Source organism: Labrys sp. (in: a-proteobacteria) (genome assembly GCF_047605565.1).
In the GTDB taxonomy this organism is placed as follows: domain Bacteria; phylum Pseudomonadota; class Alphaproteobacteria; order Rhizobiales; family Labraceae; genus Labrys; species Labrys neptuniae.
Genome location: NZ_JASGFM010000009.1, coordinates 57,672 through 113,566, shown reverse-complemented (window position 1 = coordinate 113,566; position 55,895 = coordinate 57,672). Strand labels below are relative to the sequence as shown.

Annotated in this window: 55 protein-coding genes (2 of these 55 cut by a window edge); 38 read left to right on the top strand and 17 right to left on the bottom strand. The window is 65.0% G+C overall.

Annotated elements, in window-relative coordinates:
- A protein-coding gene (locus QM672_RS11175) for a hypothetical protein (protein WP_068296585.1) crosses the window boundary here: on the bottom strand, positions 1-292 show its 5' portion. 2 nt of this gene lie to the left of the window's left edge; 292 of the gene's 294 nt are visible here — the first part of the coding sequence; its start codon is at positions 290-292; its stop codon straddles the left edge of the window (only 1 of its three bases is visible, at position 1).
- A 179-nt stretch (positions 293-471) separates the two neighbouring features.
- Here QM672_RS11175 and QM672_RS11170 point away from each other — a divergent pair, with 179 nt between their 5' ends.
- Together QM672_RS11170 and QM672_RS11165 are read left to right on the top strand one after the other, a co-directional pair.
- On the top strand, positions 472-999 hold the full coding sequence (locus QM672_RS11170) for a hypothetical protein (protein WP_415082591.1): 528 nt from the start codon (positions 472-474) through the stop codon (positions 997-999).
- An 11-nt stretch (positions 1,000-1,010) separates the two neighbouring features.
- Positions 1,011-1,814 carry a helix-turn-helix domain-containing protein gene (locus tag QM672_RS11165; RefSeq protein WP_245314995.1) on the top strand — a complete coding sequence of 268 codons (804 nt, stop codon included), beginning with the start codon at positions 1,011-1,013 and terminating at the stop codon, positions 1,812-1,814.
- On the opposite strand, the gene QM672_RS11160 is transcribed toward QM672_RS11165, so the two are convergent.
- Positions 1,811-3,001, bottom strand: coding sequence for a hypothetical protein (locus QM672_RS11160; protein ID WP_415082588.1), 1,191 nt, complete (start codon positions 2,999-3,001; stop codon positions 1,811-1,813). The genes QM672_RS11165 and QM672_RS11160 overlap by 4 nt on opposite strands.
- A 253-nt stretch (positions 3,002-3,254) precedes the next feature.
- Between QM672_RS11160 and QM672_RS11155 the strand changes: the two genes are divergently transcribed.
- The 7 genes from QM672_RS11155 (at position 3,255) to QM672_RS11125 (ending at position 10,031) form a co-directional block, all read left to right on the top strand.
- Positions 3,255-4,460, top strand: coding sequence for an ABC transporter substrate-binding protein (locus QM672_RS11155; RefSeq protein ID WP_415082586.1), 1,206 nt, complete (start codon positions 3,255-3,257; stop codon positions 4,458-4,460).
- A gap of 296 nt (positions 4,461-4,756) precedes the next feature.
- Entirely contained in the window at positions 4,757-6,616 is a 1,860-nt protein-coding gene (locus tag QM672_RS11150) for an ABC transporter permease (RefSeq protein WP_415082584.1), read from the top strand.
- Positions 6,613-7,404 (top strand): ABC transporter ATP-binding protein, encoded by a 792-nt coding sequence (locus QM672_RS11145; RefSeq protein ID WP_415082582.1) that lies wholly within the window; start codon positions 6,613-6,615, stop codon positions 7,402-7,404. Before QM672_RS11150 ends, QM672_RS11145 begins: the two co-directional genes overlap by 4 nt.
- A complete protein-coding gene (locus QM672_RS11140) occupies positions 7,401-8,105 on the top strand; it encodes an ABC transporter ATP-binding protein (protein WP_415082580.1) in 705 nt (234 codons plus the stop codon). The genes QM672_RS11145 and QM672_RS11140 overlap by 4 nt, the downstream gene beginning before the upstream one ends.
- Positions 8,106-8,233: 128 nt before the next feature.
- Positions 8,234-8,536 (top strand): hypothetical protein, encoded by a 303-nt coding sequence (locus QM672_RS11135; protein ID WP_415082578.1) that lies wholly within the window; start codon positions 8,234-8,236, stop codon positions 8,534-8,536.
- 35 nt (positions 8,537-8,571) lie between these two features.
- Complete coding sequence (locus QM672_RS11130; RefSeq protein WP_415082576.1) at positions 8,572-9,246, top strand: sigma-70 family RNA polymerase sigma factor; 675 nt, start codon at positions 8,572-8,574, stop codon at positions 9,244-9,246.
- Complete coding sequence (locus QM672_RS11125) at positions 9,243-10,031, top strand: anti-sigma factor (RefSeq protein WP_311937848.1); 789 nt, start codon at positions 9,243-9,245, stop codon at positions 10,029-10,031. The genes QM672_RS11130 and QM672_RS11125 overlap by 4 nt, the downstream gene beginning before the upstream one ends.
- Before the next feature lie 142 nt (positions 10,032-10,173).
- Here the strand turns inward: QM672_RS11125 and QM672_RS11120 are convergent, their stop codons facing one another.
- Positions 10,174-11,034, bottom strand: a complete 861-nt coding sequence (locus QM672_RS11120) for a DUF2189 domain-containing protein (protein WP_367623848.1) — start codon at positions 11,032-11,034, stop codon at positions 10,174-10,176.
- A 226-nt stretch (positions 11,035-11,260) separates the two neighbouring features.
- Between QM672_RS11120 and QM672_RS11115 the strand changes: the two genes are divergently transcribed.
- A complete protein-coding gene (locus QM672_RS11115) occupies positions 11,261-11,818 on the top strand; it encodes an NADPH-dependent FMN reductase (protein WP_415082574.1) in 558 nt (185 codons plus the stop codon).
- A 98-nt stretch (positions 11,819-11,916) separates the two neighbouring features.
- Here the strand turns inward: QM672_RS11115 and QM672_RS11110 are convergent, their stop codons facing one another.
- From QM672_RS11110 to QM672_RS11100, 3 genes are all read right to left on the bottom strand, one after another.
- Positions 11,917-12,684, bottom strand: a complete 768-nt coding sequence (locus tag QM672_RS11110) for a lysophospholipid acyltransferase family protein (RefSeq protein WP_415082572.1) — start codon at positions 12,682-12,684, stop codon at positions 11,917-11,919.
- A 155-nt stretch (positions 12,685-12,839) separates the two neighbouring features.
- A complete protein-coding gene (locus QM672_RS11105) occupies positions 12,840-16,034 on the bottom strand; it encodes an efflux RND transporter permease subunit (RefSeq protein WP_311937840.1) in 3,195 nt (1,064 codons plus the stop codon).
- 17 nt (positions 16,035-16,051) lie between these two features.
- Entirely contained in the window at positions 16,052-17,299 is a 1,248-nt protein-coding gene (locus QM672_RS11100) for an efflux RND transporter periplasmic adaptor subunit (RefSeq protein ID WP_367623845.1), read from the bottom strand.
- 396 nt (positions 17,300-17,695) lie between these two features.
- On the opposite strand from QM672_RS11100, the gene QM672_RS11095 reads away from it, so the two are divergent.
- The 5 genes from QM672_RS11095 to QM672_RS11075 all read left to right on the top strand — a co-directional run bounded on the left by QM672_RS11095 (position 17,696) and on the right by QM672_RS11075 (position 22,802).
- Positions 17,696-19,249 carry an ABC transporter substrate-binding protein gene (locus QM672_RS11095; protein WP_415082651.1) on the top strand — a complete coding sequence of 518 codons (1,554 nt, stop codon included), beginning with the start codon at positions 17,696-17,698 and terminating at the stop codon, positions 19,247-19,249.
- 95 nt (positions 19,250-19,344) lie between these two features.
- Entirely contained in the window at positions 19,345-20,403 is a 1,059-nt protein-coding gene (locus QM672_RS11090; RefSeq protein ID WP_367623844.1) for an ABC transporter permease, read from the top strand.
- Complete coding sequence (locus QM672_RS11085; protein ID WP_415082569.1) at positions 20,400-21,233, top strand: ABC transporter permease; 834 nt, start codon at positions 20,400-20,402, stop codon at positions 21,231-21,233. Before QM672_RS11090 ends, QM672_RS11085 begins: the two co-directional genes overlap by 4 nt.
- Positions 21,226-22,104, top strand: a complete 879-nt coding sequence (locus QM672_RS11080) for an ATP-binding cassette domain-containing protein (protein ID WP_415082567.1) — start codon at positions 21,226-21,228, stop codon at positions 22,102-22,104. The genes QM672_RS11085 and QM672_RS11080 overlap by 8 nt, the downstream gene beginning before the upstream one ends.
- A complete protein-coding gene (locus tag QM672_RS11075; protein WP_415082565.1) occupies positions 22,101-22,802 on the top strand; it encodes an ABC transporter ATP-binding protein in 702 nt (233 codons plus the stop codon). The genes QM672_RS11080 and QM672_RS11075 overlap by 4 nt, the downstream gene beginning before the upstream one ends.
- Before the next feature lie 40 nt (positions 22,803-22,842).
- On the opposite strand, the gene QM672_RS11070 is transcribed toward QM672_RS11075, so the two are convergent.
- Together QM672_RS11070 and QM672_RS11065 are read right to left on the bottom strand one after the other, a co-directional pair.
- On the bottom strand, positions 22,843-23,991 hold the full coding sequence (locus QM672_RS11070; protein ID WP_415082563.1) for a lysozyme inhibitor LprI family protein: 1,149 nt from the start codon (positions 23,989-23,991) through the stop codon (positions 22,843-22,845).
- A 134-nt stretch (positions 23,992-24,125) separates the two neighbouring features.
- Positions 24,126-24,536, bottom strand: a complete 411-nt coding sequence (locus QM672_RS11065) for an OsmC family protein (protein WP_415082561.1) — start codon at positions 24,534-24,536, stop codon at positions 24,126-24,128.
- 229 nt (positions 24,537-24,765) lie between these two features.
- On the opposite strand from QM672_RS11065, the gene QM672_RS11060 reads away from it, so the two are divergent.
- On the top strand, positions 24,766-25,506 hold the full coding sequence (locus tag QM672_RS11060; RefSeq protein ID WP_311938007.1) for a superoxide dismutase: 741 nt from the start codon (positions 24,766-24,768) through the stop codon (positions 25,504-25,506).
- Positions 25,507-25,593: 87 nt separating this feature from the next.
- On the opposite strand, the gene ahcY is transcribed toward QM672_RS11060, so the two are convergent.
- Together ahcY and QM672_RS11050 are read right to left on the bottom strand one after the other, a co-directional pair.
- Positions 25,594-26,994, bottom strand: a complete 1,401-nt coding sequence (gene ahcY / locus QM672_RS11055; protein ID WP_311937820.1) for an adenosylhomocysteinase — start codon at positions 26,992-26,994, stop codon at positions 25,594-25,596.
- 192 nt (positions 26,995-27,186) lie between these two features.
- Positions 27,187-27,669, bottom strand: coding sequence for a YidB family protein (locus QM672_RS11050; RefSeq protein ID WP_311937818.1), 483 nt, complete (start codon positions 27,667-27,669; stop codon positions 27,187-27,189).
- A 231-nt stretch (positions 27,670-27,900) separates the two neighbouring features.
- Here QM672_RS11050 and QM672_RS11045 point away from each other — a divergent pair, with 231 nt between their 5' ends.
- Complete coding sequence (locus QM672_RS11045) at positions 27,901-28,149, top strand: GlsB/YeaQ/YmgE family stress response membrane protein (protein ID WP_311937816.1); 249 nt, start codon at positions 27,901-27,903, stop codon at positions 28,147-28,149.
- 148 nt (positions 28,150-28,297) lie between these two features.
- On the opposite strand, the gene QM672_RS11040 is transcribed toward QM672_RS11045, so the two are convergent.
- Positions 28,298-29,398: a hypothetical protein gene (locus QM672_RS11040; RefSeq protein ID WP_311937814.1), complete on the bottom strand. Its 1,101-nt coding sequence runs from the start codon at positions 29,396-29,398 to the stop codon at positions 28,298-28,300.
- 250 nt (positions 29,399-29,648) lie between these two features.
- Between QM672_RS11040 and QM672_RS11035 the strand changes: the two genes are divergently transcribed.
- The 5 genes from QM672_RS11035 to QM672_RS11015 all read left to right on the top strand — a co-directional run bounded on the left by QM672_RS11035 (position 29,649) and on the right by QM672_RS11015 (position 34,924).
- A complete protein-coding gene (locus QM672_RS11035) occupies positions 29,649-30,323 on the top strand; it encodes a GntR family transcriptional regulator (protein WP_311937812.1) in 675 nt (224 codons plus the stop codon).
- A gap of 78 nt (positions 30,324-30,401) precedes the next feature.
- Positions 30,402-31,670 carry an ABC transporter substrate-binding protein gene (locus QM672_RS11030; protein ID WP_367623837.1) on the top strand — a complete coding sequence of 423 codons (1,269 nt, stop codon included), beginning with the start codon at positions 30,402-30,404 and terminating at the stop codon, positions 31,668-31,670.
- 263 nt (positions 31,671-31,933) lie between these two features.
- Positions 31,934-32,812: a sugar ABC transporter permease gene (locus tag QM672_RS11025; RefSeq protein ID WP_311937808.1), complete on the top strand. Its 879-nt coding sequence runs from the start codon at positions 31,934-31,936 to the stop codon at positions 32,810-32,812.
- The gene (locus QM672_RS11020) at positions 32,809-33,660 is read left to right on the top strand and encodes a carbohydrate ABC transporter permease (RefSeq protein ID WP_415082555.1); all 852 of its coding nucleotides are present in this window, start codon (positions 32,809-32,811) and stop codon (positions 33,658-33,660) included. Before QM672_RS11025 ends, QM672_RS11020 begins: the two co-directional genes overlap by 4 nt.
- 43 nt (positions 33,661-33,703) lie before the next feature.
- Positions 33,704-34,924, top strand: coding sequence for an enolase C-terminal domain-like protein (locus QM672_RS11015; RefSeq protein ID WP_415082553.1), 1,221 nt, complete (start codon positions 33,704-33,706; stop codon positions 34,922-34,924).
- An 8-nt stretch (positions 34,925-34,932) separates the two neighbouring features.
- Here the strand turns inward: QM672_RS11015 and QM672_RS11010 are convergent, their stop codons facing one another.
- A complete protein-coding gene (locus QM672_RS11010) occupies positions 34,933-35,721 on the bottom strand; it encodes an SDR family NAD(P)-dependent oxidoreductase (RefSeq protein ID WP_149253313.1) in 789 nt (262 codons plus the stop codon).
- Between the two features lie 94 nt (positions 35,722-35,815).
- Here QM672_RS11010 and QM672_RS11005 point away from each other — a divergent pair, with 94 nt between their 5' ends.
- Complete coding sequence (locus QM672_RS11005; protein WP_311937800.1) at positions 35,816-36,367, top strand: helix-turn-helix domain-containing protein; 552 nt, start codon at positions 35,816-35,818, stop codon at positions 36,365-36,367.
- A gap of 62 nt (positions 36,368-36,429) precedes the next feature.
- Here QM672_RS11005 and QM672_RS11000 read toward each other — a convergent pair whose 3' ends face one another.
- The gene (locus tag QM672_RS11000) at positions 36,430-36,978 is read right to left on the bottom strand and encodes a methylated-DNA--[protein]-cysteine S-methyltransferase (protein ID WP_367623831.1); all 549 of its coding nucleotides are present in this window, start codon (positions 36,976-36,978) and stop codon (positions 36,430-36,432) included.
- A 327-nt stretch (positions 36,979-37,305) separates the two neighbouring features.
- On the opposite strand from QM672_RS11000, the gene QM672_RS10995 reads away from it, so the two are divergent.
- Entirely contained in the window at positions 37,306-37,587 is a 282-nt protein-coding gene (locus QM672_RS10995) for an HU family DNA-binding protein (RefSeq protein WP_068297566.1), read from the top strand.
- Positions 37,588-37,674: 87 nt separating this feature from the next.
- On the opposite strand, the gene QM672_RS10990 is transcribed toward QM672_RS10995, so the two are convergent.
- A complete protein-coding gene (locus QM672_RS10990) occupies positions 37,675-38,340 on the bottom strand; it encodes a TetR/AcrR family transcriptional regulator (protein WP_311937794.1) in 666 nt (221 codons plus the stop codon).
- 161 nt (positions 38,341-38,501) lie between these two features.
- On the opposite strand from QM672_RS10990, the gene QM672_RS10985 reads away from it, so the two are divergent.
- From QM672_RS10985 to QM672_RS10945, 9 genes are all read left to right on the top strand, one after another.
- On the top strand, positions 38,502-39,341 hold the full coding sequence (locus QM672_RS10985; RefSeq protein WP_415082549.1) for a uracil-DNA glycosylase: 840 nt from the start codon (positions 38,502-38,504) through the stop codon (positions 39,339-39,341).
- A 4-nt stretch (positions 39,342-39,345) separates the two neighbouring features.
- Complete coding sequence (locus QM672_RS10980; RefSeq protein ID WP_311937790.1) at positions 39,346-40,974, top strand: choline dehydrogenase; 1,629 nt, start codon at positions 39,346-39,348, stop codon at positions 40,972-40,974.
- 16 nt (positions 40,975-40,990) lie between these two features.
- Positions 40,991-41,320 carry an NIPSNAP family protein gene (locus QM672_RS10975; RefSeq protein ID WP_311937788.1) on the top strand — a complete coding sequence of 110 codons (330 nt, stop codon included), beginning with the start codon at positions 40,991-40,993 and terminating at the stop codon, positions 41,318-41,320.
- A gap of 87 nt (positions 41,321-41,407) precedes the next feature.
- The gene (locus QM672_RS10970) at positions 41,408-42,460 is read left to right on the top strand and encodes a BMP family ABC transporter substrate-binding protein (protein WP_311937786.1); all 1,053 of its coding nucleotides are present in this window, start codon (positions 41,408-41,410) and stop codon (positions 42,458-42,460) included.
- A 112-nt stretch (positions 42,461-42,572) separates the two neighbouring features.
- Complete coding sequence (locus QM672_RS10965) at positions 42,573-44,138, top strand: ABC transporter ATP-binding protein (RefSeq protein WP_415082546.1); 1,566 nt, start codon at positions 42,573-42,575, stop codon at positions 44,136-44,138.
- Positions 44,135-45,184, top strand: a complete 1,050-nt coding sequence (locus QM672_RS10960) for an ABC transporter permease (RefSeq protein ID WP_415082544.1) — start codon at positions 44,135-44,137, stop codon at positions 45,182-45,184. The genes QM672_RS10965 and QM672_RS10960 overlap by 4 nt, the downstream gene beginning before the upstream one ends.
- Complete coding sequence (locus tag QM672_RS10955) at positions 45,181-46,074, top strand: ABC transporter permease (RefSeq protein ID WP_149253304.1); 894 nt, start codon at positions 45,181-45,183, stop codon at positions 46,072-46,074. The genes QM672_RS10960 and QM672_RS10955 overlap by 4 nt, the downstream gene beginning before the upstream one ends.
- Before the next feature lie 2 nt (positions 46,075-46,076).
- Positions 46,077-46,505 (top strand): VOC family protein, encoded by a 429-nt coding sequence (locus tag QM672_RS10950; RefSeq protein WP_311937780.1) that lies wholly within the window; start codon positions 46,077-46,079, stop codon positions 46,503-46,505.
- A complete protein-coding gene (locus QM672_RS10945) occupies positions 46,502-48,010 on the top strand; it encodes an amidohydrolase family protein (protein ID WP_415082541.1) in 1,509 nt (502 codons plus the stop codon). Before QM672_RS10950 ends, QM672_RS10945 begins: the two co-directional genes overlap by 4 nt.
- Before the next feature lie 30 nt (positions 48,011-48,040).
- Here the strand turns inward: QM672_RS10945 and QM672_RS10940 are convergent, their stop codons facing one another.
- Positions 48,041-48,916 (bottom strand): helix-turn-helix domain-containing protein, encoded by an 876-nt coding sequence (locus QM672_RS10940; protein ID WP_415082649.1) that lies wholly within the window; start codon positions 48,914-48,916, stop codon positions 48,041-48,043.
- A gap of 53 nt (positions 48,917-48,969) precedes the next feature.
- Between QM672_RS10940 and QM672_RS10935 the strand changes: the two genes are divergently transcribed.
- Positions 48,970-49,377 carry a DUF2000 family protein gene (locus QM672_RS10935; protein WP_415082539.1) on the top strand — a complete coding sequence of 136 codons (408 nt, stop codon included), beginning with the start codon at positions 48,970-48,972 and terminating at the stop codon, positions 49,375-49,377.
- 225 nt (positions 49,378-49,602) lie between these two features.
- Here QM672_RS10935 and QM672_RS10930 read toward each other — a convergent pair whose 3' ends face one another.
- Positions 49,603-50,067 carry a YbaK/EbsC family protein gene (locus QM672_RS10930; protein WP_415082537.1) on the bottom strand — a complete coding sequence of 155 codons (465 nt, stop codon included), beginning with the start codon at positions 50,065-50,067 and terminating at the stop codon, positions 49,603-49,605.
- Between the two features lie 164 nt (positions 50,068-50,231).
- Positions 50,232-51,575 carry an acetyl-CoA hydrolase/transferase family protein gene (locus QM672_RS10925; RefSeq protein ID WP_415082533.1) on the bottom strand — a complete coding sequence of 448 codons (1,344 nt, stop codon included), beginning with the start codon at positions 51,573-51,575 and terminating at the stop codon, positions 50,232-50,234.
- A gap of 518 nt (positions 51,576-52,093) precedes the next feature.
- Here QM672_RS10925 and QM672_RS10920 point away from each other — a divergent pair.
- From QM672_RS10920 to QM672_RS10905, 4 genes are all read left to right on the top strand, one after another.
- Positions 52,094-53,005 carry a substrate-binding domain-containing protein gene (locus tag QM672_RS10920; protein ID WP_415082647.1) on the top strand — a complete coding sequence of 304 codons (912 nt, stop codon included), beginning with the start codon at positions 52,094-52,096 and terminating at the stop codon, positions 53,003-53,005.
- A 246-nt stretch (positions 53,006-53,251) separates the two neighbouring features.
- Positions 53,252-54,772, top strand: coding sequence for a sugar ABC transporter ATP-binding protein (locus QM672_RS10915; protein ID WP_311939168.1), 1,521 nt, complete (start codon positions 53,252-53,254; stop codon positions 54,770-54,772).
- An 86-nt stretch (positions 54,773-54,858) separates the two neighbouring features.
- Positions 54,859-55,800 carry an ABC transporter permease gene (locus QM672_RS10910; protein WP_376717708.1) on the top strand — a complete coding sequence of 314 codons (942 nt, stop codon included), beginning with the start codon at positions 54,859-54,861 and terminating at the stop codon, positions 55,798-55,800.
- A 10-nt stretch (positions 55,801-55,810) separates the two neighbouring features.
- A protein-coding gene (locus QM672_RS10905; protein ID WP_311939166.1) for a sugar-binding transcriptional regulator crosses the window boundary here: on the top strand, positions 55,811-55,895 show its 5' portion. The gene runs 887 nt beyond the window's last position; 85 of the gene's 972 nt are visible here — the first part of the coding sequence; its start codon is at positions 55,811-55,813; its stop codon lies off the right edge, out of view.

Here is a 55,895-nt window from a genome sequence, read left to right as displayed (position 1 = left end):
ACCGCTTGCTCTTCTTCATTTCATCGATGTAGTGGAGGTCGAGCCCGTAGAGATGCAGCTTGTCCTCGTGATAGTGGCGCAGCAGCGCGATGATCGCGGCCGTGTTGAACAGCAGCACCAGGCCCCCGGCGATGAGCAGGGCAATGGTGATGCCCGTCGAGCCGCTGTCGGGCGCTATCTTGAAGAAGACGAAAAGCAGGATGAGCCAGAGGGCGCCGATGGCGCCGAAAGCCCAGGCGCGGTCGCGGCGATACATCACCTCGATCCGCGGATCTTCCGATCCCGGTGTCATTGATATTTCCTCCCCGAATATCGCCTCTGGCGGGTTCGCTTTTGTTACTGAGAGGCAATTTGTTTTTATGCCAGGAAAGTCTGCGCCCGTTGCGCGGCCCCTGTCAAGCGCTTGTCTGACAAGAAACTTCGCATTCGCGACATTCTTTGGCAGATTCACGCCATTTTTCTGAACGTTTAATGCTCGGAAAATTTCTTGCACTTCAGGAAGACCCGCAGCAAGATCACCGGGAGCAGGAGGCGGGCATGAGGGTCCACTGCAGTTTGCGCGTGCGCAGACGATGCCGGAAGGCGGGCGGCGATTCGCCCATCGATCCTGCGCGGCTGGCCGGGGACGCGGCGCTGCCGGGCGAAAAATGCCCTTCGATCGCCTCTCCCTTCAAAAATCGCAGCTTCTTGTCTGGAATCCCGGCCTGTGGTCGCCATATTGGCGGGATAACGGGCGGCATCCAGCTTGTCGCTCGGTGGGTCGCACGATATTTTTTCAAGCGTCAGCCCAATGCAGCCGAGGAGTTGGCTGTCGCACTGCTGGGCAGCCGCAACAGGGTTGCCTTCATACGAGCGGGAACGACTCTCCTCTCGTTACGAGAGAGCGTGTTTTTTCTGAAGCCGGCCGCGGTCTTGGAATTCAGAACGTCCGGCTGCGAGGCAAATGGGAATGAGCGGGGAGGAAGCGCCGAACGCGCCATGCTCTCTGCAGGGACGTGAAAGGAACGAGCATGACGAAGCGGGTGGTTACACCGGCTGTCAGGACAGTGCCGACGCCCACCGCCGGGCGTGGAGGCCAGACGGTCATTGCCCCGACATTGGGCCCCCGTTATGCCGATCCAATCGATCCGGACGATGGCGAAGGCCTGTTCTCGGATGCCTTTCCCACCCGCGAACTGCCGCCCGCCTCCGCCTTTCCGGGCCAGGACCCGCATGCGCTCGGCGGCGCCCGCGACAATATTCTGGAAGTGGCGATCGGACGCGAGGTTCGCTCCTTCCGCAACAAGCTCGGCATCACCGTCGCCGACCTAGCCGCCGCGACGGGCCTGTCGCTCGGCATGCTCTCCAAGATCGAGAATGGCGTGACCTCGCCCTCGCTCACCACGCTGCAGACCCTGTCGCGCGCCCTCGGCGTGCCGGTGACCGCCTTCTTCCGGCGCTTCGAGGAACGGCGCGAGGCGGTGTTCGTCAAGGCCGGCGAAGGCCTCCTGATCGAGCGGCGCGGCACGCGCGCCGGCCATCAATATCGCCTGCTCGGCCACAATGCCGGCAATACCGGCCGCGTGGTGGTCGAACCCTATGTCATCACGCTGACGGAAGAATCGGACGTCTTCCCGCTGTTCCAGCATTCGGGCCTCGAATTCATCTACATGCTGGAGGGCGAGGTGGTCTACCGCCACGCCGACAAGCTCTACCACCTCACGCCCGGCGACAGCCTGTTCTTCGACGCCGATGCCCCGCACGGCCCCGACGAGATGCGGCAATTGCCGATCCGCTTCCTGTCGATCATCTCCTACGCGAAGGATGAGGTCTAACCGGCGCTGGGCGCCGAGCCAGTGGTGCGCAGTGCGACCGGCACGACAGCCCCCGGTGGCGGCGATCCCGATCCGGATCTCCAACAGGACGCAAGCGACATCGTCACGGCCACGACTGCGATCAATTGTGCGCCACTCCAAGAGCCGAAAACAGGATATATCCAGACAAGGAGCCCGATGCCGGCGCAAAGTGCGGATTGGAGAAGCCCCGCCAGGCCGTAACGAAAGAGCAGCCTTGTGCTTTCATCATCACGCGCATCGGAGACAGCACCATGGATGTCCGTGCGCTGGCGCGCATAGAAGTAGCTGAACAAAGGAAGGAGCAGAGCCGTCGCGACGATATGACTGACGGCGATCGCTCCTGACAAATCTCCTCCCTGCGCCGGCCAGACCAGCGGGTAGAGGAGGATCAAATATCCGGCGGCTATGCTGGCGAGAAACGGCGGCCAGATCACCGCTGCCAGTATCCTTTGCGTTTCCGCTCGATTCTTTTGCCTGGCTTGGGACGCTTCATCCGTCTTAGGCGCTTGGATCACGATCAACGTTGCTGTAACGGCCAACAGGGCTGCCACCAAGGCATAGACCAGACCGAACAGCATCATGGAGGGTGCCATTCCTCCGGTTCGGATAAGGTCGACCTGCTGAAGAAACGTTGCCGGAAGTGCCCCAACAAGGGGCGCCAACCAAAGGAACCAGAAGCCGTTGCCCAGCCCCGGCAATCGGAGACGATCGACCAACCAAATCAGCAAGGCCGTGCTGCCGACGAAGGTTGCAAGGCCCACCGGAACCGCGATTGCGTCGGTATCGTCGACCACCCCCACGGCCCGCAGGCCAACCATAATGCCGTATCCCTGCATCGCGGTCAGAACGAGCGTTGAAATACGCAGGACGTCGTTCCATCGACTTGCATTGCGGCAGGAGGCCTCCTGCCATCGCGCCAGCCGTGGAAATAACAGCTTGGCGATTTCGGCGTGAGCCAAAACCGTGAACAGCGGCACAAGGCCGAGAGAAAAAATGGAGAATCTGGCCATTGAGGGATCGAGTGAAAATGACGTCATGGAGGCCAGTTTTTCAGCATCGAGACCTGGCAAAGGGATCCAGGCTCCCAGAGCGTAGACCAAGAAGACCACGGCGAATGTCGCTATTGAACTCCCGGACATTTGAGGTGCCAATCGCCGCCGATCCATTCAGGTTCTCCCTGTAATAGCTGGGATCAGCCTTGCCCTTTTTCCCGTCGAGCTCAACTCCCATGAGAAGGACGCTTGACAGCGCCGCTGTCCTCGGCGGAAACTCGTTTGCATACGAACGATTTTCCGCCGTTTCAGCCTGCCTGCGGCGGTTTGCGCCCTCTCCCAGCAGCCATGAGGCTGGACCGGGAGGACGCGAGCCGACACAGTCCAAGAATCATAAAGCCTCCAACATCCAGAGCGGAGACCCTGAATGCGGATCTTGTCTCGACTGGCCCTCGCGGGCACCGTCGCCGTAACCTTGTTCACGGCCCTTCCTTCCCTTGCGGCCGACAGCATCAAGATCGGCGAGATCAATTCCTATTCCGGCCTTCCCGCCTTCACCGAGCCCTACCGCAAGGGCTGGCAGCTCGCGCTGGAGGAAATCAACGCCGCCGGCGGCGTCAACGGCAAGCCGATCGAGGTGATCTCCAAGGATGATGGCGGCAAGCCGGCCAGCGCCATCACCGCTGCCAACGAGCTCACTTCGAGCGATGGCGCGGTCATGCTGATGGGCACCTTCTTCTCCAATGTCGGTCTGGCCGTCTCCGACTTCGCCAAGCAGAAGGACGTGATGTTCCTGGCAGCCGAGCCGCTGACGGACGCCATCACCTGGTCGAAGGGCAATGCCCAGACCTTCCGCCTGCGCCCCTCCAACTACATGCAGGCGGCGATGCTGGCGGAAGAAGCCGCCAAGCTGCCGGCGAAGAACTGGGCCACGGTGGCGCCCAATTACGAGTACGGCCAGTCGGCCGTCGCCGTGTTCAAGCAGATCCTCAGCGCCAAGCGCCCCGACGTGAAATGGGTGGGCGAGCAGTGGCCGACCCAAGGCAAGATCGATGCCGGCCCGGTGGTGGAAGCCCTCATCGCCACCAAGCCTGACGCCATCCTCAACGTCACCTTCGGCGGCGATCTCGTAAAATTCGTGCGCGAGGGCTCGACCCGCGGCCTGTTCAAGGACCGCGCCGTGGTGAGTTTCCTCACCGGCGAGCCCGAATATCTCGCCCCCCTGAAGGATGAGGCGCCGACAGGCTGGATCGTCACCGGCTATCCCTGGAATGCGGTGAAGACCCCGGCGCACGAGGCCTTTCTCAAGGCCTACCAGGCCAAGTACAACGATTATCCGCGTCTTGGTTCGATCGTCGGCTACGTCACCATGAAGGCTGCCGCCGCGATCCTCGCCAAGGCCGGTTCGACGGATACCGCCGCGCTGATCAAGGCGGCCGAGGGCCTGCCGCTGGACACCCCTTTCGGGCCGATCAGCTTCCGCGCCATCGACCATCAATCCACCATGGGCGCCTTCGTCGGCAAGACGGGGGTCGCGGACGGCAATGGCGTGATGACCGATTTCGTCTATCGCGACGGCAAGGACTATCTGCCGGATGACGCCACGGTAAAGGGCATGCGGCCGGCGCCGTGAAGGGCAGGCCAGGCCGGGAAGGGCGGAACAAGCGCCCAAGAAGCCCAGAACGCCGCGGGGCCCCTCCCCCTACCCTCTCCCCGCAAGTGGCGGGGCGAGGGGGACTCCGACCGGGCGTCTCGAACTGAAAGCATCCAATCTCGCCCGACCATTGGGCGCGAGGAGCGATCAAAGGATCAATCGCAACGCCTGCGCCCCCCTCGCCCCGTCCTTACGGGGATAGGGTAGGGGTGAGGGGCTGCACCACCGATCAGACAAGCCACCTGATCTCCGACGCTCCCCAATTTGAGGTCTTCGTGGGAACCATCATCGCCCAATTCCTGAGCGGCCTTGCCGGGGCTGCCTCCCTGTTCCTGGTCGCATCGGGCCTGTCGCTGATCTTCGGCGTGACCCGCATCGTCAATTTCGCCCATGGCGCCTTCTACATGCTGGGCGCCTATGTCGCCTGCACGCTTGCCAATGCCTGGTCCGGTCCGCTCGGCTTCTGGCTGGCTCTGCCGGCCGCCGTGGCGATCGTGGCGGTCATGGGCGGCCTGCTGGAGATGACGCTGCTTCGACGGATCTATCGGGCGCCGGAACTGTTCCAACTGCTCGCCACCTTCGGCGTCACCCTGGTGGTACAGGACCTCGTGGTGATCGTCTTCGGCGCCGACGACCTGCTGGGGCCACGCGCGCCGGGCTTGAAGGGCGCGGTCGAGATCGCCGGCAAGGCGATCCCCGCCTATGACCTCTTCCTCATCGCCATGTCGCCTTTGGTGCTCGGCCTGATCTGGCTGCTGCTCAACCGCACCCGCTGGGGCATCCTGGTGCGGGCCGCCACGCAGGACCGCGACATGGTCGCCGCCCTCGGCGTCAACCAGAAATGGCTGTTCACCGGCGTGTTCATGCTGGGCGTCGGCCTCGCCGCGCTCGGCGGGGCCCTGCAGATCCCGCGCGACGCCGTCACCCACCAGATGGACCTCGCCATCATCGTCGAGGCCTTCATCATCGTGGTCACCGGCGGGCTCGGCTCCATCGTGGGCGCGCTCGTCGCCGCCATCCTGATCTCCGAGCTCAACGCCTTCGGCATCCTCGCCTTTCCCAAGATTTCCATCGTGCTGATCTTCCTGGTGATGGCGGTGGTGCTGGTGGTCAGGCCCTGGGGCCTGTTCGGCAAGCCGACGAGCCCGCAGCGCCCGGCCCTGGGCCTCACGACACAGCCCTGGCAGCCCATGCGAACGTCCGGACGGCTGCTCATAACCGCAGCCATCGCCCTTGCCGCATTGCTTCCGCTCGGCGCCAGCCCCTATGTGCTGTCGGTGGGCAGCGAGATCCTGATCTTCGTGCTCTTTGCGGCCAGCCTGCAGTTCCTGGTTTCGGTCGGCGGCCTCGTCTCCTTCGGCCATGCCGCCTTTTTCGGCCTGGGCAGCTATGGCGCCGCTCTGCTGACGACGATGCTGGGCTGGCCAATGGAAGCCGTGCTGCTGGCCGCGCCCCTGCTCGCGCTGGCAGGAGCCGTGCTGTTCGCCGGCTTTGCCGTTCGGCTTTCGGGCGTGTATCTCGCCATGCTCAGCCTCGCCTTCGCGCAGATCTGCTGGTCGATCGCCTCGCAATGGGTCGACTTCACCGGCGGCGACAATGGCATCTTGAGCGTATGGCCGGCGAAATGGGCTGCCCAGCCCTGGGCCTTCTACGAGTTGACCTTGGTTCTGGCCATGCTGGGGGTCGGCCTGCTCAGGCTCGCCACCTTCGCCCCCTTCGGCTTCATGCTGCGGGCCGTGCGCGATTCCGACCTGCGTGCCGAGGCGGTCGGCATCGCCAAGGCACCGGTGCAATGGGCCGCTTTCGTGCTGGCGGGCCTGCTGGCCGGCGTTTCCGGCGCTCTGTTCGCCTTCCTCAAGGGCAGCGTGTTTCCCGATGCCTTCGGCGTCACGACCTCGGTGGACGGGCTGGTGATGGTGCTGCTTGGCGGCATGGGCAGTGTCTCCGGCGCCGTGCTCGGCGCCGGCGTGTTCAAGACCCTGTCGATCTGGCTGATGAGCGCGACCGATTATTCCAAGCTTGCCATCGGCCTGTTCATCATCGCAGTCGTGGTGGTGCTGCCGCGCGGACTGGCGGGCCTGCGCGATCTCCTGCCGTCTCGAAATCTCTCACGGACCAAGGAGAACCGGCCATGACGGTGCTGCTGGAGGTCCAGGGGCTCGCCAAGACCTATGGCGGCGTCGAGGCGGTGAAGGACGTTTCGCTCACCGTCGCAGCCGGCGAGATGGTGGCGCTGATCGGCCCCAACGGCGCCGGCAAGAGCACCTGCTTCAACATGATCCACGGCCAGATCAAGCCCGATCGCGGCTCCATCCGCCTGTTCGGCCGCGAGACGGCAGGCATGCGGCCCGCCGCGATCTGCCGCCTCGGCGTCGGGCGCACCTTCCAGATCACCGCCACCTTCGCCTCGATGCGGGTGATCGAGAACCTCCAGGTCGCCCTGGCAAGCCATAACGACATCATCTGGCGCCGCTTTGCCCGCCTCGACCGCTACAAGCGGACAGAAGCCCAGGCCCTGCTCGACCTCGTCGGCATCGGCGCCCTGGCCGACCATCCCTGCGGCGAGCTCGCCTATGGCGATCTCAAGCGGCTGGAACTGGCGGTGGCACTCTCCAATGAGCCACGCCTCCTCTTGATGGACGAGCCGACCGCCGGGATGGCGCCGGGCGCGCGCATCGCCATGATGGCCCTGGCGGCCGGCATCGCCCGCCAGCGCGGCATCGGCATCCTGTTCACCGAGCATGACATGGACGTGGTGTTCGAGCATGCCGACAGGCTCCTCGTGCTCGATCGCGGCCGCCTGATCGCCGCCGGCGATGCCGACACCGTGCGCAACGACCCGCAGGTGCGCGCCGTCTATCTCGGCGACGGCACGGTCTTCGCGTCCGCCGCAATCCACGCGCATCAGGAGCCTGCCCGATGAAGCTGGAAATCGCCGACCTCGACAGTTTCTACGGCCCAGCCCACATCCTGCACCAGGTCTGCCTCGAGATCGGGCCGGGCGAGGTCGTCGCCCTGCTCGGCCGCAACGGCGCCGGCAAATCCACCACCTTCCGCTCGATCATCGGGCTGGTCGCCGACCGGCGCGGCGCCATCCGCCTCGACGGTGCCGACATCATCCGCCTGCCCGTCTATGAGATCGCCCGCCGCGGCATCGGCTATGTGCCCGAGGATCGCCGCGTCTTCACCGACCTGACGGTCAGGGAGAACCTGGAAGTCGGCCGCCGCCCCCCACGCCAGAACCTGAAGCCCTGGACGCCGGAACGGCTCTACGAGCTCTTCCCCAATCTCGCTGCCATGCCGGGCCGGCTCGGCGGGCGGATGAGCGGCGGCGAGCAGCAGATGCTCACCATCGCCCGCACCTTGATGGGCAATCCCGCCATCGTGCTGCTGGACGAGCCTTCCGAGGGCCTCGCACCCAAGATCGTCGAGGACATGGCCCGCGCCATCCTGCGCCTCAAGCAGGAAGGGCTGTCGATCCTGCTCTCCGAGCAGAACCTGCATTTTGCCCGCCTGATCGCCGACCGCGCCTACGTCATCGAGAGCGGCATGATCCGCTATTCCGGCACCATGGCCGCCTTGGAAGCCGACAGCGCCGTGCAGACGGAATATCTGGCATTGTAGCCGGCCCAAGCCGGCAGCACGCAAAGCTCTTCTTCAAAAAAATCTTTGTCTTCGGGAATAAAACGCCGATTGCCGCGATCTGGATCGGCATGGGCTGCCGGCAGCCCCTTCCGTATCCGGAGCGCGAGATGACCCATTCCGACGAACCTCCTTCACCGGATGAGAACGGTGCCGGCCGTCGCTGGCGTAAGAGTCTTGTGGAGATGTCCGCGGTCCCCCGTTACTATCGCCCTGCCCTCGCGCGGCTCGTCCTGCAATTGGCCCTGCTGTCCCTGCCCGCCCTGATCGGGGCTCGGTGCCCGTTTGAAGTCATCGCCGACAACTTCGCCTTCGCGCAGCCCCGGGATTTCAGCTATTCCTGTTCTCGGCCCATGCCTTCTCAGTCCACGCCGATCACCGGCAAGGTCGCGATGCGGTGGGCTGCGCATTGATCGAACTCGGGCTGGGACGGGAAGGACGAGCGGCCATGACGGCCCATGCCGGCACGAATCCCGACATTCCCTGGCTGCTGCCGGCGATCCGGCGGCTGGCCGCGTGGTGGCATGGCGTCTGGACCATGGCCGCAAACGGGCAGCCTTCCGCCAGGACGGCAGGGAACGCCGACGCGCTCGCCCGGTTCCAGGCCGTGATGCTGCCGCATCTCGACGCGGCGCATAATCTGGCGCGTTATCTCTGCCGCGATGCCGACACGGCAGAGGACATCGTGCAGGAGGCTTTCCTGCGCGCCTTTCGCGGCTTTGCAGACTATCGGGGCGGCAGCGCGCGCGCCTGGCTCCTGACCATCGTGCGCAATTGCCATCGCTCCTGGTGGCAGGTACGCCAGCGCAGCGTCCGCACAGAGCCGCTCGACGCCGGTGAAGGCGAGGAGGAGAGGACCGACCTGCCGCATGAGGAGGCGAGTCCCGAAACCGCCTTGCTGCAGCAGGCCGAAGCAAGCGAGATCCGCGCGGTTCTCGACCGCCTGCCCGAAGCCTTCCGCGAAGTCCTGGTCCTCAGGGAAATGGAGGAGCTTTCCTATCGGGAGATCGCCGAAACGATTGCGGCCCCCATGGGCACGGTGATGTCGCGGCTCGCCCGCGCACGCACCCTGTTCGCTGCTGCCTGGAAGAACCGGCAGGCAACGCCGGGAGGAGAGGCATGAGCATGGCCGAGACACCGCACCAGGACTGGGACCGGCTGCTGCAGCTCTATGCCGATGGCGAACTCGACGCTGCCAATGCCCTGCGGGTGGAGGACCATCTCGCCGGTTGCCCCGATTGCAAGGCGCGGCTGGCCGAAATCGAGGCGATCCGTGCGATCATTACCCAGGACGGCGTGCGCTGGCCGGCCTCAGCAGCCTTGCATGGCCGGGTGGCGGCGGCCCTGCGCCGCGAAGCCGGCGCTTCCCGGGCTTCCACCCTCGCTGGCCTCGACTGGCGCCTGCTCGTCGACCGTTTCACGCGCTGGAGCCTGCTGCCTTCGCTGGCCGTCCTGGCGGCTTGTGTGCTGTTCGTGACGATGCGCCCCGAACCAGGTCCCTCGCTGGAGGACGAGCTGATTTCCAGCCATGTCCACTCCCTGCTCGCCAATCACCTGACCGACGTCGCTACCTCCGACCAGCACACCGTCAAGCCCTGGTTCAACGGCAAGATCGACTTCTCGCCGCCGGTGGTGGACCTCAAGGCGCGCGGCTTTCCGCTGGTCGGCGGGCGTGTGGACTATCTCAAGGGACGCGTCGTCGCCACGCTGATCTATCGGCGCAGCGGCCATGTCATCAATCTCTTCATCTGGCCTGCCGCGGGCGCCTCTGCCCCAGTCGGGGAGCGCGATGGCTATACGCTCCTGAACTGGACCCAGGCAGGGCTGAATTTCTGGGCTGTCTCCGACTTGAACGAGCCGGAACTGAAGCAATTCCAGCAGGATTTCGCCGAAGCGACACCGAAATGACGCCGGTATTTCGGCCCATCGAAGCCAATTGCCTCACACCTCGCATTGCCGGGCTCGTCCCGGCAATGCGACGTGTGCTTCGGGATCGCGTAAATGCCGGCATGCCCGGCTCAAGCCCGGGCATGCCGAGAACCAGTCACCACTACCCCACCGCCCGGCGGTAGAGGTGCCAGGTCGCGTGGCCGAGCACCGGCATGGCCACGATCAAGCCGAGCAATGCGGGGAGCGAGCCGAGCACCAGGGCGCAAGCGACGATGAAGCCCCAGGCCAGCATCGGGCCGGGATTGGCGCGCACCACATCCACCGAAGTCCTGACGGCGGTGCCGATCCTCACCTTGCGGTCGAGCAGCATCGGGAACGACACCACGCTGATCGCCAGCACCACCAGGGCGAACAGGAAGCCGGCTCCGACGCCGAGCACGATCATCGCCCAGCCGGCAGGCGTGGTGAAGACATCCGAGACGAAGGCGGAGACCGAGACCGGCAGGGCCGGGCCAAGCGTATAGCGATAGATCAGGGCGGCGACGCCGAGCCAGAGCGCGAAGATCACCGCCAGGATCAGGCTGAGCCCGAGAATGGCACCGAAATTGGGCGAGCGCGCCACGTCGAGCGTATGGGCCCAGGTGGCCTCGAGGCCCTGCTCGCGGCGGCGGCTCATTTCATAGAGGCCGATCGCGGCAACCGGTCCGACGAGCGCGAAGCCCGATACCAGCGGGAAGAGCATCGGCAGCATGCCGTTGCCGAAGGCGAACTGGGCCAGGACCAGGCCGGCGAGCGGATAGATCAAGCCGATGAAGATGACGTCGGTGCGATAGGCGCCGAAATCCTGGAAGCCCTTGGCCAGGACCTCGCGCAGATCGGCAAAACCGATCTGGCGGACGATGGGCGTCGAGGTTTCGAACTGGGCAGCGGGGCGATGCAGGGTGGTGCCGAGGGCGCCCACGCCATTGGCGGCACCGCGGACGGCATCGATACCCCATTCGACGGGATTTCTGATCGTCATGGTCCTACTCCCGAAAGGAATGAAGGCCGCGACCGAAGTGGAACGCCGGCGGGGTGCCGACGCCGAAACAGCCACGACGAGCGCGACCTGTAGATCCGCGACAATACGCCTCATGCGCGCGGATGTCAGCCGTCTATCTCGTCTCGATCCAGTCACTTGCGCGTGTGCTTGCCGCCCGTCCGGCCATCGGCAAGAGTGTTCTTTTGGGAGCGCTGCGGATTCGCCAATGATCACACTTCTCGCGCTATCCGGCAGCCTCCGCCTCGGCTCTTCGAATACGGTGCTGCTCGAAGCCGCCGCCTTGCTGGCGCCGGCCGGCATGCGCATTGCGGCCTATGACGGCATCGGCTCGCTGCCGCATTTCAATCCGGACCTCGATGGCGACAATCCGCCTCGAAGCGTCATGGCGCTGCGCCATCTGGTCGGCGCCGCCGACGGGCTGATCATTTCCTGCCCCGAATATGCCCGCGGCATTCCCGGTTCCTTCAAGAACGCCCTGGACTGGCTGGTCGGCAGCTCCGAATTCCCCGGCAAGCCCGTCGCCTTGTTCAACGCCTCGCCGCGCGCCAGTGACGCGCAGGCAGCCCTGCGCCTGGTGCTGACCACGATGTCGGCGCGCATCGTCGAGGAGGCCTCGATCACCCTGCCCTTGCTGGCGACGCGGATGGATGCCGCCGGCATGGCCGGAAATGTCGAAATTGCCGCTTCGGTCACCGCGGCACTGGCGGCCTTCGCGCGAGCCATCGAGACCTTCGCACAGGCAGAGCCGGGAGGCTCGGGCTAGATCAAAATGGCTTTTCTTCGAATCGCCATTTCGATCTAACTCTTTGTTTTAACGCATTTTCTTAATCGAAAAGTCTATCAACTTTTCTGGAAAACGCTTTAACTCGCCCGCACCAGCCTGCGGACATCCGCCTCGAGCTGACGGGTCAGAGTCTTGCGATCGGTGGCGGCATCGCAGGCCAGGGCATCGCCCCAGCTCACCACGGCATCGATTGGCGGGCCGGAGAGAATGCCGACGAGATGCGGTGCCAGATCCATGTCGCCGATCCAGGCGACTTCCTTCATGGCGCCGCGGCCGATCGGCAGCCCGCCGCGCTTGGCATAGCGCAGGGCGAGCGGCTGGACATAGGCCGCCGCCTCGCCGCCATCCAGCGCCTCGCGCGCGGCCCCCACCAAGGCGGAACGGAAGGGCAGGACGTGCACGCCGTCTCCAGTGGTGCCTTCGCCGAACAGCACCATGGCATCCCCGGCCTTCAGCCGGGCCCCGATGGCGGCAGTGGCATGGCCGGTCTTGTGGCGGCGTTCGCGCTCGATGAAGACCGAGCGCTGCAGCCGGGCGAACAGGCCGATCACCGGCCAGCCGCGCACCTCGCTCTTGGCGATGAAGGACAAGGGCGCCAGGGCGCCCAGCACCACGATGTCGAGCCAGGAGACATGGTTGGCGACGATCAGCAGCGGCCGCTGCCGGGCCTGGGTGCCGTTGACGGCAACCCGGACGCCGATGATGGCGAGCACGCTGCGATGAAAGAACACCGGCAGGCGGCGGGCCAGCGCCCAGTCGCGCCTCACCGCCAGCCATTGCAGCGGGATCAGGGGCATGGCCAGCAGGGCGACGGCGGCAATACGGCAGATCGCCTTGAGGCGCATGGGAGAAGCATCCGGAAAAATCGGAGCCTTCATAAGCGAAAGAGCGGCCGGAGGGCAAATGAGGCCTTTCCGGGTGCGCGGACGTCCCGTCCGCTTTTCCTTACATTAAGGTGCAGTGCTCCGAAGAGCGGACGGGACGTCCGCGCACCCGGGGGTTACTCCGCCGCGGTCATCAGGCCGGGCTTCTTCTCGGCGGCGATGGCGGGCTCGCCCGGCGCGGGCGGCCTGACGTCGTGCTGCTCGGGCTCGGGCAGGACGTCGTCGGTGCGCGCCGGCAGGTCCTCCGGCTTGCGTGCGAACCAGCTGGCGACACGGTCGAGGGAGAGATAGACCACCGGCGTGATGTAGAGGGTGAGCAGCTGCGAGACGATCAGGCCGCCCACCACGGTGACGCCGAGCGGCCGGCGCAGCTCGGCGCCGGCGCCATGGCCGAGGGCGATCGGCAGCGCGCCGAGAATGGCGGCGAGCGAGGTCATCATGATCGGGCGGAAACGCAGCACCGCCGCCTCGACGATGGCCTCCTTGGCCGGCAGGCCGGCGGCCCGGCGCTGCACGGCGAAATCCACCATCATGATGGCGTTCTTCTTGACGATGCCGATCAGCATGATCAGGCCGATCATGGCGATGATGGAGAGGTCCATCGAGAACAGCTGCAGCGTCAGCAGGGCGCCGATACCGGCCGTCGGCAGGCCCGACAGGATGGTGATCGGGTGGATGAAGCTCTCATAGAGAATGCCGAGCAGGATATAGACCACCAGCACCGCGGCGAAGAGCAGCAGCGGCATGCTGGCGAGCGAATCCTGGAACTGCTGGGCGGTACCCTGGAACTGGGTGGCGATCGTCTTGGGAATGTCGAGCTCCGCCGTCGCCTGCTGGATGGCGTCCACCGCCTGGCTGAGTGCGACGCCGGGCTGGAGGTTGAAGGAGATCGTCACCGAGGGCAGCTGGCCGATATGGGAGAGCGAGACCGCCGACGGCTTCTGCTCGATGCGCGCCACGCTGTCGAGCGGGATCAGCACCCCCGAGCTCGAGCGGACATTGAGCTTGCGCATCAGGTCCTGGGGCGAGCTATAGGCCTGGCTCGCCTCCAGGATCACTTCATAGGTATTTTCCGGCGCATAAATGGTCGAGACCTGGCTGGTGCCATAGGCCGAGTAGAGCGCAGAGCGGATCTGGTCGACGGTGACACCGAGCTTGGCGGCATTGTCGCGATCGATCGAGACGACGGCATCGCGCGCCTTGATCTGCAGGTCGGAATTGACGCCGGTGATACCCGGAATCTGGGCCATGCGGGCTTGCAGCTTCTGGGCATTGGCGCGCAGTTCGTCGACGTCGGGCGACATCAGGGCGTATTGATACTGGCTGCGCGAACGGGTGGCGCCGATATTGATCGACTGCACCGCCTGGAAATAGGTGTTGATGCCAGGCACCTTCGCCGCTTCCTGGGCGAGGCGCTTGATCACCACGTCGATCGGATCCGTGCGGGCCGGCTTGTCGCGCAGCTGAATGTTCATGCTGCCGGAGCTGATCTGGCTGGTCGCCCCGCCGCCGATGCTCGACAGGATGGCGACGACATCGGGATCCTTGCGCAATTCGGTGACGACGGCCTGCTGGCGCGCCATCATCGCCTCGAAGGAAACGTCGTCGGGTCCCACGGTCGAGACGGAAACGAAGCCCATATCCTCCTGCGGGAAGAAGCCCTTGGGGATATTGACGAAGAGGATCGCGGTCACGACGAAGGTCGCCGCCGTGACGGTGAGCATGAAGCCGGGCGAATTAACGGCCCAGCGCACCGTGAGGGCATAGCCCCTGGTCAGCCAGTTGAAACCGGCTTCGAACAGCCGCAGCAGCAGCCCCGGGCGCTTTTCCTCGGAATGCTCCTTGATCAGGCGCGAGCACAGCATCGGCGTCAGCGTCAGCGAAACCACGCCGGAGATCAGGATGGCGATGGCCATCACATAGCCGAACTCGGAGAACATCCGCCCGATGATGCCGCCCATGAAGATCACCGGGATGAACACGGCGATCAGCGACAGCGTCATCGACAGAATGGTGAAGCCGACCTCGCGCGAGCCGATCAGGGCCGCCGCAAAGGGTTTCTGCCCCAGTTCGACATGGCGGACGATGTTCTCCAGCATGACGATGGCATCGTCGACCACGAAGCCGACGCACAGCGTCAAGGCGAGCAGCGAGATGTTGTCGATCGAAAAACCGAGCACATACATGCCCGCGAAGGTGCCGATCAGCGAGATCGGCAGGGCGATGGCCGGGATCAGCGTTGCCCGCGCGCTGCGCAGGAAGAAGTAGATCACGATCACGACCAGCAGGATCGACAGGCCCAGCGTGAACTCGACATCCTCCACTGCCGCGCGGATCGGCACGGAACGGTCCATCAGCGTGTCGAGACTGACGCCGACCGGCAGGCTTTCCCGGATCTTGGGCAGCGTGTTCTTGACCGCGTCGACCACGGCGACGGTATTGGCGTCGGGCTGGCGCTGGATGGCGATGATGATGCCGCGGGTGTCGTTGCGCCAAGCCGCGGTCTTGTCGTTCTCGACGCTGTCGATGGCGCGGGCAACATCCTGCAGCAGCACCGGGGCGCCGTTCTTGGAAGACACCACGATCGGCATGTAGCCCTTGGCATAGCGGATCGGACCGGTGGCATCGAGGATGAGGTTGCGGCCGTTATTGCTGGTCGAACCGACGGGCGTATTGGAATTGGCGGCGGCGACGGCCTTCTGCAGGTCGTCGAGGGTGAGGCCGCGCGCGGTGAGCTGGTCGAGATCGGCCTCCACCCGCACGGCATATTGCTGCGATCCCCAGATATTGACCTGGGCGACGCCCGGCAGCGTCGCCAGCAACGGCTGGATGTTGGACTGCGCGAAGCGGTCGATGTCGGATGTGCGCGCCTGGTCCGAGGTCAGCGCCATGAAGATCACCGGCTGGTCGGCCGGATTGACCTTCCTGAAGCTCGGCGGCGTGGTCATCTCGGTGGGCAGCTGGCGCTGCGCCGTGGCGATGGCGGCCTGCACGTCCAGCGCCGCACCGTCGACATTGCGATTGAGATCGAACTGCAGGACGATCTGCGTCGAGCCCAGATAGGAGGTCGACGACATCGTGGAGATGCCGGAAATCGCCGAGAACTGCTTCTCGAGAATGGCGGCCACCGAGGAAGCCATGGTTTCCGGGCTCGCGCCCGGCAGGGTGGCGGTCACCGAAATCGTCGGATAGTCGACGCGCGGCACGGCCGCCACCGGCAATTGCCGGTAGCCGAACCAGCCGGCCGCAATGAAGGAGACCATCAACAGGATGGTCATGACCGGGCGGCGGATGCACAATTCCGAAAGCAACGGCTTGTCTCCCGGCTTCAGCTTTTGGCACTGGTATTGGCGGCGGTGCTCTCCTTGGCCCCCGCATTGATGGCGACCGGCGCACCGTCGACCAGGCGCAAAACCCCGTCGACCACCACCTGTTCGCCGCTCTCGACGCCCTTGGTGATCACGGCATCGGCGCCGGCGACGCGCGCAACGGTCACGGACCGAAGCTCAGCCGTTTTACCATCTTTCACCACGAAGACGTAGCTTCCCTTTTGGCCGAGCTGGACGGCGGCATCGGGAACCACCACTTGCGGGCTGGCATTGGGCAGGACGACCTGCACGTTGACGAAGGCGCCGCCCCACAGGATTTCGTGCGGATTGGGGATGTCGGCCTTGACCATGATGGTGCCCGTGGCGGCATCGATGGCGTTCTCGACGAAGGACACCTGGCCGGTGAGCGTATTGCCGCCGGTGATGGCGTCGACGCGTACCGGTCCCTTCGCCATCGCCTCGCGCAGTTCGGCCAGGCGCGACTGCGGGATCGAGAAGGCCACCACGGCCGGGTCGAGTTGGTTCACGGTGGCGAGCGGCGCGGTGTCGGAGGTGCGCACCGTCGAGCCGGGCTTGACCGGGATCGAGCCGATGCGCCCGGGCACGGGTGCGCGGATCACGGTATAATCGAGCGTCACCTCGGCCGCTTCCAGCGAGGCCTGGTCTGCCTGAAGCTGCGCCTGCCCGACCTTGAGGGCGGTCGCGGCCGTATCGCGCGTGGTCGCCGCACCGGCATTGCGGGCGAGCAGGTCATTGGCGCGGGACAGGTCGATCTGGGCCTGGGCGATCTGGGCCTGGTCGCGCGCGATCTGGGCCTGGATCTGGGCGATCTGCGCCTTGATGGCGCGATCATCCAGGGTGAAAAGAATATCGTCCTGCTTGACCTCGGAACCCTCGGCGACACGGACGCTGGTGACCGCGGTGTTGTCGATCCGGGTGCGGATCTGGATGGAGGCATAGGGCGTAGCGGTGCCGACGGCATCGATCACCATCGGCATCTGCTTGGCGACCGCCTGGACGAGCACCACGGGCACCGGCGCGACGTTGCGCTGCGAAGACTTGCCTGCCCCGGCCGCCTGCGGCGCTTCGGGAGCATGCAGCGCATCGGAGAAGCCGGGAAGAGCGGCAATGAGAGTCTTGGAGGAAGGCACCGTCTGCACCAGCCACGGCACCAGTGTGGCACGCTGCCACCAGGCCAGGCCGACGACCAGCACGAGAACAAGCACGAAATTGAGAAGACGCTTCATCGAGCCGCCATCAGATCTTCATTAGGTCCGGGCAGGCGAGGCCTCCCCCTTTTTCACGACGATACCCCCCGCTGCCGATCATATACGGAAACGGGTGTTGCGATGTATCAATGCGTACAAATTGCAGCGAGTATGTGAACGCATTGTTTCTCATCCGGCACAACGAGCCTCCGCGCGCACACGTTTTCGTGTATAGGAACCGAAATTTCGTGATCACGGTTCAGGCTGGCTCGGGCCCGCAACCAATAGTCTACAAGATTGATAGAAAGATATTGACCATAGCAATCAGCTTGCCTAATCGTCGCGGCTGAAAGGCCGGGAACCGGGCATTCCCCAAAGGTTTCGGCTGTCATGAGGTGTGAAATGGGTAAGTTCTGGAACAGGGCCGGCATCGCCATGATGGCCGCCGGCCTGTCGACCATGCTGGTGGTCGCGGCGCAGGCCGAAACGCCACCCGGCCTGCTGGTGGTCGGCCAGTCGATCGACGATGCCGTCAGCTTCGACCCGGCCGAGGGCTTCGAATTGACGACGGTGCAGGCCTTCAATGCCCTTTACCAGCGCCTGGTGCAGTCGAACCGCCAGGACGGCACTCGCATCGAGCCGGCGCTCGCCACTTCCTGGGAAGCCGGCAGCGACGGCAAGAGCCTGGTCTTCACCCTGGCCAAGGACGCCAAATTCGCCTCGGGCAACCCCGTGCGTCCTGAGGACGTGATCTTCTCCTTCTCGCGGGCGGTGAAGCTCAACAAGGCGCCCTCTTTTATCCTGGGCGAACTCGGCTGGACCGCGGAGAATGTCGACAAGTCCGTGACGAAGGCCGATGACGGCAAGGTCAAGCTGAGCTGGCAGGCCGATGTCGGCCCGGCCTTCGTGCTCGCCATCCTGACCGCGCCGATCGCCTCCATCGCCGACGAAGCCACGGTCTCTCCCCAGGCCGCCAATGGCGATTTCGGCAATGGCTGGCTGAAGTCGCACTCGGCCGGCAGCGGCGCCTTCAAGATCAACACCTATACCGCTCATGAAGCGCTGGTACTGGATGCCAACCCGACCTCGCCGGGTGGCGCGCCCAAGCTGCAGGGTGTGATCCTGCGTAACGTGCCTGATGCGGCCGCCCGCCGTCTGCTGATCGAGCAGGGCGACATCGACATCGCCCGTGGCCTGGGCGCCGACCAGATCGATGCGCTCAAGAAGGAGGGCAAGCTCAACGTGCTCGCCATCCCCTCGGCCCGCTCGGACTATCTCCTGATCAACAGCAAGGCCAATGCCGCCCTCGGCAATCCCGCCTTCTGGGAGGCAGCCCGCTATCTCGTCGACTATGAGGGCATCGCCAAGAACCTGCTGCGTGGCCAGTCGCAGGTGCACCAGGCCTTCCTGCCCACCGGCTTCCCCGGCGCGCTGAACGACAATCCCTACAAGCTCGATGTCGAGAAGGCCAAGAAGATCCTGGCCGATGCCGGCATCGGCCCGACCAAGATCGCCTTCCCCGTCTTCAACGAAGAGCCCTATCTGCAGATCGCGCAGTCCCTGCAGCAGACTTTCGGCCAGGCCGGCCTCACGCTCGACATCCAGCCGGGTGTCGCCAGCGACATCTACAACAAGGGCCGCTCGGGCCAGTATGAATTCACGCTGCGCTACTGGATCCCCGACTATTTCGACCCGCATTCCAATGCCAGCGCCTTCGCGATCAACCGCGACAACAAGCACAACACCATCGCCAAGCAGGCGGGCTGGGTGATCCCGGAACTCAGCGACAAGACGGCCGCCGCCGTGAAAGAACAGGATCCGGCCAAGCGTGCCGCCCTCTATGAGGACCTGCAGCGCAAGCTCCAGAAGAGCTCACCCTATGTGCTGATGTTCCAGGGCAGCGACCAGGTGGTGCTCGGCAAGGCCGTCAAGGGCTATGCCCAGGGCCTCAACGCAGACCAGGTTTATTACGACCAGGTCGAGAAGTGACTTGATGTCTCGTTCCAATCGTCGAGATTGGGACAAGACGGCCTTCTCCCTCGTGGCGCCGGGGCTTCGCATTCACGCCACTTCCAGGACTGACGATGCAAGCTGATGAAACGCCGGGCGCCAGGCCCTTCTTCCGCCCGGTGCTCAGGGTACTGCGCTGGCTGCTGTCCGTCGTTCTGACGCTGTTCGGCCTGATCGTCGTCACCTTCATCCTGACCAGGCTCTCCAGCATCGATCCCGCCCTGCAGCAGGTCGGCGATCACGCCAGCCAGTCGAGCTACGAGGCCGCACGTCGCGAACTCGGGCTCGACCAGCCGCTGGTGATGCAGTTCCTGCGCTATCTCGGCCATGTCGTCCAAGGCGATCTCGGCATGGCCACGTCGACGGGCCAGCCGGTCCGCTCCGACATCCTGCGTACCTTCACCGCGACGCTCGAACTGGCCACCGCCGCGGCGCTGATCGGTGCCGTACTCGGCCTGGCGCTCGGCATCCTGGCGGCGCTGCGGCCGCGCGGCCTGGTCGACAACCTCGCTCGATTGTTATCGCTGATCGGCTATTCGACACCGATCTTCTGGCTCGGGCTGATCTTTCTGCTGCTGTTCTACGCCCGGCTGCACTGGGCGCCGGGACCGGGGCGCCTCGACATCGTGTTCCAATACACCATGAAGCCCATCACCGGCTTCGCGCTGATCGACGCCTGGCTCTCGGGAACACCTGGCGCTTTGCGCAGCGCCCTCGCCCATCTCGTCCTGCCGACGGCGGTGCTGGCCCTCTATGCGATGGCCGGCATTTCGAGGCTGACGCGCGCCGCCATTCTCGAACAGCTTTCCAAGGAATATGTGCTCACCGCCCGCGCCAAGGGAGCCAGCCCCCTGCGGGTGGTGCTGGTCCATATCCTGCCCAATGTGGCCGGCACGCTGATCACCGTGATCGCCCTCGCCTATGCCAGCCTGCTCGAGGGTGCGGTGCTCACCGAGACGGTGTTCGCCTGGCCCGGCATCGGACGCTATCTCACCGTCGCCATGTTCGCCGGCGACACCGCCGCCATCCTCGGCTCGACGCTGGCGATCGGCATGGCCTTCGTTTTGCTCAACAGCCTCACCGACCTGATCGTCACCCGCGTCGATCCGACTGCCCTGGCGGAGCGCGGATGATGGCATCCCCTGCAATCTCGGCATTGCGCCGTTCGCCATCCGCCCTGATCGGGGCGAGTGTGCTCGTCCTGCTCGTCTTCATGGCGCTGGCGGCCCCGCTGATCGCCCCCTACGATCCCAACCTGCAGGACAGCGCCATCCGTCTCGCCGCCCCGTCCTGGCAGCACTGGCTCGGCACGGACGGCTTCGGGCGCGACCTGCTTTCGCGCCTGATCTACGGCGCGCAGCCGACCCTGCTGCTGATCGTCCTGGTCACCGTGCTGATGGCTCCGCTCGGCGTGGCGGTCGGGCTGCTCGCCGGCTTCTTCGGCGGCCTCACCGAGCGGGTGCTGATGCGCCTGACCGATATCGTGATGTCCTTCCCGCGCCTGGTGCTGGCCTTCGCCTTCGTCGCCATTCTCGGTCCAGGCCTGGTCAATGGTGCCCTCGCTCTGGCCCTGACGAGCTGGCCGGCCTATGCCCGGCTCGCCAGGGTGGAAACATCGGCGCTCGCCCGCAGCGATTATCTCGCCGCCGCGTCCATGGTCGGCATCAGGGGGCCGCGCCTGCTTCTCGGCCATGTGCTGCCGCTCGTGCTGCCCTCGGCCATCATCCGGCTGGCGCTCGACCTCGCCGGCATCATCCTGGCCGCGGCAGGCCTGGGTTTCCTCGGCCTCGGCGTGCGTCCGCCCATGGCCGAATGGGGCTCGATGGTGGCCGACGGCACCAAGGTGATCTTCGACCAGTGGTGGATCGCCGCCGCGCCGGGCCTTGCCATCTTCGTCACCAGCCTCGCTTTGAACCTGCTGGGGGATGGGCTGCGCGACATCTTGGATCCGCGCCATGACTGATACCCTGCTGCAGGTCGAGGATCTGGTGGTCGAGACCAAGGACAAGACCGCTGGAAACGTGGAAAGCGGCGAAGCGATACCCCGCCGACTCGTGCATGGCATTTCCTTTACGGTCGGGCGCGAGAAAGTGGCGATCGTCGGCGAATCCGGTTCGGGCAAGTCGCTGACCGCCCGGGCGATCATGGGCCTGCTGCCGACCAGCCTCGCGGCGCGGACAGCCGGGTTGCGGCTGGGCGAGACCGACCTCGCCGGCCTCGATGCGCGAGGCTGGCAACGCCTGCGCGGCCGGCGCATCGGCCTGGTGCTGCAGGATCCGAAATTCTCGCTCAATCCGGCTCACCGTGTCGGTCGCCAGGTGGAGGAGCCCCTGCTGCTGCATCATCGCCTGCCCAAGGCCGAGCGGCGGCGAAAGGCTCTCGCCATGCTCGCCCAGGTCGGGCTCGACGATCCCGAGCGGGTCTATGCCAGCCTGCCGGCCGAACTCTCCGGCGGCATGGGCCAGCGCGTGATGATCGCCGCCATGCTGATCGGTGAACCGGACTTGCTGATCGCCGACGAACCGACTTCCGCGCTCGACCATGTCGTGCGCGATCAGATCCTCGGATTGCTGGAACGCCTGGCGCGCGAACGCGGCATGGGCCTGCTGCTGATCAGCCATGATCTGCAGCAGGTTTCCCGCTTCGCCGACCGCGTCCTGGTGATGCGCCAGGGCTCGATCGTCGACGCCCTCCCGGCCAGTGAACTCGCCCAGGCAAGCCACCCCTATACGCGCGGCCTGTGGCAGGCGCGGCCCTCAGCAGCGACCTACGGCACCCGCCTGCCGACTCCCGATACGCCACAAGCGCCTTACCCGGGGGATGCACCCCCATGACGGCGTTGTCGATCGACAATCTGGAGGTCAGCTTCCAGCGTCGCGGCCGCAGCTTTACCGCCGTGCGCGGCGTGAGCTTTGCCGTGGAGCCCGGCGAGACCTTCGGGCTGGTCGGCCCGTCGGGCTGCGGCAAAAGCACGGTGCTGCGCGTCCTTGCCGGCCTGAACCTGAACTGGCAGGGCACGATCTCGGTATTCGGGCATTCCCTGCAGCCGGGACGCGCCATCGAGGGCGCCCTGAGGCGCGACATCCAGATGGTGTTCCAGGATCCCTATGCCTCGCTGCATCCGCGTCACGCCATTGCGCGCGTGCTCGGCGAACCGCTGGAGATAAGAGGAGAGACCGATATTGCCGGCCGTGTCAGGGCCAGCCTCGCCGATGTCGGCCTCGCCGCCGAGATCGCCGGGCGCTACCCGCACCAACTGTCCGGCGGCCAGCGCCAGCGCGTGGCGATCGCCCGGGCCCTGCTGCTCGAGCCTCGCCTGCTGCTGCTCGACGAGCCTACCTCGGCACTCGACATTTCGGTGCAGGCCGGCATCCTCAATCTGCTCAACGACCTCAAGCGGCGCCATGGCATGACATTGGTGCTGGTGAGCCACGACCCCGACGTGATCGGCCATATGTGCGACAGGGCAGCGCGCATGGCGGGCGGCCGGATCGAGGCGCTGCTCGACCGCCGCGATCTCGCACGCGGCTGAAGTCCCCGGCCTGGAATCAATGCGGCTGTTGGCATGAAATCTACTTCTTGTCTTCGAGGATCCTGAAATCATCGAGGCAGGCTTTGCGTTCGATGTCCGGCTTCGACAGACAAGCCGTGAGCTGCTTCCCGCGCAGTTCGAAAGCGGAACGCACGCAAGCACGCCCCAGCACCGGCGGAATGCCGCCGACTGCGCCGAGCGGACAGGTTCCCTGCACGAAGGCGAGCCATCGACGCTGGCTTTCGACCAGAAGCTTCCTGTCCGGCTCGCCCGCCATGGTCTTCCTTGCATTTTCGTAGATGGCGGCGAGCCTGATGTCCGCCTGCCCGAGGTCCGTATCGGCGCAGATGGCGATTTCCAGCGGCGTGGAGGGTTTGTCGCAATCGAAACTCGCCCGCTGGCCCGGATCGGCCGCATCGGCTGCGCCGTCGGCCGTCTCGGCAAGGCAGTCGATGCTGATGCCCGCCTCACCGCAACCGTCGAGCAGGGCAAAGCGCTTCTCGAAGGCGCCACGGGCACAGGCAAGGCTCTTGGCGGAAACAAGGCTCTTGGCGGAAAATGGCCTGCTGCCATCAACAAGATCGCATTTTCGGGCGACGCGATCGAGCCAGCGACGCTGATCGGCAATGAGGGCGCCGCGCGTCTCCGGATCGGCCTTCAGGCTCGCGACTGCCTCGCCATAGCTCTGGGCCAGGACGAGATCGGCTTGCCCCAATTTCCGGTCGGAACAAATCGCCTTCTCCAGCGCCGTCACCGCCTCGCCGCAGTTGAAGCTGGCGCGGCCGAGCGGCTCGCGGGCGGTGTTCGGATCGGCAAAGCGCGCCGCGACCTCGCTCTGGCAGGTCGCGGCCATCGACATATAGAGCGTACCCTGCTGACCGGCATAGCGGTAGGCGCAGAGCTGCATGCGATCGCCATAGTCGATCTGATCCGCCTTGGAGAGTTGCGGGTAAAACTCCTTTTCGCAGATGGAGACGACGATGGCGCTGAAGCTGGTATCGGCGCTGGAGCCCCACCGGCATTCGCGCAACAGCGCCGTCGCCGCCTTGCAGCTCTTCTGCTCCCGCAGCAGATTTTCGAGGCCCTCTATACCGGATTCCCCTGGTTTGGCGCAGGAATTGTCCTGCCCCAAGGCCGGCTGCGCGGCCACAAGCAGGATCGAAAGGATCAGAAAACCAAAATAGCGCATCGCGCACCCTCTCAAAGGGGAATAGCGAGAGGCTATAGGAGGCCGGGCCTGTCCGGCCATCGCCTTTGACCGGCGTTATCGGCACAAAACCGGCGGATCCATGCCGAAATGTACGGATGATTCGAGGCTGAAGCTCAGCCCAGGATCGGATGGCCCTTGAGGGTGTTGCTGACGGTGCAGATCCGTTCCGCGTCGGCAATGATCGCCGCCTTCGTCGCCTCGTCGAAATCGCCCGTCACCTCGATCGCGATATGGAAACGTTCGATGCGCGAGGGTTCGTCCGCCGCCTTCTCGCCCTTGACCTCGGCCCGCACCTCGCCGAGCCGGTCGAGCACGCCGAGATTGCTGGCAGCAATGCGGGCACTCAGCACGAGGCAGGCCGAAAGCGAGGCATAGAGCAGGTCGAGCGGATTGAAGCCGGCCTCCGACGGGCGGGTGACCACGCCGATTTCCCCGCCCGTGGCCGACGTCACCACCGGCTGTCCCAGGCGGGGCAGCACGGCCGTCGCCCCCGTCTGCCTCGGTTTCACTTTTGCAACCGACATGCCGTTCTCCCTTATGGCCCAAGCAGGTAAATTCCCGCTTTCGGCAGGAAGATCCGGCCCGCTCCGGCCGCTTCCTGTCCACGGCGCCGGCAGCGCGTGTCCGCCTTTCGGTCACGGTGCCACCAAATTACCACTCTAGCCTGGGCGACGCCCGTAGCGCGTGGCCACAGGCACCCACCCCATTGCTCATGCTTCTTCATCCAACAGGCCGGAGACGTTTTCAATGACCATGACCGTACTAACCCGCCGCACCCTTCTCGCCACCGCGACCGGCGCCGCCTTGGCCGCCGGCGCCAAACTGACCCCTGCCCTTGCCGCTGCCTCGGCATCGACAGATCCGAAGGGGCCTGCCGAATTGCCGCCGCTTCCCTATGAGGCCGCAGCGCTGGCACCGACGATCGATGCCGAGACCATGACGCTGCATCACGACAAGCACCACCAGGCCTATGTCAGCAATTTCAACACGGCTCTGAAACAGGAACCCTCGCTGGCGGACCTGACCTATCCCGATATCCTGGCCGGCCTGGACAAGGTGCCGCAGAGCGTCCGCCAGGCGGTGCGCAACAATCTCGGCGGCCATGTCAACCACACCATGTTCTGGCAGATCATGGGCGCCAAGGGCGGCGAGCCCGCAGGCGAAGTGCTCGCCGCCATCGAGCGTGATTTCGGTGGTGTCGCCAAGCTGCAGGAAGCCTTCGGTGCCGCCGGGGCCAAGGTCTTCGGTTCGGGCTGGGTGTTCGTCACCGTGACGAGCGAGGGCAAGCTCGCCCTCGACAGCAAACCCAACCAGGATACGCCGCTGATGGACGGCAAGCGCGTGCTGTTCGGCAACGACGTCTGGGAGCATGCCTATTACCTGACCTACCGCAACCGCCGGCCCGATTATCTCAAGGCGTGGTGGAAGGTGGTCGACTGGCGCAAGATCGGCGAACGCTATGCGCTCGCCAAGCAGGGCAAGCTGGTGATCTGACGTCCGTGGCGGGCACGGGACGGCCGGCAACAAAAAGCCCTCCCCGCACCGGCGGGAAGGGCTGAAACGCGAACGCGTTGCGCGAACTCAGTAGCGGTAGAGTTCCGGCTTGAACGGGCCGTTCTGGTCCACGCCGATATAGGCCGACTGCTTTTCCGAAAGCTTGGTCAGGGTGGCGCCGACCTTGGCGAGATGGAGCGAGGCGACCTTCTCGTCCAGGTGCTTGGGCAGCGTGTAGACCTGTTTGCCGTACTGGCCGGGGTTGGTCCACAGCTCGATCTGCGCCAGCGTCTGGTTGGTGAAGGAGGCCGACATCACGAAGGAGGGATGGCCGGTGGCATTGCCCAGATTGACCAGGCGGCCTTCCGACAGGAGGATGATGCGGTGGCCGTCGGCGAACTGGATCTCGTCGACCTGCGGCTTCACATTGGTCCACTTCAGGTTGCGCAGGCCGGCGACCTGGATCTCCGAATCGAAGTGGCCGATGTTGCAGACGATGGCGCGGTCCTTCATGGCGCGCATATGGTCGAGGGTGATGACGTCGACATTGCCGGTGGCGGTGACGAAGATGTCGGCGCGGGGAGCAGCCTGCTCCATGGTGACGACTTCATAGCCTTCCATCGCGGCCTGCAGGGCGCAGATCGGGTCGACTTCCGAAACCAGCACGCGGCAGCCGGCATTGCGCAGCGAGGCGGCCGAGCCCTTACCGACGTCGCCGAAGCCGGCGACCATGGCAATCTTGCCGGCCATCATCACGTCGGTGCCGCGGCGGATGCCGTCCACCAGCGATTCGCGGCAGCCATAGAGGTTGTCGAACTTCGACTTGGTCACCGAGTCGTTCACATTGATGGCCGGGAACAAGAGCGTGCCCTTCTTGGCCATCTCGTAGAGGCGATGCACGCCCGTGGTGGTCTCTTCCGTCACGCCGCCGATGGCAAGCGCATTCTTGGTGTACCAGCCCGGATGCGTGGTGAGGCGCTTCTTGATGGCGGCGAAGAGGACTTCTTCTTCCTCATTGGTGGCGCCATCGAGGAAGGCGGTGTCGCCCTTCTCGGCGCGCAGGCCCAGATGCATCAGCATGGTGGCGTCGCCGCCATCGTCGAGGATCAGATTCGGCGTGCCGCCATCGGCCCATTCGAAGATCTTGTGGGTGTATTCCCAATAGTCTTCCAGGCTCTCACCCTTGATGGCGAAGACCGGGGTGCCGGCGGCAGCGATGGCTGCTGCAGCATGGTCCTGGGTCGAGTAGATGTTGCAGGACGCCCAGCGCACATCGGCGCCGAGAGCCTGCAAGGTCTCGATCAGCACGGCCGTCTGGATGGTCATGTGCAACGAGCCGGCGATGCGGGCGCCCTTGAGCACCTGGCGCGGGCCATATTCGGCGCGCGTGGCCATCAGGCCCGGCATTTCGCTCTCGGCGATCTCGATTTCCTTACGGCCCCAGGCGGCCAGACCCATATCCTTGACGATATAATCTTGCGTGCTCATTCGATGCTTCCCGCATTTGACATGGCGGGCGTCTAGCACAGTCGGCCTTTGCCGGCAATAAGGATATAAGGATTTCTTTATGTGACGAAGGTGCCGGCGCCTCGTTCCCAGCCCGGCACGACGCCAAAAGGGCGGGCCAATCCGCCCGCCCTTCTGTTTCGATCCGACGCCGAGGCTCGGCGAATAGCGGCCTTACTGGCCGAGTTCGTCCCGCGTGGGAATGCGCCCGTTCGGCGTCAGCTTGTTGATGATCTCGGGCAAATGCTGCGCGAGCTGGCCGAGCAGGTCGTTGGGATTGACGCCCGCCTTCTGGGCAAGGTTGTTCAGCGTATCCTGGCCGAGGACCTGGCCGAGTTGGCCCGGCTGGATCGGTTGGTTCTGCCCGCCGCCGATCCAGGAATTGATCACGTCGCCCTGGCCCGACTGCTGGAATTTCTCCAGGAGGCCGCCGAGGCCGCCGAGCAGGCCGCCATCGTTGGAGGCGTCCGCCTGCGGCGCGGACGGCGCGGGAGCCGGTGCCGGCGCAGGGATGGAGGCTTGCGTCTCCGGCTGGGCATCGTCGCTACCCCCCTTCAGCCATTTCGCGAGCAGAAGCGCACCGGCGGCGATGATCAGCGGCTTGGTGAAATTGTTCTGTGGCACGGCATCGTTCACGGCAGTGTCGAAAAGGCCCATGTCTGCGTCTCCTCGTGAAGGAATGGGGTGCCGCGATAACCGCGGTCGCCTCCAATGTTGTGTATCCTGTCTCTAACGACAAGCATTTTACAACAGTGAATGCGGCAAAATTTTTTCCGAAATTGACTTTGCCTTACGGCAGGTTGCCCCTTGCCAAAAGAATTTGTCCCCCTACGATCATTTAATGGTAAGATTCGTATCTGTCATCCGCCACGAGGGAAAGGCGACTCCATGGGTATCTTGTCTTGGATTATTCTGGGCTTGATCGCGGGCTTTGTCGGCAGCAAGGTCGTCAACAAATCGGGTTCCGGTTTGCTGATGGATATCGTGATCGGCATCATCGGCGCGCTCGTCGGCGGCTTCATCGCCAAGGCAATGGGCATCGGCACTGTCGATGGCATCAATATCGGCAGCATCCTCATTGCCATTGCCGGCTCGATCATCGTGCTGGTGGGTTACAACGCCCTGGCCCGGCGCTGACCCTGCCGAGATCACGATGCGCTGAGAGGCCGGCTGCGTAACCGGCCTTTTTCTTTGGAACCAAGGACGTTCCGGCAAGGCCCACTTCAGTGCCTTGCCTGGGCGCATTCTCCCATTCGGAGGCGATCCCACCCAGTCGCAAAATGTTTCAGCGATGCAGCACGAAGTCCGGATCGTAGGGCACGCTGAATTCGCCGACATCGGACAGCACTGCCAGCCGGTTTCCGCGGGCCTCCACCTCCGTCACCCGGTCCCATCCCGCCGGCACCGGCATGATGCCGATGGCCTGCCGCAAGTCGATCTCACCCGACGGCGTCAAGCTGATCGACGTCGGGATGCCCTGTTCGCTATAGTTGTTGGGCTCGATCGATGCCTTGTGGCCCGCCAGCAGATAGGTCCGCACTTCCTCCATGCCGAGCACACCCCGATGGCGGCTGTTCCAGGGGCTGTAATAGCGGCCGCCATTGCTCATCCACAACAGGGTGGAGGGGAAGTCTTCCGGCCGCTTCAGGCTGAGCACCAGATCCGCCTCGCGATGCCGTAGCGCGGCGCCCCAGGCGAGCTCCCGGCCAGGCGCCTCGGGCATCATCACGCAATCCTCGTGGTTGCGGTCGAAGGGGTAGCAGCTGAGATTGGCCGTGCCGCCATCGGCTAGTGGGGCCTTCTTGAGATCATTGAAGCGCGCGGGATAGGCCAGTGCCGAGCGCCCCTTGAGCGGATCGGCCTCCAGCGGATCGGTCGACGTCTCGATGAAACGCTTGGGCGAAAAGCTCAGATGGCCGCCCTGTGGCAGCGACACCATCATGTGCAGGCCCACGGATACCGCTCCCTCGCCCCCCTGGAACAGATGGCGCTGATAGAGGAAGGGATGGTCGTCACGCAGGGTGAGTTCCTTGACGACGCGCGCGCCCATCACCCGCTTTTCCAGTTCGAAACGGGCCTGGCGCCCGCCATCGACCGTGCGGGTCTCCAGGTGCCTCCAGGCCGAATTGGCCGGCCAGCCATGGGCCGGTGAGCCATCGACATCGCTCAGGCCGAAAGGAGCGCAGAGGAAATCACCCGACAGGCGCTGCAGATGGGCCGGCGTGTCGGCGGCATGCGCCTCCTCCAGCCAGGGGGCACTATGCAGCGGCGCGACCTGGCGGCCGTCCCGCTCCACCATGAGTTCCCGGATATGCCCGACCGCAAGATCCAGAGTCGCGCGGATGCCGTGCGCCTCGATCGTGACAAACTCCCCATCGGCGGCCATCGACTGCATCTCCCCTGAATCGTCTAATTTTATTCGTGTCAAAACAATAGGATAGGCTTCCTGCGGCTCCAGTATGATCCAAAAGCGGGCGGACGCAACAGGGCGGCGAGCACCGCAAGCAGCCGCTCCGGCCACCTCGTCTTCTTCGCCGACGGACCTCGAGCCAAGCGAAGAAGGTGCTTGCAACAATATAAATGCACTAATATATTAATCGACACCGCACAGGGCGCGATTATCGGAGCCACCCGCCATGCTGGACACGCTGCGACATGCGAATGTGAGGCCGCGCTCCACGGCGACCAATGTCTATGAGATGTTGCGCAGCGACATCGTGCTCGGCGTGCTCAGGCCACAGCAGCCGATCCGCGAGGCCGATATCGCCGCCAGCCTCTCCGTGTCGCGCACGCCGGTGCGCGAAGCCTTGCTGCGCCTCGCCAATCTCGGCCTGGTCGAGATCTTCCCGCAGAGCGGCACGGTGGTTGCGCCGATCCGGGTGGAGAAAGTCAAGGCCGCCCAGCTGATCCGCGAGGTCGTGGAGGTGGAAATCAGCCGCAGGGCGTGCCAGGCGGTGAACCAGGCCGATCTCGACGCACTGGCGGGCATCGTCGACGAACAGGAATTCGCGGCGGGCCGCAAGGACGTGCGCCGCTTCTACGAATTGGACGAAGCCTTCCATCGCCGTATTTTCGCAACGGTCGACTGCCTGGCCGCCGCAGACGAGCTGGAGGACATGAAGGCCCACCTCAATCGCCTGCGCTTCGTCACCGTGAACTGGCCGAACCGCTCGGAAGCCATCATCGCCGAACATCGCGACATCCTTGCCGGCCTCGCCGCCGGTGACGAGGACGCCACCGCCATCGCCATGCGCAACCATCTGCGCACGATTCTGCAGGCGCTCGACAATTTCGTCACACGCACGCCGTGAACCAGAGCCGCCGCAAAGGCGGCCTTCACAACGACCAAACCAAGGCTGCGGCAACGACCGCAGGCAGGAGGGAACCCCATGATCTTGACGAAGTTACGTGCAGCGGCCGTTGCCGGCCTGCTCGCCGCGGGCTTGTCGGCCCCGATGGCCCACGCCGCCGACAAGCCGCAACTGACGGTGTCGCACGACAAGGCCGGCTGGCAGGCCAATTTCGAGGCCTATGGCAAGGACGACCCCACCGCGAGCTGGCAGGTCACGCCCTTCGGCGACACCACCAACTACCAGGCGGCGGTCCGGGCAGCCCTGCCCACCTCCTCGGCGCCCGGCATGTTCACCTGGTGGTCCGGCTACCGCATGAAGGACCTGGTGGAGGCAGGCCAGCTAGAAGATCTCACCGCGATCTGGAAGCCCCTGCTGGCCGACGGCAAGGTCAAGCAGGAAGTCGCCGATGCCTTCTCCTTCGACGGCAAGATCTATGCCGTGCCCAACAACGTCGCCTATTGGGCGATGTTCTACAACAAGAACGTCTACAAGGAGCTCGGCCTCGAAGTCCCCAAGACCTGGGCAGAGCTGGAAGGCAACCTCGCCAAGATCAAGGCCGCCAACAAGATACCGATCGGCCAGACCATCGAGGGACGCTGGCCGGCCTTCATCTGGTTCTCCGAATTCCTGGTGCGGTCCGATCCGGATTTCTACGTGAAGCTGATGGCCGGCAAGGCCAAATATACCGATCCGCAGGTCGCGGCGGCCTTCGCCACCTGGAAGGACTGGATGGCCAAGGGCTGGATGGACGACGGCACTTCGCCCTTCGGCTTCACCACCGGCGACAGCATGAACAACTCCTTCGCCCAGGGAAAGGTCGTCCACATGCTGGTCGGCACCTGGTTCGCCGACACCGTCACCAAGGCCGGCACCATCGAGGGGCGCGACTGGGGCCTGTTCGTGCTGCCCAACAAGAATGCCAGCCTGCCGCCGAGCGTGATCTTCGAGGCTGGACCGCTGCTGGTGTCGAAGAACTCCGACACGCATGACACCGCGGTGAAGGCGGCTACCTATTGGATGAGCAAGGAAGGCGAGCAGCGCTGGGCCGACCTCACCGGCTTCCTCGTCGCCAATAGCGATGCCAAGCTGCCTGATGACAAGGAAGTCGCCAAGCTCAACGATGTGGTGGCCAAGGACCACTACAAGCTGCTCGGCCGCTACTGGGAAACCACGCCTTCTCCGATCGCCGAGGCGGCCGTCGACGAGATCTCCAAATTCGTGCTCGACCCGAATTCCGCTCCGGAGGTGATGCAGAACCTGCAGAAGATCGCGGACGATTACTGGGCGGCGCACCCCAAGCCGTGAGGTCGCTCGCAGCATCTGCTCAACAGTAAGACGAAGCACAACTTGCCTTCTCCGCGAAGCGGGGAAGGTGGCCCGGCGAAGCCGGGTCGGATGGGGTGCAGCGGGCAATGCGCCGATCGCAACCCGATTGCACAACCATCCTGCCAGCCTTCCGGGGTTTCGAGCTGCCCACCACACCCCATCCGTCATTTCTTCGAAATGACACCTTCCCCACTACGTGGAGAAGGCTTTCTGAAGCACTTCCGGAGCCCGACGCAGCGATCATGTCTCCCCTGTCCGACCCCAAGCAGCGCGAAGCCTATCTCTATGTCGCCCCGGCGGCGTTGATGGTCGGCGTCTTCCTGATCCTGCCGATGCTCTACACCACCATGCTGGCCTTCACCGACTGGAACGGCATGACGGCGCCGACCTTCATCGGCTTCGCCAACTTCTTCAAGCTGGTGACGGACACCAATTTCACCCGCCCCTTCGTCAACACGCTGAAATGGATGGTGCTGGGCGTCGTACTGCCGGTCGGGCTCGGCTTCTTCTTCGCCTACGCCATTTCGGGGCTGAGGGGGGCGAAGCTGATGCAGATCTGCATCTACATTCCCGCAACCATCTCGGCCTCCGCCGCCGGCATCGTCTTCGGCTTCGTGCTGCGCGACCAGGGCGCCCTCAACATCCTGCTGGATGCCATCGGCCTCGGAGCCCTCAAGGTGAACTGGCTCTATGTCCAGCCCTACAACACCTATGCGATGATCGGCGCCTATACTTGGCAGGCAACCGGAATCAATGTGATGATCTTCCTGGTGGGCCTGCAGAACCTGCCGAAGGAGCCGGTGGAAGCGGCCACGCTCGACGGCGCAGGCGGCTTCGTGCTCGCCACCAGGATCATCATCCCCATGCTGATGCCCTATGTGGTGATCGCCTCGCTGCTGGCGGTGATCAACTCCTTCAAGGTGTTCGACACCATCTGGGTGATGACCGGCGGTGGCCCGGCCCGCATGTCCGAAACCCTGGCGGTGACCATGTACAAGGAGGGCTTCGCCAATTTCAAGATGGGCTACGCCTCGGCCGTCGCCGTGGTGATCTCGGCGCTCTCGCTGGTGTTTTCCTATCTCTATCTGCGCAACATGCTCGCACGGGAAAGCCAGGTATGAGCCGGCAGCGCGCGATCGCCGCGGAACCCCGCAACCTCAGGAAGAGCGTGCTTTCGGGTGCCATGCTGGTGGTGACGCTGGTCTGGCTTTCGCCGATGGCCTTCCTCTTGATGAACACGCTGAAGACGGCCACCGACTACACACGCGGCCCGCTCAAGCTGCCGACCAGCTTCAATCTCTTCCACAATATCGCCAATGCCTGGGCGCAGGGGATCCAGAGCGGCTTCATCAACTCGCTGCTCTATGGCGCGGCGAGTTCCCTCACGGCGGTGCTGCTCGCCGCCTTCGCTGCCTATGGCATCGTCCGGCTGAAGCTGCCGCGGGGCCTCGGCTGGTTCCTGTTCATCTATTCGGGCACGATCTTTCCGCTGCAGATGTATCTGATCCCTTTGTTCAAGAGCTACATCGCGCTCGGCCTCTATGACACCAAGCTCGGCCTGTTCGCCTTCTACACCGCGATCTGCATCCCCTTCGCCACCTTCGTGATGCGCGGCTTCTTCCTCACAGTGCCCTGGGACATCCAGGAGGCGGCCGAAATGGATGGCGCCTCGAGCTGGGAAGTGTTCTGGAAGATCATGATGCCGCTCGCCAAGGCGCCCTTCCTGATGCTCACCCTGGTGCAGTTCACCTGGGTATGGAACGACCTCCTCTTCGGCATGATCCTGGTGCGCTCGCCCGATGCCCGCCCGGTCCAGGTCGCCCTGCTCGGCATGCAGAGCCTCTATGGCCAGGCCGACGCGCCGACCATCATCACCGCGACCCTGATCGTCTCGTTGCCGACCCTCATTCTGTTCCTCATGCTGCAGAAACATTTCGTCCGCGGCCTCGCTTTAGGGGCCGCGAATTGATGCGTCCTTTCTCCCTCTTCTCTTCCTGCAATCGGATAGTGCGATGAAGATCGTCGACCTCAAGGCCACCACCGTCGCCGTGCCGCTCGAAGCGCCGCTGCGCCATGCCGCCGGCGCGCATTGGGGGCGCTTCATCCGCACCATCGTGGAAGTCATCACCGACGAGGGCATCATCGGGCTCGGTGAGATGGGCGGCGGCGGCGAGTCGGCCGAGGCGGCGGTGCGCGCCCTGCTGCCTTATCTCGAGGGGCACGATCCGCTACAGCTCGAGCAGTTGCGCTGGAAGATCATGAATCCCACCGCCTCGCTCTACAACAACCGCATGCAGCTCCATGCCGCCATCGAAATGGCCTGCATGGATGCCGCCGGCAAGAAACTGGGCATAAGGGCCTGCGACCTGATCGGCGGCGCCATCCGCGAGACAATCCCCTTTGCCAGCTATCTTTTCTACCGCTACCCTCATGAGGCAAGCGGCCAAGGCGGCGAGACCAGCCCCGACGAGATCGTCGCCCATGCCCGTGCGCTCAAGGCCCAGCATGGTTTCACCAGCCACAAGCTGAAGGGCGGCCTCTTCCCGCCGGATCACGACATCGAAACCGTCCGCGCCCTGGGCGCGGCGTTCCCTGGAGACCGGCTGCGCCTCGATCCCAACGCGGCCTGGTCGGTGGAAGAAGCGGTCCGCGTGGGGCGGGCGATCGAGCATCTCAACAACGACTATTTCGAGGACCCGACCTGGGGCCTCGAGGGGATGCGCCGGCTGCGGAACCTGGTGCGTATTCCCACGGCGACCAACACGGTGGTGGTGAATTTCGAGCAACTCGCCACCAACCTACGGCTGGAGGCCGTGGACGTCGTGCTGCTCGACACCACCTTCTGGGGCGGCCTGCGCCAGGCCCACAAGGCCGGCACCGTGCTGGAGACCTTCCAATACGGCGCCGCCGTGCATTCCTCGGGCGAGCTCGGCATCCAGCTCGCCTCGATGCTGCATCTGGGCGCGGCGCTGCCGAACCTCTCCTTCGCCGCCGACGCGCATTACCATCACCTCACCGACGACGTCATCGTCGGCGGTCCCTTGCGCTATGTCGGCGGTGCCATCGCCCTGCCGCAAGGACCGGGCCTTGGCGTCGAGCTCGATCGCGACAAGCTCGCCCGCTATGCCGAGCATTACCGCGAGGTCGGCGGCTACACCTATGACCGCGATCCCGGCCGCCCGGGCTGGTATTCGATCCTGCCCGAGCAGCGCTTCGCCGATCCCCGAAAATAAGGGGCCTTTCAGGCCGCCCGATAGCGCTCGGCCGCGTGTTCCTGCCGGAAGTTCGGCAGCATGGCGCGGCGGGCGGCATCGAAGGCCTCCCACTGGCTCGCATCCGGCAGCGGCGGAATGGTGACGGCTTCGCGCCTGTCGAAGCCGACCAGCGCGGCGTCGACCAGTTCGCCGACGTCCATCACGCCCTCCAGTGCGTTCACGTCGCGGCCGGAGCGTTCCCAGATTTCGGTGCGGGTTGCCGCCGGCAGCACGGCCTGGACATAGAGGCCGCGCGGGCCGAGTTCCACCTGCAAGGTCTGCGACAGGGTCAGCACGAAGGCCTTGGTCGCCGCATAGACGCCCAGGGAAAACTCCGGCGCCAGCGCCACCACCGAGGCGATATTGACGATGGCACCGGTGCCCGCGGCAAGGAAACGAGGCGTCACTGCACCGGCCAGTCGCGTCAGCGCCGTCACGTTGAGGCGAATGAGCCCGTCGAGCGCTTCCGGGTCCTGGTCGGCAAAGCCGCCATGGGCGGCGGCACCGGCATTGTTGACCAGGATGCCGATCTTGGCATCCTCGCGCAGGCGCGCCTCGATACGGGCGAGATCCTCGGAGGCCGTCAGATCCGCCTTCAGGACATCGACGGCGACGCCGTTCTCCTGGCGAAGGCGGCCGGCGAGCGCGTTCAGGCGCGCCTCGTCCCGTGCCACCAGCACGAGGTCATGGCCGCGCCGGGCAAAGCGCTCGGCATATACGGCGCCAATGCCGGTCGAGGCACCGGTGATGAGAACGGCGGGAAGGGATTTGGTCATGGCATTTCTCCAAACTTATTCATGATAGTCATCATATATAATGCATTCATGATGGACATCATGTATAAAGTCAAGCGAGACAGGAGGGCCCGTCATGAAAGTCAGCCGCGAGCAGGTTGCCGAGCATCGTCACCGCATTCTGGAGGCGGCCGCGCGTCTCTATCGGGAGAAGGGTCTGGAGGGGGTCGGCGTCGCGCAGATCATGGCCGCCGCCGGGCTCACCCATGGCGGCTTCTACGGTCATTTCAAGTCGAAGGAGGACCTGATCGCCCAGGCGCTCGCCCATGTGCTGTCCCAGTCCGAAGGCACCAAACCTCCGGGCCGAACCATGGCCGACTATGCCGCGGCCTATCTCACCCCGGCGCATCGGGACGCCCGCGCCGAGGGCTGCCCCTTTGCCGCACTCGGCTCGGAGGCCGTGCGCGGGTCGCCGGACATTCGTGCCGTGATGACCCGTTCCCTGCGCGATCAGATCGAGGATTTCAGCGCGACCGCTGCCGGCGAAACGCCGCAGGAACGGCGAAGCGCCGCGATCGCCGGCTGGGCCGCCATGGTCGGCGCCGTGATCCTGGCCCGTATCGCCGACGATCCCGCCCTTTCCAACGAGATCCTGTCGGCGACGCTCCGGCGCGTGGCCGGTTCGTAACGAAACTCGATTTTTCCTCGCCGGGCCGCCGGCGCTCACTCATGCGGCCGAGCCGCCCAGGCTCAGGCCCAGCCGAACAAAGTCGGTTCCGGCTTTGGCAAGGCGCCTTCGATCTCGAGCAGGCGGCGCTTGGTCGCCACGCCGCCATAGGCCGAGAAGCCACCGAACTTGCCGCCGGCCGCCATCACCCGATGGCAGGGCATCACGATGGTGAAGGGATTCTGTCCCATGGCCTGGCCGACATCGCGCGCCAGCAGGGGATCGCCCAATTGCTTGGCGATCTCGCCATAGGTCATGGTGGAGCCGGGAGGGATGGCTCGCGCCACGGCATAGACCCGGCGATTGAATTCCGGCACAGCGGTCATGTCGAGCTCGATGAAGGACAGATCGGCCGTCTCTCCCGCCAGCAGGGCCTGGATGGCCGCGATGGCCTGGCGCACCGGTGCCGGCGGCTCGGCCTCCACTGCACCCGGCAGGGAGCGCAGCATGCGCGCCCTCAGGCCCGCCGGGCTATGGGACGGCAGTTGCACGCTGACCAGGCCCTTATCACCCCAAGCCAGGGCGCAAGTGCCGATTTCGGTGTCGAACAAGGCAAAATGGGGGGAAGTCATCGCTTCGTTTCCCTGTGGTTGAACTTGCCGCGATATCACCGCAAAAAGCCCCGCGCTTCCACCCGATATCTATGGTCGGCAAGTATAGTTCGCCAGTCCCCTGACATCCGCCGAAGCTTCACCAGCAAGGCCTTCACTTTACCAAACGGCATCACCATGCGGGCGTTTGCAAATTCAAACCGTTCCAAACAAGGGTTGAGCGCGAGAAAATCCGTTCATATCCGTTAAAAAAGCAGGATTTCCGTGCGTTTCCGGTGTACATGCGATGGCGATATCGAACCGGTCATGCGATAACGCCATCGGACGAATCATCGAAAGGATAACATCATGCCTGTCAGCACCAGCGATCTTGCCGACCGTATTGCCGCCGCTCATGGCCTGACTAAGACTGCCGCTAAGGCAGCTGTCGAGGACGTTCTGAAAGGGATCACCGAAGCGGCTGTCAAGGGTGAGGAAGTCTCCCTGAACGGCTTCGGCAAGTTCAAGGTGCAGGCCAAGCCCGCACGCGAAGGCCGCAACCCTTCCACCGGCGCCACCATCAAGATCGCCGCTTCCAAGAAGGTGGTCTTCCAGCCTGCCAAGGCGCTCAAGGATGCCGTGAACGGCTGATTTCGCGGGCCGCAAGCCCCATTTCAAAAACGGGACGGTGTCGGTGAGACACCGTCCCGTTTTTATTTTGCGCCTACGCTTGCGGTCTCAGGCAGGCGGCATCGCGAGGCCGCAGCCGCGCAGAACGATATCGCCGATAGCAAGCGCGGCCGCCTCGAAATCCTTCTTGGTCAGCCGGCTGACTTCCATGGCATCGCAGGCCAGCACCTCGAAATCGGCGTAGAACTGCGTCGTGCTCCACAGCATGATGAAGAAATGCGGAATGGCGATCGGTGCCATCCTGCCGGCAGCGATCCAGCCTTCGACCACGGCCGCCTTGGCGCTCGTCGCCTGCTTGACGTGGCTGCGGCCGGCCTTGTCGAGAAACTTCGCGCCGCTGAGGATCTCGTTGGCGAACAGCTTGGACTGGGCGGCGAACCGGCGCGAATAGTCGAGCTTGGCCCGGATATAGGCCATGATGGCTTCGGCCGGGTCGCGCTCGGGCTGCAACTCTTCGAGCGCCGTATCCCAGCTGGCGATCAGCCGGTCGATCAAAGCGCGATAGATATCCTCCTTGGCCGGGAAGTAATAATAGACGTTCGCCTTGGGTAGCCCCGAATGTTCGGCGACCTCGGCGATCCGCGTCCCATCGAAACCCTTGCGGGCGAACAGGTCGATCGCAGCGGCCAAGATTGCCGCCTCGTTGCGGGCCCGGATGCGTTCCTCGTTGTCCGAACCATCCTTGCGCGCCTTCTTTGCGCTGGTCGTCGCCACCTTGTCCTCCCGCATTCTCGAGATGCGTCCGTGTCCCGGAAATGCCGGTATCGGAACCCGATGTCAAAACTTGACCGAAGCGTCAGATTTTTTCAACTCATAACTTGACGTTTTGGTCAGGTTTTGCCTATCCTCCTTGCAACGAGGGGGATGCAGCAGCGATGCCGACATCATTGCGTGACGTCATGCGGGACGTGCTGGATGGCTGGCATGACGATCTGGCGCCTGCCTGGCGCGATATCCTCGCACCGGTCAAGCTGGGCTTTGCCGACATGGATGGCGAACTGGCGCTGGAGCCGTGGGAACCGGTCTTTCCCGTGCGCAAGGGACGCCTCTTTCCCGGCCAGCCCAGAGGGGCGCATATGCTGCGTGCCTTCGACGGCCTCGAGCCCCAGCAGGTGCGCTGCGTGGTGCTGGGCCAGGATCCCTATCCCAGCCCTGACTTTTCGACTGGCCGCGCCTTCGAGGCCGGCAATGTCGCCGAATGGCGCGAACTGGAGAAGATGTTCTCGGTCAGCATCCGCACGGTGATGCAGATGATCGTCGCCGCCCGCACCGGCGAGGCAGGCTGGACCGGCAGCACCGCCGATTGGCCGCACCTGCGTGCCGCCATCGAGGCCGGCACCGTCGCGCTCGAGCCGGCCAATATGATCGCCGATCGCTGGGTGGCCAGCGGCGCCCTGCTGCTCAATGCCTCGCTGACCCTCAGCCGCTTCCAAGTCTCCATCGATCCGCATCAAAGCCGGGGCCATCTGCCGCTGTGGCGGCCACTGATCGTGGCGGTGCTGCGCCATCTCGCCGGTTCCGGACAAAAAGTGGTCTTCCTCGGCTTTGGCGAGGCAGCGGCGCAGACCCTCCGGGCGGCCGGCATCATGGAGGGCGACGACTGCATCCTGCGCGAGCATCCGGCCCGGGGCGATGCGGTGCTCGGCCTGCCCAATCCCTTCATTCTCGGCAATGAGCGGCTCAAGGCGCTCGGCGCCGCCCCGATCGACTGGTGAGGCCATGCGCAGCGATGCCGAATATGACTATGTGATCATCGGCGCCGGCTCGGCAGGCTGCGTCGTCGCCAACCGTCTGTCCGCGGATCCGGGCAATCGCGTATTGCTGCTCGAAGCGGGCGGACGCGACCGCAATCCCCTGTTCCGCCTGCCCATGCTGATGGGCAAGCTCTTCAATTCCGGCCTCTACAATTGGAATTACCGCACCGAGCCCGAGCCGCATCTCAACAACCGCACGCTCTATTGGCCGCGCGGCAAGGCGCTCGGCGGCACCTCGACCATCAACGGCATGATCTATGTGCGCGGCAACGCCCAGGATTACGATCGCTGGGCCCAGATGGGCCTGCCGGGCTGGTCCTATGACGAGGTGCTGCCCGCCTTCCGCCGTTCCGAGACCCATGTCGAGCGCAACGGTGCCTTCCACGGCACCGAGGGCGCCCTCACCGTCTGCCGCGCCCGCGGCCGCAACGGGCTATTCGATGTCTTTATCGAAGCCGGCGTGCAGGCGGGCTATCCCCGCAACGACGATTTCAACGGAGCCGAACAGGAAGGCTTCGGGCGCTATGATTTCACCATCCGCAAGGGCAAGCGCTGGTCGACCTCCCACGCCTTCCTGCGACCGGTGCTCGACCGGCCCAACCTGACGGTAGAGGTGAACGCGCTCAGCCAACGTATTCTGGTGGAGAACGGACGTGCTACCGGCGTCCTGTTCACGCAGGGCGGGCGGGCACGCACCGTGCGGGCCGGACGGGAGGTCATCCTGTGCGGAGGAGCCGTCAACTCACCGCAATTGTTGATGCTTTCCGGCATCGGGCCGGCTGATGAGCTGGCTAAACATGACATTGAGGTACGGCACGACCTGCCGGGCGTGGGCCGCAACCTGCAGGACCATGTCGATTGTTGCCTCAGCTACGAATGCAAGCAGCCGGTGACGCTCTATGGCGATCTTCGCGCCGACAAGCTGATCGCTTCGGTCGCGCAGGGCATGGTGCTGGGCACCGGCATCACCACCACCTTCCCCTATGAGGCCGGCGCCTTCATGAAGTCGCGGCCTGACCTGGTGGCGCCCGACATCCAGGCTCATTTCATGCCGGCGCTGGAGAAGACCGCCAATCTGCATTGGCCCAATCCCTTCCGCAAACAGGCGGTGGAGGCCAATCATGGCTTCACCATCCGGGTCGGCCCGGTCAATCCGGAGAGCCGGGGCACCATCACGCTGCGCTCCGCCGATCCGGCGGCGGCGCCCCGTATCCAAGCCAATTACCTCGCCACCGAATTCGACCGCAAGACGATGATTTCAGCCATCCGCATGATGCGCGAGGTCATCGCTCAGCCGGCCTTCGATGCGTATCGCGGCAAGGAACTGGCGCCGGGGCCTGGCGTGCTCAGCGACGGTGAACTGCTGGAATGGCTGCGGGCCTCGGCCCTGACCACGCTCCATCCGGTCGGCACTTGCAAGATGGGCAACGATGGCGAGGCCGTCGTCGATGCCGAGCTCAGGGTCCGCGGCATCGAGGGGCTGAGGGTCGCGGACGCCTCGATCATGCCGATCATTTCGAGCGGCAACACCAATGCGCCGACCATCATGATCGGTGAGCGGGCTGCCGATTTCATCCTCAACACCAAGCTATGACACGGAAGCGGCAGCCATGATCATCGAACAGCGCACCTACAGCTTCAAGCCGGGCCAGCTCGACCGCTGGCTCAAGAAATATGAGACCGAAGGCCTGCCGATCCAGAAGAAGCATCTGGGCACCTTCATGGGCCTCTGGGTCAGCGAGATCGGCCCGCTGCATCAGATCGTGATGATGTGGGCCTATCAGGGCCTGGGTGACCGCGAGACACGGCGCGCCGCCATGGCTGCGGACCCGGCCTGGACCAAGTTCATCGGCGAAGTCTGGGGCCTGGACGCCATGATCTCGCAGGAGGTCAAGATGCTCAAGCCGACCTCGATCTGCCCGCCCTTGCCGGCGGCCTGACGGCGAAGTGACGAACCGGGGCGCCGAAGCGTCGCGGAAAACAACAAGAAACCTACACCATCCAGATCAAGAGAAGGGAACTGACAGATGACGAAGACTCCCTCCGTTTCAGGCCTGTTCCGGCATTCGGCCTCACGCCGCCAATTCCTCATCGGCACAGCAGGCGTCGCAGCGCTCGGCCTGCTGTCGAGCCAGGCCCGGGCCGCCGATGGCCTGGTGGCGCTGGTGCATACCCAGGCGGCTGGCGACAACGGCCCGGTCGACGGCATGATCGCGTCGCTGAAGAGGCTGGCCGGCGAAAAAGGCTTTGCCACCCGCATCATCTATGCGCAGGACGCCGCGACCTATGAATCGATCTTCCGCAGCCTCGGCGATGCCGGCGCCAGCGTGGTCGTCTCGACCTTCAACGAGGTCGCCGAGCCCTTCAAGGCCGTGGCGCCCGAATATCCCAACACCAAATTCGTGCAGCTCTACGCCGACCCGTTCGAGCCGGCGATCCCGAATGTGGTGACAGTGGCCTATGACTATTATCTGGGCTGCTATCTCTCGGGCCTGTTCGGCAGCCGCATCTCCAAGACCGGCGCGATCGGCTATATCGGCGGCGCCAGCATTCCCGGCCAGATCGCCGATCTCAACGCCCTCAAGGCGGCGGCCGCGGTGATCGGCCCCAACATCAAGTTCACCGGCGCTTTCGCCGGCTCGTTCCAGGACCCCGCCAAGGGCCACGAGATCGCCAACCAGCTGTTCCAGTCCGGCGTCGATTACATCCAGACCGACTCGGCCGCCACGGATACAGGCATAATCCAAGCCGCGACCGAAGCGCCCGGCCGCCTGGTCAGCGCCATTTCCAGGGAGCAGTACAAGCTCGGCCCCAAGGCGGTCGCCGCCATCGTCAAGCTCGACTTCGGCCTGTCGCTCTATCAGGAAGTCAGCAAGGCGCTGGCCGAAGGCTGGAAGGGACATCACGTCTCCACCGGCATCGACACCGGCGTGATCGACTTCGAGCTCTCGGACACCTTCCTCAAGGAAGGTCCGGCCGATCTCGTGGCCAAGGCCAAGGAGATCTGGCCCGACATCGAGAAGGCAAAGAAGGAGATCATCGCCGGAACGCTCAAGGTGCCGCTCAACACCGCGCTCTAGAGCCCCCTCCTCGCCGCCTCGACACGCGCCGTCTTGCCTGCGGCCGTGGCGAGGCGCAGTGCTCCATCCGACAGGTTGCGGCCCCAGGGCCCGCGCATCCGGGAAGACCACCATGCCCCAGCACGCCCTCGAATGCGGCGATGTCAGTGTCCTCTTCGGCGAGGTTGCGGCGCTCAGGCAGGTGAGCCTGGGCTTCGAGGCCGGCCGCATCCATGCCGTCGTGGGACAGAACGGCGCCGGCAAGACCACCTTTGCCCGCGTCTGCGCCGGCATCGTCAGGCCTTCCTCCGGACAATTGCTGATCGGGGGACACCCCGTGCCGCTCGGCAAGGTCAATGCCGCTCGCGCCGCCGGGGTCGAACTCGTGCATCAGAGCTTCGCCCTGCCGCCCTCCTTCACCGTCGCCGAAGCCATGGAATTCGGTGCGCAGGGCCGCGGGGCGCTGTTCTCCGCCAAGACCCTGCGGGCCCGCTGGACCACCCATCTCGAAGGCCTCGGCGTGAAGGTCGATCCACGCGCCCGCATCCGCGACCTGCCGGTGGAAACCCGCCAGGCGGTCGAGATCGCCCGTGCGCTGGTGACGGATGCCCGCATCCTCATCCTGGACGAGCCGACCGCCGTGCTGTCGCCTTCGGGCATCGAGACCCTGTTCGAGCGCCTGCGCGGCCTGCGCGAGCGCGGCGTCACCATCATCCTGATCCTGCACAAGATCCGCGAGGTGCTCGGCATCGCCGAGACCGTCAGCGTCCTGCGCGGCGGACGCCTGATCGAGGCCTGTGTGCCCGTAGGCACCATCGACGCCATCCGCCTCGCCAATGCGATCATCGGCACCGCCGCCGGCCTCGACAAGGCGGACAAGGCCGCTCTGGTCGGCGAGGGCGTCAGCGCACCTTCCACCCACGCCGCGATGCCATCCGCTGCCGCCCCCATCCTCGACATGAAGGCCGTCACCACCCGCCCGGACGGCGAAGGGCGCCCGCTCGACCGGGCCGACCTCGCCCTCCGCGGCGGCGAAATCGTCGGCATCGCCGGTGTCGAAGGCAATGGCCAGCAGACGCTGGTCCGTGCCCTCGCCGGGCTCGTCGGCCTGGAACGCGGCACCATCGCGCTCGGTGGGCTGGATGTCACCAGGCGCCCCGTGATCGAGCGCCGCGCCGCCGGCCTGCGCATCATTCCCTTCGACCGCAACAGCGAGGGGCTGAGCCTGACCAGCTCGCTGTGGGAGAACTGGGCCGCCCGCAACCTGCTGCTGGGGCGCATCCTTTCCTTCGTCGCTCCCGCGCGGCTGAGGAAGGCCTGCCAGGCCAGCCTGCACGGGTGGGACGTCCGTTTCGCCACCACCACCCAGCCAGCCGGCTCGCTCTCGGGCGGCAATGCCCAGAAGGTCATCCTCGCTCGCGAAATCGACGAGACGGCGCGGCTGGTCATCGCGGCCCAGCCTACCCGCGGCCTCGACATCGGCGCCACCGCCTTCGTCTGGCGCGCGCTCAGAGCCTGCCGCGACCAGGGCTGCGGCGTGCTGCTGATCTCCTCCGACCTCGACGAACTCTTCGACATCGCCGACCGCGTGGTGGTGATGTTCTCCGGCCGCATCGTCGCCGAGTTCACCGCTCCCTTCGACATGGCGGCGGTGGGCCAAGCCATGGTCGGCGATGTCGGCCTGGATGAAGCCGCATGACCGCCCGCCTCCTTCCCATCCTGCGCGCCGTCAGCTTCGTCGCCCTGGCCCTCGGCCTGTGCGGCATCGTGTTCGAGTTTGCCGGCTATTCGGCCCCGGAGATGTTCCGCAGCATCGCCGACGGCGCCTTCACCTCGCCCAATGCGCTGATGAAGAGCCTGCGCTGGGCTCTGCCGCTGGTGATCACCGCCGCCGGCGTGCTGGTCTGCTTTCGCTGCGGCTATTTCAATGTCGGGGCGCAGGGCCAGTTCTATCTCGGTGCCATCGGCGCGGCGACGGCCGCCCAGCTGTTGAACGGCGCACCCGCATTGGTCGTGGTGCCCGTGGCCATGCTGGCCGGCATGCTGGCGGGCGCCCTGTGGTCGGCCTGGCCCGGTTTCCTCAGGCTGCGCTATGGCACCGACGAGGTGATCACCACGCTGATGGGCAATTTCATGGCCGGCCTGCTGCTGGTCTATGTCACTTCCGGCCCGCTGAAGGATCCCTCCGGCACCGGACAGGTCACCGCAAGCCGCCCCGTCGCCTCCGCCTACCGCATCGCCACCTCGGTCGGCGTCTCACCCACCACGATCGCCCTGTCCGTGCTGGTTCTGGTTCTGGTCTGGCTCCTGGTAAACCGCACCGCCTATGGCGTGCTCTCCAGCCTGGCCGGCCGCAACGCGGTGATGATCGCCTGGCAGGGTGCCCGGCTCTCGCGCCTCGGGCTGTCGGCCTTCCTGATCTCAGGCGCCCTAGCGGGTCTCGCCGGTTCGATCGAGCTGCTCGGTCCCAATGGCCGCCTGGTCAGCGGCTTCCTGCCCGGGCATGGCTTCACCGCGATCCTGATTGCCCTGGTCGCGGGGCTCTCCGTGGCCGGCGCGGCCATCGTCTCGCTGTTCTTCGGCGGCCTTGCCGCCGCCAGCCTCTATCTGCCGGTGATCGCCGGCCTGCCGGCCGCTGCCATCGACGTGATCAACGCCGCCATCGCCCTGTTCATCACGGCGCGCACCTGGCTGCTGCCGGACTTCATCAAGCGGCGCCTGCCGGCGCGGAGGACCCAGCCATGAGCGACATCCTCATAGCCATCCTGCGCTCGGGCACGCCGCTGATCTATGTAGCCATGGCCGGCATGCTGGCCCAGCGCGCCGGCATCTGGAATCTCGGTCTGGAAGGGCTGATGATCGCGGGCGCCTGTGCCGCCGCCGTCGGCACCGCCAAATCCGGCTCCGTCGCCTTCGGCCTCGGCCTTGCCATCGTGGTCTGCGTGCTCGGCTCTATGCTGCTGTGGTTCGTGGTCGAGAAGCTGAGGGCCCATCCGATCATCGCCGGCCTCGGCCTCACCGGCCTCGGGCTCGGCGGCACGGATCTCGCCGTCCAGGCCATCTATGGCAGCCAGGCCTCGGTGATGGCCGGCCGGGGGCTGCCCCGGCTCGGCGAGGCCTTCGGCCCCTTCGGGGTGCTCTCCGTGCTGGTGATATCAATGCCCTTCGTGGTGCTGGCGCTCTGGGTCATCGTGCGGCGCACCCGTTTCGGCCTGCAACTGACGGCCTGCGGCGAACACCCCTTCGCCGCCCGCAGCGTCGGCGTGGCGCCGGCTCGCATGCGCCTGATCGCCCTGATGGGCGGCGGCGTGCTCTGCGCCCTCGGCGGCGCCGAACTGGCGCTCGGCACGCTCCAGCTCTTCAGCATCAACATGACGGCCGGCCGCGGCTTCATGGGCTTCGCTTCGGTGATCTTCGGCGGCGGCCATCCGATCGGCTCGGCGCTAGCAGCGCTGTTCTTTTCCGTCGTCGATGCGCTCGGCATCCGGGCCCAGCTCGTCTTCGGCGACAAGGTGCCCCGCGATCTCCTGCTTGCACTGCCTTATCTCGCCACGGTGCTGGGCGTGTGGATCAGCGGGCAACTACGCGGTGGCGTCAAGGCAGCCGCGACCGGCGGCGAATTACGGGATTACTGACAATGACGGCCTTTGCCCAACGCCACGCGATCAGCGATGTCTGCATCCTCACCGCCGACATCGAACGCTCGATCGCCTTCTACACCGGCAAGCTCGGCTTCACCCTGAAGCATCGCGCCCCCGGTTTTGCCGATTTCAACGGCGCCGGGCTGACCCTGGCCCTGTGGGACATCGGCCATATCAGCAAGCATGCCGGCCTGTCGGCCGAGCGTGGCTCTGGCCATCACAATGTGCTGATCGCCGTGCTGATGTCCTCGCCGGCCGAGCTCGATGCCTGCCATGCCGAACTCGCCGCCAAGGGCGTTTGCTTCCAAAGGCCTCCGGCCGATTACGCCTGGAATGCCCGCTGCTGCTATTTTGCCGGACCGGACGGGGAGGTCTGGGAACTCTATGCCTGGCTCGACGGCGGCGCGCCGGGGAAACTGGCATGAGCAAGGTCCTGATCCGCAACGCCACCATCCTCGCCATGGGCGGCGAACAGGGCAGCACGCCCTTCACCGGAGACCTCCTGGTCGAGGGCAATCGCATCGCCGCCATCGGCCCTGATCTTGGCGACCATCCCGGTGCGAGACTGATCGACGGGCGCGGCCGGCTGGTGATGCCGGGCCTCGTCAACGCCCATACCCATTCCGGCGAAACCTTCTTCCGGGGGCGTTATGAACGCCTGCCGCTGGAATTATGGCTGCTCTACGCCTATCCGCTGCTGATGGGTCCGCTGCTGCCGCCGCGCCTTGTCTATCTGCGCACGCTGCTGCTCGCGATGGAATCGCTGAAGGGCGGCGTCACCCTGCTCTGCGACGATTTCTTCGACCCGCCCCGGCACGATCTCGATAGGCTCGGCACCGTGTTCCGTGCCTATGAGGATGCCGGCATCCGCGCCAACGTCTCCAGCGCGGTGATGAACATCCATCCGCTCGATGCCCTCGCCTATGGCCGCCAGACCATGCCGGCGGACCTGCAGGCCAAGCTCGATTTCGGCCCGCCGATTACCGCGTCCGCCTATGTCGACTATTGCCGATCCGCCCTGGCGGCCTTCCAGGACAAGGCCGGACGGCTGCGCTTCATGATCGCTCCCTCCGCGCCCCAGCGCTGCACACCCGACCTGATGCTCGCCTGCGACGAGCTGGCCCGGCAATGGCGCGTGCCGTTCCATACCCACATCCTGGAGACCAAGACCCAGGCGGTGACGGGACAGCTTTTCCACGGCAAGAGCCTGATCCGCTACCTGCACGATCTCGGCTTGCTTCACCCCGGCATCACCATCGCCCATTCGGTCTGGGTCGACGAGGACGATATCGCCCTGATGGGCGCGGCGGGTTGCTCGGTGGCCCATAATGCCGTTTCCAACCTGAAGCTCGGTGCCGGCATCGCGCCGCTCCGCCGCCTCATCGATGCCGGGGTCACCATCGGCCTTGGCACCGACGGCGTCTCATCGAACGACAGCGCGCGCATCTTCGACGTGATGCGCACGGCCGCTTTGGTGCAAAGCGCCACCGGCCCCGATCATGAGCGCTGGGTCTCTGCGCAGGAAATCCTCAACGCTGCCACGCTGGGCGGCGCGCGCAGCGCCCTGCTGGGCGAGATCACCGGTTCGTTGGAGGTCGGCAAGCGCGCCGACCTGATCATGCTTCGGCTCGACAGCCTCTCCTTCACGCCGCTCAACGACATCATCAGACAGCTCGTCCATGCCGAGAATGGTGCTTCGATCGAACGCGTGATGGTCGAGGGCGAGATCGTGGTGGAACAGGGCCGCCTGACCCGCGTCGACGAGGAGGCCGTCCTGGCCGAGATCCGCGAGGCCATGCCGGCCTTCCTGGCTGGTCATGCCGAGATCGAAGCCCGCAACAGCATCTTCCATCCCTATTTCGCCCAGATGCATCAGCGCGCCACGGCCCAGAATGTCGGCATGGACAGATATGCCGGCACGCGGGGCTGAGCGGCGAGAAAACATCAGAGGAAAAATACTCTAGGCAGCGGCCGAGCCGGATCGCCGCCCCGCCTCGACCAGGCCGGCCCAGCGCCCCGGGGTCACCCCATAGGCTTTCTTGAAATGGCGTGTGAGGTGGCTCTGATCGGCAAAGCCGGTGGCGGCGGCGACCTCGGCGAGCGGTTCGCCCGCCGCGATCAAGGCGCGGGCCTGCCCCAGGCGCCGCATCAGCAGGAAACGGTGCGGGCTGGTGGCGAAGGCGGCGCGGAAATGTCGGGACAGGGCGTAGCGATCGAGCCCTGAGATCTCCTCCAGTTCCTCCGAACGTACCGCCTCAAGGGCATGGGCCTCGAGATAGTCGCGGACCCGGTCGACCTGCCGCCAAGCCAGGCTGCCGAGAGGCTTGAGCGGCTGGCCGGCGTGGCGAGCCAGGCCCTGTGCCAGGCGGGCAAGGAGATCGTCGGCTGCAAGCTGTTCCAGCCCACGGTCGAGCGGACCGAGCAAGCCGAGAATGTCCTCGCGCAGTGCCGGATCGCTGAATACCGGCTGGCGCAGGAAAGGCAGCGACACCGCTCCGTCGCCAAGGCCGCGCATCAAGAGCGAGGGCTCGAGATAGAGGATGCGGTAATGCAGCCCCTCCTCGGTGCCGGCGCCGCCATCATGCAGCTCGTCCGGATGCAGCACCAGGATCTGCCCCGGCAGGCTGGCGCGCGAGGCGCCGCGGTAACGGAAGCTCTGGACACCGTCGAGAGTGACGCCGACGGCATAGGTGTCATGGCGATGCAGTTCGAAGGCATTGCCGTGAAACCAGGCTTCCATGCGCTCGATGCCGGGCAGCGGGGGCGCGGTGCGGATGCCGTCGTCGCACGAACGTTCAAGACCCTGGAAGGCCTGCCGCCCTAGGGATGGCGGCAAGAGACCGGCCTGGGGCTCGGCATCCAAAGATTCTGACTCGAAAGTCGTCATTCATGTTCGATACCAAGTTTGCCATCGTGTTGCGAGACGATCTTGCCGCCTGGCAGGCGCTCAACGTCACCGCCTTCCTCACCAGCGGTATTGTCGCCCAGGCACCCGACATGATCGGCGAAGCCTATCGTGATCGCGCCGGGCGTTTCTACAACGCTCTGTCGGTGCAGCCCGCCATCGTGCTGGCCGCGGATGCGGAAACGATGAGCGCGATCCATCGCCGCTCGCTCGACCGGGGCGTCCGGACCTCGCTCTATATCGAGGAGATGTTCAAGACCGGCCACGATGCCGCCAATCGCGCCGTCTTTGCCGATTTCACCGTCGACGACGCCAAGGTGGTCGGCATTGCGCTACGAGCCGACAAGAAGCTCGTCGACAAGATCGTCAAGGGCGCGAAAATGCACCCCTGAGACCTAATACGGTTCACTTAAGCAGGAACCCCTCCGAATTTGTCATAGCCGGGCTTGACCCGGCTACCCAGAAGCCGCTCGAACGAACCGCCGGGGAGCTGGATTGCCGGGTCAAGCTCGGCAATGACAAAGGTCGAGCCCCCCGAAACGCTTAAGTGAACTGCATTGACCCCTGAGACCGGCAAACGAGATGGGACGCGCCGGGCCTGCCGGGGCCCGGAACGCTCAGGCCTTCACATTTGCCACCGAACCGCCGGTCACCCTGACGAGGTCGGCTGGCGTGGTGCGAAAGGCATGGGTGGGTGACCCCGCCGCGGCCCAGACCGGATCGAGGGCCAGCAGGTCCTCATCGATCAGGATGAGGGCCGGCGCCAGATGCCCGACCGGCGCCACGCCGCCGACCGCAAAGCCGGTGGTGGCTTCGACCCAGGCGGGATCTGCCCGCTCGACCTTGCGGCCGAGGGCGGCGCCGACCTTGGCGCGATCGATGCGGTTGATGCCGGAGGCGACCACCAGGATCGGTGTCTCGCCCGAGCGGAAGATGATCGACTTGGCGATCTGGGCAACACTGCAGCCCACGGAAGCGGCGGCCTCGGCGGCGGTATGGGTGCCCTCGGCGAACATCGCGATGGTGTCGGGATGCCCGGCCTGCAGCAGGGCCTGCCGGACCCGGTCAATGGCTTGCGTCATGAAATCGTCCTCATCCGAAAGCCTGGCAAGTTAGGGCAGGCAGGCGAGGGTGCCAAGCGAGGAGTGTTTCCTGGGACCGCAGGCGTCTCGCCTGCTCTTGGAAGCACCGAGCTTGCAGGAAAGATAGAGGCAGGCGAGACGCCTGCGGTCCCAGGAACCTCTCCTCACGCCATGCCGTAGCAGAAGCGCGGGATCAGGCCGTTCTCGCGGGCCTCGCGTTCCAGGCCCTCCCGGAAGTCGGGATGGGCGAGGCTGATCAGGGCCTTGGCGCGTTCGGCCACCGAACGCCCCTTGAGATTGACCATGCCATATTCGGTGACGACATACATCACGTCGGTGCGCGGCGTGGTGACCACATTGCCCGGCGTCAGATTGAGCACGATACGGCTGCGGCGGTCGCCGCGCTTGTCGAAGGTCGAGAACATGCACAGGAAGGACTTGCCTCCCTTGGAGGCATAGGCGCCGCGCACGAACTGGAGCTGGCCGCCGGTGCCCGAGATATGGCGATGGCCGTCGCTCTCGGAGGCCGCCTGGCCCTGCAGATCCATCTGCGTGGTGTTGTTGATCGACACCACATTGTCGTTCTTGGCGATGTTGTGCGGCAGATTGGTGTAGTCGACCGGATAGGATCTGAAATCGGGGTTGCGGTTGATCGCTTCATATTGGCGGCGCGAACCGGCCGCGAAGGTGAAGGCCGAGCAGCCGCGGTCGATGATCTTGCGCGCACCGGTCACCAGGCCGGCGTCATAGAGCGAGACGATGCCGTCGGTCATCATCTCGGTATGGATGCCGAGATCATGGATGCCGCTATCCTTGAGGATGGTGCAGACGGCGTTGGGCATGCCGCCGATGCCGATCTGCAGGCAGGCCCCGTCCTCTATTTCCTCGACGATACGGGCCGCGACCGCCCGGTCGATCTCGCTCGGCTCGGGATTGCCGATCTCAGGCGCCTTCTGGCCATCGCCCTCGATGATGTGGTCGACCGCGCTGACATGAACGCGGTTGCCCTCGCCATAGACCGCAGGGGTGTCCTCGTTGACCTCGACGATGATCAGGCGGGCCCGCTCGAGGATGGCCTCGACATAGGTGGCGCCGCCGCCGAAGTTGAAATAGCCCTCCGAATCCATCGGCGCCGTCTTGATCACGACGATGTCCACGGGATCGATGAAGCGGCGATAGAAGTCCGGCGCCTCGCCGAAATTGAACGGGATGTAGTTGCAGCGCCCGGCATCGTGCTGCTTGCGGTCATAACCGGAGAAGTGCCAGTTGAACCAGCCGAAATGCTCGCCATTGGGGTCGCATTCCTGGGTGGCGCGCGCCCGCATCGTGAGGCAGTGGCGGATCTTGACGTCATGGAGTTCGTCGCGCCGGGCAGCGAGGGCCACCTCGAAGGCATCGGGCTGGGTCAGGCCGAACCCGTAGTCGAGCCACATGCCGGGCTTGACCCGCGCCGCCGCCTCGGCCGCCGTGATCTTCGTCGCCTGCTTGCCCCGAAGCCCAATGGTCATGGCGCTTCCTCCCAATCGTGACGGCGCTTTGCGCCCTTTGCGTCAGCTTCCCTGACGACCACAGCGCTGTCAACCGAAGGGGAGGGACGGACATGGCTTTCCGGAAGCCGGAGCATCCCGTCCGCGGACGCAATGTGCCGATCTCCTCAACTCCGTCAGGTGATGGAGCGGGACCGGTGTCTTCCTTGAGAAAAATGCGGTGTTTCCAAAGATGCCGATCGCGCTCCATCGCCTGATGGAGCTGAGGAGATCGGCACCCCGGATATACGCCGCCGCCGAAAGGCCATTGCGTCCGCCCGCAAACTCCTCTATATCCTTCTTGAAATGAATATCACATAGTGAAATTTATTTCAACATTAAACGACAACACCGGGAAACAGCCCGGCGAACACCATCGGGAGGTGAGGATGCCCATCAGGAAATGGCTCATCGGACTGGCCGCGAGCGCGGCTTTCGTCTCCAGCGCGAGCGCGCAGGCAGACAGCAAGTTCCGCTGCAAGGAAGGCGAGACCTATGTGATGAACGTCATGGTCTCGGGCGTGGAATATTGGTTCCCGGTCTATGAGGCCTTCAAGCAGGCCGCCCAGTCGATGGGCTGCAAGACGGCCTATACCGGCACGCCGGAATATGACGTCACCAAGCAGATCGCGAGCTTCGACCAGGCCCTGGCCAAGAACCCGGCCGGCATCCTGGTGCATCCGATGAATTCGGATCCCTTCATCGAGCCGATCAACCGCGCCGTGGACTCCGGCGTTTCCGTGGTGACCTTCGCGGCCGACTCGCCCAATTCCAAGCGCGCCTCCTATGTCACCTCCGACAACAACCGGGAGGGCAGTGCGGCCGCCGACATGATCGCCAAGGCGCTGGACGGCAAGGGTGACTATGCCGTCCTAGAAAACCCCGGGCAGGACAATCACGACAAGCGCGTCGCCGCCTTCATCGCCCGCATGGGCGAGAAATATCCCGGCATGAAGCTGGTCGGCCGCGCCGCCACCAACCAGGACCCGACCAAGGCCTATCAGGCGGTGCAGTCCCTCGCCCAGGCCAATCCCAATCTGGCTGCCTTGTTCATGCCCGAGGCCAACTCGGCCCTGGGCGCGGCCCAGGCTTCCCAGGAGCTCGGCGGCAAGATCAAGGTGATGACCGCCGACGTGAACGCCAAGATCCTCGACATGATCAAGGCCGGGCAGGTCTTCGGCTCGGTCAATCCCAACCAGGGCATCCAGGGCTATATGGGCTTCATGCTGCTGTTCATGGCCAAGCATCCCGACCTGATCGACCCCATGAATGACTGGAAGCGCGCCGGCTACAACCCGATGGGCGTGCCCTTCGTCGACAACGGCTTTGCCATCGTCTCCAAGGACAATGCCGACGACTTCTACTGGGACGCCTATCTCAAGCGCCGCGGCACCAAGGGCATCGAGGAATAATCGGGGCCCGTCGGACCTGCCTGCAAGCGCAGTGTTCCCAGGCGGCTTTGAATTCCGGATAGGGCAACGCAACCCCTCATCCGCCTGCCGGCACCTTCTCCCGCAAGGGGAGAAGGGAATCATTCTGGCAAGCGCAACGCCAACCAATCGCCTTCTCCCCCTGCGGGAGAAGGTGGCGCGAAGCGCCGGATGAGGGGTCGCACCGCCCTATCCGGACTTCACACCCACTCAGGACGAAGACCGGTCATGACCTATGATCTTGCCCTTGAAGTGACAGGCGTCAGCAAGGCCTATGGCGCGATCCAGGCCCTGCGCAATGTCAGCCTCAGCGTCCGCAAGGGCGAGATCCACGCCCTCGCCGGGGAGAACGGCGCGGGCAAGTCCACGCTGATGAACATCATCGACGGTATCGTCAGGCCCGATGCCGGTGAGATCCGCATCCGCGGCGAAAAGGTCGAGATCGGCTCGCCGGCGCGGGCACAGGCGCTCGGCATCGGCCTGGTGCACCAGGAGATCGCTTTGTGCGGCGGCATTTCGGTGGCCGAGAACATCTTCATGGCCGCCACCAACAGCCGCCGCGGCTTCTTCATGAATTATGGCGAGCTGCGCGAAAAGGCGCGCGCCATTCTGGCCGATCTCGGCCGCATCGATCCCGACGCCCTCGTCGGCGACCTCACCATTTCCGAGCAGCAGATCGTCGAGATCGCCAAGGCGCTGACCCTCGACTGCTCGATCCTGATCCTCGACGAGCCGACCGCCGCGCTGACCGAACGCGAAGCCGGCAAGCTCTTCGCCATCATGGCCGGCCTCAAGGCCCGTGGCATCTCCATCATCTATATCAGCCACCGCATGGCGGAGATCTTCGCCCATTGCGACCGCATCACCGTGCTGCGCGACGGCCAGCACGTCTCCACCGACGACATCGCCGCCATGACGCCGGAGAGCGTCGTCGGCAAGATGGTCGGCCGTGCGCTGGGCACGCTCTATCCGCCGAAGAACCCGCAAAGCGCCCAAGCGCCCGCCTTGATGACGGTGGAGGGCCTCAGCGACGGCGTGCGCTTCAAGGATATTTCCTTCGAACTCCGGCATGGCGAGGTGCTGGGTGTCGCCGGGCTGATCGGCGCCGGCCGTACCGAGATGGCGCTTGGCATTTGCGGGCTGATGCGCCGCAGCGCCGGCAGGATCGTGCTCGACGGACGCGAGGTGACACCGTTGAGCTATGCCGACAGCATCGCCAGCGGCATCGTCTATCTCTCGGAGGACCGCAAGGGATCGGGCGTTTTCCTCGATCTGCCGATCGCCGCGAATGTCTCGGCCCTCGACCTCGGCCGTGTCTCCACCCGCATCGGCTTCGTCGACCGCGCGGCCGAGCTCGACCAGGCCCGCCGCCTCGGCGATCTCCTGCGCCTGCGCCGGGGTTCGCTGAACGATGCGGTCAGCACGCTGTCGGGCGGCAACCAGCAGAAGGTCGCCATCGCCAAGATGCTGTCGGTGTCCCCCAAGGTCATCCTGCTCGACGAGCCGACCCGCGGCGTCGATGTCGGTGCCAAGGCGGAGATCCATCGCATCCTGCGCGACCTCGCCGACCAGGGCACCGGCATATTGGTGATCTCGTCCGAACTGCCCGAATTGATCGGCCTCGCCGACCGCATCCTCGTCATCCACGAGGGCGGGATCGTCGGCGAGGTCATGGGACCCGACATGACCGAAGACAAACTGATCCGCCTCGCATCGGGACTGAACAAAAACACCGGGAGGGCGGCATGACCGTGATGGGTGAAACCTCAGTGAACCAGAAGCACCCCGAAGCGCCGTCGCCGGCCCGTTCGAACTGGCTGCGCGGCCTCGGCAACATGCGCGAGCTCGGCCTCGTACTGATCATCCTGGCCCTGTGCGTGGTGATGTCCTTCGCCTCGCCCTATTTCCTGACCTGGACCAATCTGCGCGCCATGACGATGTCCTTTGCCGTCGAGGGCATCGTGGTGGTCGGCATGACCGTGCTGCTGATCGTCGGTGCCATCGACCTCTCGGTCGGCTCCGTCGTCTGCTTCGCCATGGTGATCGGCGGCTGGCTCTTCCTGGCCGGCATCGATCCCTGGCTCGCCAGCGCGATGGCCATCCTCGCCTGCTCCGCCATCGGCGCCGCCATGGCGCTGGCGGTGACGCGCATCGGCCTGCATTCCTTCATCGTTTCGCTCGCCTTCATGGTGATCATCCGGGGCCTGTGCCTGGCGATCACCGGCGGCACGCCGCTGTCGCTGTTCTCCCTGCCGCCGAGCTTCAAGTTCATCGGGCAAGGCTCGGTCTATGGCGTACCGGTGGTGATCCTGATCTTCCTCATCGTCGTCGTCGTCTTCGACCTGCTCCTGCGCAAGGCGACCCTGTTCCGCCGCGTCTTCTACACCGGCTCCAACGAACGGGCCGCCGCCTATTCGGGCATCCGCACCGCCCGGGTGAAGTTCTTCTGCATCGTGCTGTGCTCGACCCTGGCCGGTGTCGCCGGCGTCATCTACATGGCCCGCTTCGGGGCGGCGACGCCGACCTTCGGCGTCGGCATGGAGCTCAACATCATCGCCGCCGCCGTGATCGGCGGGGCCAGCCTCAATGGCGGCTCGGGCACCATCCTCGGCGCCATCCTGGGCATGGCGCTTTTGTCGGTGGTGTCGAGTTCACTGATCCTTCTCGACGTCTCGCCCTACTGGCAGGACACCATTCGCGGCCTGATCCTGTTTGCCGCCGTCGCCTTCGATCACCTGCTACATAAGCGCAAGCAGGCTCTGACTCGTAAGGCATAGGACAAGCACCGTGGCAAAAGACAACGAAGGCGACCAGCGGCTCCGCCGCATCCATCGGGTATTGGTCATGCATTACATCGAGGGCCTTTCGCAGG

Bases quoted from the DNA above. Each gene is read 5' to 3' on its own strand.
- QM672_RS11170 (WP_415082591.1), top strand. From the start codon at position 472: ATGCTCGGAAAATTTCTTGCACTTCAGGAAGACCCGCAGCAAGATCAC.
- QM672_RS11165 (WP_245314995.1), top strand. From the start codon at position 1,011: ATGACGAAGCGGGTGGTTACACCGGCTGTCAGGACAGTGCCGACGCCC.
- QM672_RS11160 (WP_415082588.1), bottom strand. From the start codon at position 3,001: ATGGATCGGCGGCGATTGGCACCTCAAATGTCCGGGAGTTCAATAGCG.
- QM672_RS11155 (WP_415082586.1), top strand. From the start codon at position 3,255: ATGCGGATCTTGTCTCGACTGGCCCTCGCGGGCACCGTCGCCGTAACC.
- QM672_RS11145 (WP_415082582.1), top strand. From the start codon at position 6,613: ATGACGGTGCTGCTGGAGGTCCAGGGGCTCGCCAAGACCTATGGCGGC.
- QM672_RS11140 (WP_415082580.1), top strand. From the start codon at position 7,401: ATGAAGCTGGAAATCGCCGACCTCGACAGTTTCTACGGCCCAGCCCAC.
- QM672_RS11135 (WP_415082578.1), top strand. From the start codon at position 8,234: ATGACCCATTCCGACGAACCTCCTTCACCGGATGAGAACGGTGCCGGC.
- QM672_RS11130 (WP_415082576.1), top strand. From the start codon at position 8,572: ATGACGGCCCATGCCGGCACGAATCCCGACATTCCCTGGCTGCTGCCG.
- QM672_RS11125 (WP_311937848.1), top strand. From the start codon at position 9,243: ATGAGCATGGCCGAGACACCGCACCAGGACTGGGACCGGCTGCTGCAG.
- QM672_RS11120 (WP_367623848.1), bottom strand. From the start codon at position 11,034: ATGACGATCAGAAATCCCGTCGAATGGGGTATCGATGCCGTCCGCGGT.
- QM672_RS11115 (WP_415082574.1), top strand. From the start codon at position 11,261: ATGATCACACTTCTCGCGCTATCCGGCAGCCTCCGCCTCGGCTCTTCG.
- QM672_RS11110 (WP_415082572.1), bottom strand. From the start codon at position 12,684: ATGCGCCTCAAGGCGATCTGCCGTATTGCCGCCGTCGCCCTGCTGGCC.
- QM672_RS11100 (WP_367623845.1), bottom strand. From the start codon at position 17,299: ATGAAGCGTCTTCTCAATTTCGTGCTTGTTCTCGTGCTGGTCGTCGGC.
- QM672_RS11095 (WP_415082651.1), top strand. From the start codon at position 17,696: ATGATGGCCGCCGGCCTGTCGACCATGCTGGTGGTCGCGGCGCAGGCC.
- QM672_RS11090 (WP_367623844.1), top strand. From the start codon at position 19,345: ATGCAAGCTGATGAAACGCCGGGCGCCAGGCCCTTCTTCCGCCCGGTG.
- QM672_RS11085 (WP_415082569.1), top strand. From the start codon at position 20,400: ATGATGGCATCCCCTGCAATCTCGGCATTGCGCCGTTCGCCATCCGCC.
- QM672_RS11080 (WP_415082567.1), top strand. From the start codon at position 21,226: ATGACTGATACCCTGCTGCAGGTCGAGGATCTGGTGGTCGAGACCAAG.
- QM672_RS11075 (WP_415082565.1), top strand. From the start codon at position 22,101: ATGACGGCGTTGTCGATCGACAATCTGGAGGTCAGCTTCCAGCGTCGC.
- QM672_RS11070 (WP_415082563.1), bottom strand. From the start codon at position 23,991: ATGCGCTATTTTGGTTTTCTGATCCTTTCGATCCTGCTTGTGGCCGCG.
- QM672_RS11065 (WP_415082561.1), bottom strand. From the start codon at position 24,536: ATGTCGGTTGCAAAAGTGAAACCGAGGCAGACGGGGGCGACGGCCGTG.
- QM672_RS11060 (WP_311938007.1), top strand. From the start codon at position 24,766: ATGACCGTACTAACCCGCCGCACCCTTCTCGCCACCGCGACCGGCGCC.
- ahcY (WP_311937820.1), bottom strand. From the start codon at position 26,994: ATGAGCACGCAAGATTATATCGTCAAGGATATGGGTCTGGCCGCCTGG.
- QM672_RS11050 (WP_311937818.1), bottom strand. From the start codon at position 27,669: ATGGGCCTTTTCGACACTGCCGTGAACGATGCCGTGCCACAGAACAAT.
- QM672_RS11045 (WP_311937816.1), top strand. From the start codon at position 27,901: ATGGGTATCTTGTCTTGGATTATTCTGGGCTTGATCGCGGGCTTTGTC.
- QM672_RS11040 (WP_311937814.1), bottom strand. From the start codon at position 29,398: ATGGCCGCCGATGGGGAGTTTGTCACGATCGAGGCGCACGGCATCCGC.
- QM672_RS11035 (WP_311937812.1), top strand. From the start codon at position 29,649: ATGCTGGACACGCTGCGACATGCGAATGTGAGGCCGCGCTCCACGGCG.
- QM672_RS11030 (WP_367623837.1), top strand. From the start codon at position 30,402: ATGATCTTGACGAAGTTACGTGCAGCGGCCGTTGCCGGCCTGCTCGCC.
- QM672_RS11025 (WP_311937808.1), top strand. From the start codon at position 31,934: ATGTCTCCCCTGTCCGACCCCAAGCAGCGCGAAGCCTATCTCTATGTC.
- QM672_RS11020 (WP_415082555.1), top strand. From the start codon at position 32,809: ATGAGCCGGCAGCGCGCGATCGCCGCGGAACCCCGCAACCTCAGGAAG.
- QM672_RS11015 (WP_415082553.1), top strand. From the start codon at position 33,704: ATGAAGATCGTCGACCTCAAGGCCACCACCGTCGCCGTGCCGCTCGAA.
- QM672_RS11010 (WP_149253313.1), bottom strand. From the start codon at position 35,721: ATGACCAAATCCCTTCCCGCCGTTCTCATCACCGGTGCCTCGACCGGC.
- QM672_RS11005 (WP_311937800.1), top strand. From the start codon at position 35,816: ATGAAAGTCAGCCGCGAGCAGGTTGCCGAGCATCGTCACCGCATTCTG.
- QM672_RS11000 (WP_367623831.1), bottom strand. From the start codon at position 36,978: ATGACTTCCCCCCATTTTGCCTTGTTCGACACCGAAATCGGCACTTGC.
- QM672_RS10995 (WP_068297566.1), top strand. From the start codon at position 37,306: ATGCCTGTCAGCACCAGCGATCTTGCCGACCGTATTGCCGCCGCTCAT.
- QM672_RS10985 (WP_415082549.1), top strand. From the start codon at position 38,502: ATGCCGACATCATTGCGTGACGTCATGCGGGACGTGCTGGATGGCTGG.
- QM672_RS10980 (WP_311937790.1), top strand. From the start codon at position 39,346: ATGCGCAGCGATGCCGAATATGACTATGTGATCATCGGCGCCGGCTCG.
- QM672_RS10975 (WP_311937788.1), top strand. From the start codon at position 40,991: ATGATCATCGAACAGCGCACCTACAGCTTCAAGCCGGGCCAGCTCGAC.
- QM672_RS10970 (WP_311937786.1), top strand. From the start codon at position 41,408: ATGACGAAGACTCCCTCCGTTTCAGGCCTGTTCCGGCATTCGGCCTCA.
- QM672_RS10965 (WP_415082546.1), top strand. From the start codon at position 42,573: ATGCCCCAGCACGCCCTCGAATGCGGCGATGTCAGTGTCCTCTTCGGC.
- QM672_RS10960 (WP_415082544.1), top strand. From the start codon at position 44,135: ATGACCGCCCGCCTCCTTCCCATCCTGCGCGCCGTCAGCTTCGTCGCC.
- QM672_RS10955 (WP_149253304.1), top strand. From the start codon at position 45,181: ATGAGCGACATCCTCATAGCCATCCTGCGCTCGGGCACGCCGCTGATC.
- QM672_RS10950 (WP_311937780.1), top strand. From the start codon at position 46,077: ATGACGGCCTTTGCCCAACGCCACGCGATCAGCGATGTCTGCATCCTC.
- QM672_RS10945 (WP_415082541.1), top strand. From the start codon at position 46,502: ATGAGCAAGGTCCTGATCCGCAACGCCACCATCCTCGCCATGGGCGGC.
- QM672_RS10935 (WP_415082539.1), top strand. From the start codon at position 48,970: ATGTTCGATACCAAGTTTGCCATCGTGTTGCGAGACGATCTTGCCGCC.
- QM672_RS10930 (WP_415082537.1), bottom strand. From the start codon at position 50,067: ATGACGCAAGCCATTGACCGGGTCCGGCAGGCCCTGCTGCAGGCCGGG.
- QM672_RS10925 (WP_415082533.1), bottom strand. From the start codon at position 51,575: ATGACCATTGGGCTTCGGGGCAAGCAGGCGACGAAGATCACGGCGGCC.
- QM672_RS10920 (WP_415082647.1), top strand. From the start codon at position 52,094: ATGAACGTCATGGTCTCGGGCGTGGAATATTGGTTCCCGGTCTATGAG.
- QM672_RS10915 (WP_311939168.1), top strand. From the start codon at position 53,252: ATGACCTATGATCTTGCCCTTGAAGTGACAGGCGTCAGCAAGGCCTAT.
- QM672_RS10910 (WP_376717708.1), top strand. From the start codon at position 54,859: ATGCGCGAGCTCGGCCTCGTACTGATCATCCTGGCCCTGTGCGTGGTG.